The organism is Streptomyces boninensis, from assembly GCF_048572725.1.
GTDB lineage: Bacteria > Actinomycetota > Actinomycetes > Streptomycetales > Streptomycetaceae > Streptomyces > Streptomyces boninensis.
This window is the reverse complement of the sequence record NZ_CP183837.1, coordinates 6,591,450-6,646,812: the sequence shown is the minus strand read 5'-3', so window position 1 is coordinate 6,646,812 and position 55,363 is coordinate 6,591,450. Positions and strand designations below refer to the sequence as shown.

Sequence of the window (55,363 nt, the reverse complement as noted above, 5' to 3'; positions counted from 1 at the left end):
CCCCGACGCCCCGCCCAGGCCGGTGAGCCTGCGCACGCCGCCGAGGACGCCGCGCAGGTACTGGTGGTCGTAGTGGTGGCAGGGCGACGGGCAGTCGGCCCAGCCGACGAGCGCCTCCGGGTCGACCCGGATCGGCGGCTCCGCGAAGATCACCGGTCCGTTGGACGCGGCGACGAACTTCCCCGTACCGATGAGGGTGAGGAAGCCCGGAATGATTGACTGCTTCAGCGCCAGGCCCGGCTGGTAGGCGAGCAGGTTGCCGGAGCGGATGGTGAGGTTGCCGTCGTCGAGGTCGAAGGAGTTGACGTCGTACGACCGGTCCGCGAGCAGCATCTTTCCCTGGCCCTCGGCGACCACCCAGTCGGCGGCGTGCATCGGCGAGTGGAAGGAGCCGGCGAGCAGCCGGTCGAAGCGGCCGTGGCCGACGCCGTCGAAGGAGAGCTGCCCGTAATAGGCGATCATCTTCCCCTTCTGCAGGAACCACTGGCCCTGCACGTCCACGCTAAAGGCGTACGGGTTGACGTTGTCCCCGGAGGGCAGCGAGTTGACGTCGTGGACGACGGGTGCGGTGGTCACAGCTTCTCCTCCGAGGCCTGGACGTACACGGTGCCGCCGCCGGAGAGCTCCAGCTGGAAGCCCTCACCCGACCCGCGGCCCACCATCTCGCGCCAGCCGAGCGCGGTGGTCAGCTTGTTCTGCAGCTCGCCGCGGTGCGCGACATAGGCCTGCGGGTCCACGTGCACCGGCGACTGCGGGGTTACGGGCAGGGCCAGCACCCCGCCGTGCGCCATCACGGCCGCGGCGCCGTGACCGGCGAGCGTAGTGGTGAAGAGGCCCTGCCCCGTCACCTGGCCGCGGACCATGCCCATGACGCCGCCCTGCTGGCCCATGAACATCGTGCCCTGCCGCAGGTCGCCGTCGAAGGCGAGCAGCCGGTCGGCCTCGACGTAGAGGGTGTCGCCGGCCAGCTCTATGACCTCGATGTGGTGGCCGCCGTGGCCGAACATCACCGTGCCCTCGCCCTCGACCGTCATCAGCGGCGTGGCCTCGTTCGCCACCCGGCGGCCGATCATGCCGCCGATGCCGCCCTGGCCGCCGGCCAGGTCCGGGGTGAAGGAGACCGCGCCGGAGTACGCGAGCATGGCGCCGCGCTGGCTGTACAGGCGCTGTCCCGGCTGGATCTTGGCCTGCACCACTTTGCTGTTGACCTGGGTGAACGGCATCAGACGCCGCCCCCGATCGTGTTGCGCTCGCTGGGCTGCACGTACACGAGCCCGTCCCCCTCGAAGCGGATTTGGAAGGCCTCGCCACCGCCCTCGCCCATGACGGTGCGCGCGAAATTCGCGCCCGACTGGAACTGCTGGGTGACATTGCCGGTGTGCGCCACATACGCGCCCGGGTCCACCGACAGCGGCAGGCCGGGCGCCACCCGCAGCACCACCGCGGGGCCGTCCGACATGATCGCGGCGGTGCCGGTGCCCTCCACCGTCGTGGTGAAGAGCCCATTGCCCTGGCTGGCGCCGCGCAGCCCGGTGAAGGCGGTGCCGGTGCGCAGGCCGCCGTCGGTGCACAGCAGATTGCTGGCCTCGACCCAGAGCTTCTCACCGCGCAGCTGCACCAGATTGATCTCGCTGGCCCGGTCCGCGAAATAGCAGGTCCCGGTCCCTTTCACTTCCATGACTGTCATGGACTCGCCGGAAAGCCGGCGCGTCACCATCCCCCGTATCCCCTCACCCCCGCCACTCAGCCGCTTGAACGCCATCTCGCCGTCGTACGCGACCATGGCGCCGTTCTTCGCCTTCACGGAGTCCCCGCCCATCCGGACGGCGAGCACCTTGCTCCCCTGCAATGAAAAGTCCGCCACGAGGGCGACGCTATCCGGCGGGGGTCCCGCCGGAGAAGGGCGTACGGAGGCTTGGCACAATGGAGAGGGATTGTGAACCCCTGCACAAGCCCGTACGCCCCCGACCGAAGGCCTTCCATGGACATCAAGACCGCCGCCGCCCAGCGACGCCTCCGCCTCGTCTCCACGCCCGAGGCCGTGTCCTTCCTCCTGCTGCTCGTCTGCTCCGTGCTCAAGCGGACCACCGACTTCAATGCCGTGCCGGTGATGGGCGCCATCCACGGCATCCTCTTCATCGCGTACGTGCTCTTCCTCGCGGACGCCTGGAACCGCTCGAAGTGGGACTTCAAGAAGGGCGCGATCTACTTCATCCTCTCCGTCCTCCCCACCGGCGGCTTCTTCGCCGACCGGATGCTGCGCCGGGAGAGCGAGGCGTCGGTGATCGCCGCGCGGGCCCGCGAGGCTGAGGCGACCGGCGCGTAACACCTGACGGCTGCTTTACGGCTGAACCGTTCGGCCCCCTCCGGCTCGACACACCCGCATGTCCCTATTTGGGTAGGACTGTCGGCTTCGTCGATCAGTCGGAGGGATTGTGCAGCCGAGGGGCTACGACTACGAGAAATTCAGCGTTCTCGCGGGACCGCTGACGGAACCAACCGCGGACGGACCCGGCGGGGCGTATCGCGTCCAGTACCGGAGCCTGCTCTCCCAGGAGCCGCATCGGATACGCGCGATATCCCTGATGGCCCTCGCCCCGGTGCTCTCGCTGGTGCTGCTGCTCTACCTGGTCTGGCCTTCGCACTGGACCGAGCGGCACGGGGCGCCGTTCTGGCTGATAACCGCGGATGCGGTGATGCTGCTGTCGATCGGCCTCATCGAGTCGTTCCGGCTCATCAATGTCGTCTCGATCGCGCACGCGACGATGGTCGCCCGCGACCCGATACCGGTGCCGCCCGCCGAGGGCACCAAGGTCGCCTTCATCACGACGTACGTGCCGGGCAAGGAGCCCATAGGCATGGTGCGGGCCACCCTCGAGGGCGCCGTCCGCATGCACCACCCGGGCACCCTGCACGTCTGGCTGCTGGACGAGGGGAACGACCCGGAGGCCCGCGCCCTCTGCGACGAGCTGGGCGTACGGCACTTCTCCCGCAAGGGCGTGGAGCGCTGGAACCAGCCCGAGGGCCGTAACAAGGCCAAGACCAAGCACGGCAACTACAACGCCTGGCTAGAGGCGCACGGCGACGACTACGACTTCTTCGCCTCGGTCGACACCGACCACGTCCCGCAGCCGAACTTCCTGGAGCGGATGCTCGGCTATTTCCGCGACGAGGACATCGCCTTCGTCGTCGGCCCGCAGGTGTACGGCAACTACGACGCCACCGTCACCAAGTTCGCGGAGTCGCAGCAGTTCCTCTTCCACGCGCTGATCCAGCGGGCGGGCAACCGCTACGGCGCCCCGATGTTCGTGGGCACGAACAACGCGGTCCGCATATCCGCGGTCAAGGACATCGGCGGCCTCTACGACTCGATCACCGAGGACATGGCCACCGGCTTCGAGCTGCACCGCACCCGCAATCCGGAGACCGGGCAGCGCTGGCGCTCCGTCTACACCCCCGACGTGCTCGCCGTCGGCGAGGGCCCGGAGTCCTGGACCGACTTCTTCACGCAGCAGATGCGCTGGTCGCGGGGCACGTACGAGACGCTGATCAACCAGTACGGCCGCGGCGAGGAGCGCTTCCCGATGGGCCGCCTGGCGAGCTACTCGCTGATGCTCGCGTACTACCCGATGACCGCGGTCAACTGGCTGCTGGGCGCGCTCAGCTGCGTCCTCTTCCTCTGGCTCGGCGCCTCCGGCACCCAGGTGCCGAGCGAGGTGTGGCTGATGCTGTACGCGGATGCCGCCGCCCTCCAGATCGGCCTGTACATGTGGAACCGGCGGCACAACGTCTCCCCGCATGAGCCGGAGGGCTCCGGCGGCGTGGCGGGCATGGCGATGTCGGCGATGTCGGCGCCGATCTACTTCAAGTCCTTCGTTGACGCGGTGCTGCGCCGGCCGAGCAAGTTCGTGGTGACGCCGAAGGGCGCCACGGCCAGTCCCGACCGGCTGGCGACCTTCCGCATCCACCTGTCCTGGGCGGCGCTGCTCGCGGTGTCGTTCCTGGCCTCGATCGTCTTCAACCACACGCATGCGGCGATGCGCACCTGGACGGTCCTCGGCACCGGCATCGCGATCGCCCCGGCGGCGATCTGGGGCTGGTGCCTGCTGCGGGACAGGCGGGCGGCACGGGCCGCCGCGGCGCCGCCGGACCTCACCGACGTGCAGCGACCGCGCCGGGGCGTGTCTCTCGCCAAGGAGATCAAGGAGCCGGCGGGCGAGCCGGAGCCCGCGCTGACGACGAGCGGGGAGCTGATCGCGGATGCGTAAGCGGAATCTGAAGAAGACCGTCATCGGCGGCGGCGTGATCGTGCTGCTGGCGGCGATGAACGCGCCCGCGACGTACGGCTTCGCCAAGGAGCAGTACCACGACTACGTGATCTCCCGGCCGGAGTACAAGGCCAAGTACGGCAGCTGGGGCCTGATGGACGTCCCCGACGGCTACCGGCTGAACTCCATCCACGCCGCCCTGCTGCACACCGGCAAGGTGCTCCTGGTCGCCGGCTCCGGCAACAAGCAGGAGCAGTTCGACGCGGGCGAGTTCAAGACGGTCCTGTGGGACCCGGAGAAGAACACGTACAAGAAGATCGCCACCCCCGCCGACATGTTCTGCGCCGGCCACGCCCAGCTGCCCAGCGGCAATCTGCTGGTGGCCGGCGGCACCGCTCGCTACGAGAAGCTGAACGGCGACGTGGAGAAGGCCGGCGGCCGGATGGTGATCAAGAACGAGGACCCGGAGAAGAAGCACCGCCTCCCCAAGGGCACCCGCTTCATCTCCCCGTCCGGCATCGAATACCGCACCGCCTTCCCCGTCGACGTACCGAAGGCGAAGAAGAAGTCGAACGGCAAGAAGGGCAAGGTCACCGTCAAGGCCAGCGAGGCGAAGGTCTTCGTCGAGGCGACGGACAAGGGCCGCGAGGCGGTCAACAACCGCCCCGCTCAGTATTCGGTCGAGGGCCTGAAGGGCAAAGACCTCGACAATGTCTACGGCCTCGCCCAGCGCATGACCCTGGAGAAGCAGGACTTCCAGGGCATCCGCGACGCCTTCGAGTTCAACCCGGACACGGAGAAGTACGAGCGCGTCGAGGCCATGGACGCCGCCCGCTGGTACCCGACGCTGGTCACCCTCGCCAACGGCAAGGTGATGGCGGTCTCGGGCCTCGACGACATCGGCGAGATCCTCCAGGGCGACAACGAGATCTACGACCCGAAGACGCGGAAGTGGACCAAGGGCCCCAAGCGCTACTTCCCCACCTACCCGGCGCTCTTCCTCACCAAGGGCGGCAAGCTCTTCTACTCCGGCTCCAACGCCGGCTACGGCGCGGCGGACAAGGGCCGGGTGCCCGGCACCTGGGACGTGAAGAAGAACAAGTTCACCCCGGTCCCAGGCCTGACGGACAAGGACGAGACGGAGACGTCGAGCTCGCTGCTCCTGCCCCCCGCGCAGGACCAGAAGGTGATGATCCTCGGCGGCGGCGGAGTCGGCGAGTCCAAGAAGGCCACGCCGCGCACCGCCGTGGTGGACCTGATGAAGAAGAACCCGTCCTTCAAGAAGGGCCCCGACCTCCCGCAGGGCACCCGCTACCTGAACAGCGTGATCATGCCGGACGACTCGGTCTTCACGACCGGCGGCTCCAGGGACTACCGCGGCCGCTCCAACAGCGACCTCTTCAAGTCCCAGATCTACGACCCGAAGAAAAACCGCTTCACCAAGGCGGCCTCCCCGACGGTCGGCCGCAACTACCACTCGGAGGCGATGCTGCTCCCGGACGGCCGGGTCGCCACCTTCGGCTCGGACCCGCTCTACGGCAACAAGGCGAACACGGTGCTGGGCGAGTTCGAGAAGCGCATCGAGGTGTACGAGCCGCCGTATCTCCACGACGCGGACGGCAAGGTGGAGCGGCTGGAGATCGGCAAGGGCCCGAAGAAGCTGGAGCGCGGGGCGTCGGCCACCTTCAAGGTGGCCGACGCCAAGAAGATCAAGAACGCCCGGCTGATGCGCCCGAGTGCGGTCACGCATGTCACGGACGTCGAGCAGCGCTCGATCGCCCTGGATCTGACCAAGAAGGACGACTCCGTCAGCTTCAAGGTGCCCGAGGACACGTCACTGGCGCCGCCCGGCTGGTACATGCTCTTCGTCACGGACGCCAAGGGCGTGCCGTCGAAGGCGAAGTGGGTGAAGGTGGACTAGCGGTCGTTGGCCGCGGCGGCCCGCGCCAGCCCCAGCGCGTACTCCGGCCACCACTCGCCGGCCTTCGGGCCGCCGCGGCACTCCCCGTCCGAGTCGCCCGGGTGCTTGATCCACAGGTAGGCGTCGGCGAGCTTCTCGCCGGTCTTGGTGGTCGGCGGCTCGCCGAGCGCCCGGCCCGGCGGGTTGCACCAGGGGTTCTTGCGGCCGCCGGGGAGCGGGCCGTTGCCGTTGCGGCTGGTGTCGATGACGAAGTGGGCGTTGCCGAGCCGCCGGGAGACCAGCTTCCCGTACGCCTGGACCTCGTCGGTCGGCTGGAAGTTGGAGACGTTCAGCGCGAAGCCGTCGGCGTGCGCGACGCCGGAGTCGAAGAGCGGCTTGGCGAGCTTCCCGTAGTCCGTGACCCAGCCGGAGGTGCCGGCGTCGATGTAGACCTTGACGTTCGGCTTCTTCTTCAGCCGCGCGACGGCGTCGCCGAGGAGGCGGGTGCGCTCCTTGTACTCGGTCTTCGGCGTGCAGCCGGTGATCAGGTGCGCGATGGCGTCCGGTTCGAGGATGACGATCGCCTTGTTGTCCTCGATATTGTCGGCAAAGGCACCAATCCACTTCTGGTACGCCTTCGCGTCCTTGGCCCCGCCGGCGGAATGCTGCCCGCAGTCCCGGTGCGGAATGTTGTACGCGACGAGCACCGGCACGGCCTGGTTCTTCGCCGCGGTCTCCACGGCCTGCTTGACGTCGGGCCCCGGGTCCTCGCCACCGGTCGGCCAGACGGCCTGCGGCTGCTCGGAGATCCGCTCCAGCAGCTTGGCGTCCTTGTCGCGTCCGGCTCTGTCCCAGGAGGCGACCTGCTTGGCGGCATCGCTGTGGGGGTCAGCCCAGAAGGGCGACACGTTCTGTACGGCCTGCTGGGCGCGACCGCTGCCCGCGGCGGTGTCCTCGCCTCCGCCGGACGTGCCGCATCCTGCGAGTAGGGCGGTCGCTGCGAGTGCGTACGCGATTGCCCCTCGCCGGGGCGGGGCGGCGGAGATAGACATGGGTGGATCGTGACATATGGGCACATTCGATCGTGGGTGCGGGACGCGTCATGTCGGGTGAACCTTGCTTCCCACCCACCCGCCCGTTGCTCGGTGCGACAGGTGAGCTGAGCGTGGCCGGGCTGCGAGGCGGAGCGCGCTTCAAGCGGGTCAGCGCGCGAGGCGGAGCACAATTCAAGCCCGTCCGGCGTTTGAGGACGAGCGCCGCAGGCGCGATTCCGCGCGGAGCGCGGGGCAGGGGGGCCTGGGGGCGAATCCCCCCAGTTTCGGGAAGGGGCGGGTTAGGGGACTCCTCTACGGCGCGACCGGCAGCCGCACGGTAAAGCACGCCCCACCCAGCGGGCCCTCCCCCACCGACACCTCGCCCCCGTGCCGTACGACCACATCGCGCACGATCGCCAGCCCGAGCCCCGCTCCCCCGTCGTCCCGCGCCCGGGCCTCGTCCAGGCGGACGAAGCGCTCAAAGATCCGCTCCCGGTCCGCGACCGGCACCCCGGGCCCGTCGTCCACGACCGTCAGCACCGCCCAGCCCCCCTCCCGCCGCAGCCCGACATCGACCCGGCCCGCCGCATGGCGCTCCGCGTTGTCGAGCAAGTTCGCCAACACCCGCTCCAACTGCCCCCGCGACCCAGCGACCTCGACCTCGTCCAGCTCCCCGCACCGCACCTTCCCCCGCCGCCCCGCGGCCTCCCGCACGACCTCCCCCAGCGCCACCGCCCCGAACCGAGGCTCCTCCCCCGCATCCAGCCGCGCCAGCAGCAGCAAATCCGCCGCCAGCCCCTGCAGCCGCACGGTATCCGCCACCGCACCACCAACATCCAGCAACTCCGGATGCGCCTCAGCCACCTCAAGCTGCGTACGCAGCGACGCAATCGGCGACCGCAGCTCATGCGACGCGTCGGCCACAAACCGCCGCTGCCGCTCCACCGAAGCCTCCAGCGCCGCGAGGGTCTCATTCGTCGTACGAGCCAGCCGCGCGACCTCATCCCCGCTGTCCGGCTCCGGCACCCGCCGCGACAGATCCGTGGACGCGGTGATCGCCGCCATCTCCCCACGGATCCCCTCGACGGGGCGCAGCGCCCGCCGCGTGACCAGCCAGGTCACCAGCCCCACCACGGCGAGCAGCGGTGGCAGGCCGATGAGCATGGACCGTACGGCCGTGGACACTGCCCCCTGCTCGGTCTCCAGGGAGGCACCCGCGTACACGGTGTAGGTCTCGCCGCCACCAGCGGTCGCCTCGACCGCCGCGAAGCGATACGGGCCCTCCTCGCCATCGACGGTCGCACTGCCGCTGGTGAGCTCGGGGTCGTCGTCCGAGACCTCGCCCTGCCCGGGGTCGTCGGACTCGTCGTCATCGTCCCCGTCCTCACCATGCGAGCCGGAGCCGGAACCCGAGCCCTCCCCAGCCCTCACCACCCGCACCGACGACGACCCCGCCCCGCTGATCGCCTCCAGGTCGTCGCTCACCGCCCGCACCACGCCGTCCTCGTCCACGACCTGCACCGGCGGGTCGTCATCGAGATCGAGCTTGCCCACGGCAGTCCCCGTGGCCAGGCGAGACGCCACCTCCCGGGCCGCGACCTCCGCCTGCAGCCCGGCCTGATCCTGCAGATTCGCCCGCAGCGCGAACGTCACCGCGATCCCGGCAAGGATCAGCGCCACCGCCACCACGGCAGTAGCCGCGAGCGCAGCCCTCGCCCGTACGGACCGAAACGGCCTAGGCATCAGCAGCCACCAGCCGATACCCGGCCCCACGCACCGTCTGAATCACCCGCGACCCGAGCTTGCGCCGCAGCGCGCTGACGTACACCTCGACGATGTTGGGATCCCCGTCGTACGCGAAGTCCCACACATGCTCGAGGATGTCCGTCTTCGACACCACCTCGCCCTGCCGCTGCACAAGGTGCTCCAGCACGGAGAATTCCTTCGCGGTAAGCACGACCTCTTCCTCCCCGCGATGCACCCGCCGCGCGGCGGTGTCCACGGCCAGACTCCCGACCCGCAGCACCGGCGACGCGCTCCGCCCCCGCCGGCGCAGCAGCGCCCGGATGCGGGCCAGCAGCACGACGTACGAGAACGGCTTGGTGAGGTAGTCGTCGGCGCCCGTGTCGAGGCCCTCGGCCTCGTCGTACTCGCCGTCCTTGGCGGTCAGCATCAGGACCGGGGTCTCGTCGCCCGCGGCGCGGAGGGTGCTAAGGACGCGATAGCCGTTCATGCCGGGGAGCATGATGTCGAGGACGATCAGGTCGTACGCGGCCTCGGTGGCCTGGTGCAGGCCCTCCAGTCCGTCGTGTACGACGTCGACGGCGAAGCCCTCGGCGGTGAGGCCCTTGGCCAGGGAGAGGGCGAGGCGCTTTTCGTCCTCGACGATGAGCAGGCGCATGCGAACAAGGGTGACAGGGCGAGCCTGAAGAGATCTTCAGGTTGCTTCAGCGTGGCTTCAGGGTCGCTTCGGCACTGTGGAGCACGTCAACACGACGAAGCCCCACGGAAGGACCCACCACCATGAAGCGCAAGATCGCCATCGCCTCGGTCGCCGCCCTGCTCATCGGCGGCGGTACGGCCACCGCGGTCGCCGCCGCGGGCGACGACGCCGGCAGCGGCCCCGCGCCGAAGGCGGCCACGGCGCAGCAGGCGGACCACGACGACGACGGCAAGTACGACGACCGGGACGACCGGCACGACGACGACGGCAAGTACGACGACCGCGACGACCGCGACGACCGCGACGACGACGGCAAGGACGACCTCGACCAGGACGACAAGGCCGAGATGAAGGCGCTGCAGAACGCCGACGTCTCCGCCTCCGACGCCGCCGCAGCCGCCCTCAAGGCCGTCCCCGGCACCGTCGACTCGGTCGAGTTCGACGACAACGACGGCGACGACCGCGGGCCCGCCGCCTGGGATGTGGACATCCTCGGCCAGGACGGCAAGTGGCACAGCGTGACCATCGACGCCGCAAACGCCAAGGTGCTGGAGAAGTCGGTCGACTACGACGACTGAGAGTGAGGGTTCAAGTTGCGCCGGGGGTGTGATGCCGGAGATTGGGAGATATGACCAATTCCGAGAACCCGGATGCGGCCCGCCGCGCGCGGGAAGGCATACCGGGCACCCCCAGCGACAGCGACACCCATCTCGTATCCGAGTCCTCGCAGGTCAGCCAAGACCGCAGCGCTCCCCCCGCGGCCGCCGACACGGCCCGTAGCACCGGGCAGGCGCACGCCACCGAGGGCGTGAAGCCGGTCCAGGGGTCGCAGTCGGTGCGGGCGAGCCGCCCGACCGCGGAGGCGGCGCGCGCAAAGTACACCTCGCGTGCCGCCGCCGCATCTCCTCGGGAGACCCGCTACTCGGGCGCCACCCGCGCCCCTGAGCGGCCCGAGACGACGACCACCAGGACGACGACGACCTCGCATGCGGCCGCGGCGCCGCGGCGGGGCTTCAACTGGGCCCTTCCGCTGGCCCTCCTGTTCCTCGCCACCACCGGCATCTTCGCGGGCCTCTTCGCTTCGAAGACCGACGACGGCCCGCTCGGCGCCTCCTCGGTGACGGTCAACGACGACCTGCCGTACCCGACGCAGCAGCGCCAGGCGGTCGCCAAGACGAAGATCAACCCGGCCGACGCCCGCGAGCGCGCCACCGGCCGCTTCGACGGCACCGTGACCGCGCAGAGCCTGGAGACGGACAAGGGCCGGGTGGCCTGGGACGTCGAGGTGCTCGGCGAGAACGGTGAGCTGCACAAGGTCAGCGTCGACCCCGGCAACGGCAAGGTCATCGCCAACCGGGACGTCTCCGACGACGTCAACATCCGCGACCACCGCAACGCGGCGGCCGCCCCGAGCGGCGTCGCCGCGGTGTCGGACCATGTGGCCGACGCCGGCCGGATGCCGACGGAGGTCGTCTACGACGCCGGCCGGAACGCCTTCAACGCCCGGTCGTGGGACGGCGGCAACTCCGTCCAGCAGACCTACAGCGCGGCGACCGGCAGGATGATGCCCCAGACCTGACGCGTCCGCAGCACGCGAGAGGGGCGCCGGATCCGTCACGGACCCGGCGCCCCTTTCGCACGACCGCACGACCACACGACCACAGGACCACAGGACGCGGGCTACTTCTCCCCGGTCAGCCCCTCGACCAGCTCATCCGCCGCCGTATACGCGTCCAGCTCGCCGCCGGCCACCCGCCCCGCAAGCGCCCCGAGCCGCTTGTCGCCGTGCAGATCGGCGATCCGCTCGCGCAGCGCCGTAACGGCGATCGTCTCGACCTCTTGCGCCGCCCGCTTCAGCCGCCGCTCGGCGAGCACGCCGTGCTCCTCCATCCAGGCGCGGTGCTTCTCCAGCGCCTCGACGACCTCGTCGGTGCCCTCGCCGCGGGCGGCGACGGTCTTGACGATCGGCGGCCGCCAGTCGCCCTTGGAGCGGGCCTCGCCGAGGCCGAGCATGTGGTTCAGCTCGCGGGCGGTGGCGTCGGCGCCGTCGCGGTCGGCCTTGTTGACCACGAAGACGTCGCCGATCTCCAGGATCCCGGCCTTGGCGGCCTGGATCCCGTCGCCCATGCCGGGGGCGAGCAGCACGACGGAGGTGTCCGCCTGGGCGGCGATCTCCACCTCGGACTGCCCGACGCCGACGGTCTCGACCAGCACCACGTCGCAGCCGGCCGCGTCGAGGACGCGGATCGCCTGCGGCGCGGACCAGGCGAGGCCGCCGAGGTGGCCGCGGGTGGCCATGGAGCGGATGTACACCCCCGCGTCGGAGGCGTGCTCGCCCATCCGCACCCGGTCGCCGAGCAGCGCCCCGCCGGAGAACGGCGAGCTGGGGTCCACGGCGAGCACGCCGACCCGCTTGCCGCGCTGGCGGTACGCGGTGACCAGGGCGGAGGTCGACGTCGACTTGCCGACGCCGGGCGAGCCGGTGATGCCGATGACGTGCGCGTTCCCGGCGAGCGGCGCGAGGGTGGCCATGACCTCGCGCAGCTCGGGGGCGGCGCCCTCGACGAGGGAGATCAGCCGCGCCACGGCGCGCGGATTGCCCTCGCGGGCCTGCGATACGAGGTGGGCTACGTCCGCCATTGTTCTCCGCTCAGCTCTTTCCGCTGCCGTTCTCCTACGGGCTTCTACGAGCGCGCCGGCACCCGTACGACCAGGGCGTCGCCCTGACCGCCGCCCCCGCACAGGGCGGCCGCGCCCACACCGCCGCCGCGGCGCTTCAGTTCGAGCGCCAGGTGCAGCACCAGCCGGGCACCCGACATACCAATGGGGTGCCCCAACGCGATAGCCCCGCCATTGACGTTCACCTTTTCAGGCGTAACGCCGAGGTCCTTCATCGACTGCACCGCGACCGCCGCGAACGCCTCATTGATCTCGATCAGATCGAGATCCTCCACCCCGATGCCCTCCTTCTTCAGCGCGTGCTGAATGGCATTCGAGGGCTGCGACTGCAGCGAGCTGTCGGGGCCCGCGACATTTCCGTGCGCGCCGATCTCGGCGATCCACTCAAGGCCGAGTTCCTCGGCCTTCGCCTTGCTCATCACGACCACGGCGGCCGCGCCGTCCGAGATCTGCGAGGCGGTCCCGGCCGTAATCGTGCCGTCCTTGCCGAACGCCGGGCGGAGCTTGCCCAGGGACTCCGCCGTCGTCTCCGGACGAATGCCCTCGTCCTTGCTGAACAACACCGCGTCGCCCTTGCGCTGCGGAATCTCCACCGGCGTGATCTCGGCGTCGAAGACGCCGTTCTCGCGCGCCGCGGCCGCCCGCTGGTGCGACAGGGCACCGATCTCGTCCTGCTCGGCGCGGCCGATGCCCAGCCTCGTGTTGTGCGTCTCGGTCGAAGCGCCCATCGGGATCTTCTCCCATGGGTCCGTCAGACCGTCGTACGCCATGGCGTCCAGCATCTCCACCGACCCGTACTTGAAGCCCTCCCGGGACTTCGGCAGCAGGTGCGGGGCGTTGGTCATCGACTCCTGGCCGCCGGCCACCACGACCTCGAACTCGCCGGCCCGGATCAGCTGGTCGGCCAGCGCGATCGAGTCGAGGCCCGACAGGCAGACCTTGTTGACGGTCAGCGCCGGCACGTTCATCGGGATGCCCGCCTTCACGGCGGCCTGCCGCGCCGGGATCTGCCCTGCCCCGGCGGTGAGGACCTGTCCCATGATGACGTACTCGACCTGGTCTCCGCCGATCCCCGCGCGGTCCAGCGCGGCCTTGATGGCGAAGCCGCCGAGATCCGCGCCCGAGAAGGACTTCAGGGAGCCGAGCAGGCGCCCCATGGGCGTCCGGGCTCCTGCGACGATCACTGAGGTGGTGCCAGTCATGCGCGACCCCTTCGGTAAGGAGTGTGAATGAGGGTTAACCTCAGCCTACTGACGGGTTCGGGCGCGGTCACCGGTCGATCGCTGTGACCGTCGGCACGTTGCGTGACCGGCCGTAAGAGCGGTGCACTTGGAACATGCTGACGCGCATCGACCACATCGGTATCGCCTGTCATGACCTCGACGCGACCGTCGAGTTCTACCACCGGACCTACGGGTTCACGGTCTTCCACGAAGAGATCAACGAGGAGCAGGGCGTACGCGAGGCCATGCTCAAGATCAACGAGACGTCGGACGGCGGCGCCTCGTACCTCCAGCTCCTCGAGCCCGTACGGGAAGACTCCCCCGTCGGCAAATGGCTCGCAAAAAACGGCGAGGGGGTGCACCACATCGCCTTCGGCACCGCCGATGTCGACACCGACAGCGAGGCCATCCGTGACAAGGGTGTGCGAGTGCTGTACGAGGAGCCGCGCACCGGTTCGATGGGTTCTCGTATTACCTTCCTGCACCCGAAGGACTGCCACGGCGTGCTCACCGAGCTCGTCACGGCCAAGGATGACGCTTCACACGCGCACTGACCTTCCGCTTCCGCGGCCGGTAGAGTGCAGGGGGCCGTCCCGGCATGGGGCGGCCTGATGATCTGACACCATTCATTGCAGACACCGGGGCACCCCGGCTTTCGATGACCGACCAGGGGACGGATGGGACCGCGCAGTGCGGGGCTACGACCGCTACGGGACTGACCACGGCAGCTACGGCAGCGAGAAGCCTGCCGGTGCGCGCCAGGGCGGTCTCGACGGGCTATCCCGCTTCGAGGCCGAGATCGAGCGGCTGAAGAAGGAGCGGGAAAAGGCCGTTCAGCACGCCGAGGACCTCGGCTATCAGGTCGAGGTGCTACGGGCGAAGCTGCACGAGGCGCGCCGCGGGCTGAGCCAGCGCACCTCCTTCGACAATGTCTCGCACCAGGCCGAGCAGCTGCTCCGCAATGCCCAGCTGCAGGCCGACCAGATGCGCACCGACGCCGAGCGCGAGGTCCGCGAGGCCCGCGCCCAGGCCCAGCGGCTGCTGCAGGAGCAGGCCGAGCGGCAGGCCCGCATGGAGGCCGACCTGCACGCCGAGGCGATCGCCCGGCGGCAGCGGCTCGACCAGGAGCTCACCGAGCGCCGCACCAGTGTCGAGACGCATGTCAACGAGAACGTCTCCTGGGCCGAGCAGCTCCGCACCCGCACCGAGGCCCAGGCCCGGCGGCTCATGGACGAGTCCCGGGGCGAGGCCGAGCAGGCCGTCGCCAATGCCAGGGCCGAGGCCCAGCGGATCACCGAGCAGGCCCGCCAGCGCGCCGGCTCCGACGCCGAGGCCGCCCGCACCGAGGCCGAGGAGATCCTGCGCCGGGCCCGCGCGGACGCCGAGCGGCTGCTGCAGAGCGCCTCCAGCCAGGCCGCCGAGGCCACCACCCACGCCGAGCAGCTGCGCTCCACCACCGCGAGCGAGTCCGAGGAGGCCCGCCAGAAGGCCCTTGAGGCGCAGCGGCAGGCGGAGCAGCGGATGGCCGACGCCGAGGCCAAGCTCCGCGAAGCCCGTACGGAAGCGGACCGGCTCGTCGCGCAGGCCGCCGAGCAGGCCGGGAAGAAGGTCGCCGACGCCGAGGCCGGCGCCGACCAGCGGATGGCCACCACCCGCAGCCAGACCGCCCGGCTGGTCGCCGAGGCCACCAAGGACGCCGAGAAGATCAAGGCGGAGGCCGAGCAGGCCCTCGCCGACGCCCGCGCGCGCGGCGAGGCGCTGGTCGCCGAGGCCGAGGAGACGGCCCGTACGAAGTCGGCCGAGGAGAGCGCCAACCAGGTCGCCAAGGCCGCGAAGACCGCCGAGGACGTCCTCGCCAAGGCGTCCGCCGACGCCAAGGCCACCATCGACAAGGCCGCCAAGGAAGCGGAGAAGATCCGCACCGAGGCCGGCGCCGAGGCCGAGCGGCGGCAGAACGAGGCCCTGGAAGCGGCCGAGCAGCTCAAGGGCGCCGCCAAGGACGACACCGCCGCCTTCCGGGCGAAGACCAAGGAGCTGCAGGACGAGGCCGGGCGGCTGCGCTCGGAGGCCGAGCAGCTGCGCGCCGACGCCGTCGCCGAGGGCGAGCGGATCCGCGGCGAGGCCCGCCGCGAAGCGGTATCCAAGATCGAGGAGGCGGCGTCCTCCGCCGAGGAGCTCCTCGCCAAGGCCGGCGCCGACGCCGAGGAGCTGCGCGAGACCGCGGCCGCCGAGGGCGAGCGGGTGCGCGGCGAGGCCATCGAGCGGGCCACCGGGCTGCGCAAGCAGGCCGACGAGACGCTGGAGAAGGCCGGTACCGAGGCGACGGAGCTGCGCGAGCAGGCCGAGGCCGAGGCCGGGCGGATCACAGCGGCGGCCGAGGAGGCCGCCGGCAAGACCCGCGCCGACGCCGAAGCCGCCATGGAGACCAAGCGGCGGGAGATGAGCGAGGAGCTCACCCGGCTGCACGGCGAGGCCGAGAAGCGGATCACCGCCGCCGAGGAGTCCCTCGCCGACGCCCGCGCCGAGGCCGAGCGGATCCGCCGCGAGGCCGCCGAGGAGACCGACCGGCTGCGCGCCGAGGCCGCCGACCGGCTCCGTACGCTCCAGGGACAGGCCGAGGACGAGGCCACGCGGATGCGTACCGAGGCGCAGGCCGCCGCGGCCGCCGCCCGCGCCGAGGCCGAGTCCGCCGCCGTACGCCTCCACGCCGACGCCACCGAAGAGGCCGAGCGGCTGCGCGCCGAGGCGCAGGAGACCGCCGACCGGATCCGCGGCGATGCCGCCTCCGCCGCCGAGCGGCAGGCCGCCGAGGCCGCCGAGGCCCTCAAGGCCGCCCAGGAAGAGGCGATCCGGCGCCGCCGCGAGGCCGAGGAGCTGCTGTCCTCCGCCCGCCAGGACTCCGACCGCGAGCGCGGCCAGGCCCGCGAGCAGAGCGACGAGCTGCTGGCCACCGCCCGTAAGCGGGTCGAGGAGGCGCAGGCCGAGGCCGCGCGGCTGCTGCAGGACGCCGAGCGCCGCTCCCGCGACCTGGTCGGCGCCGCCGAGGCCACCGCCCAGCAGGTGCGGGAATCCGTCAAGGATCTGCACGAGCAGGCCGAGGAGGAGATCTCCGGCCTGCGCTCCGCCGCCGAGCACTACGCCGCCACGCTCCGCCGCGAGACCAAGGACGAGACGGACGCCGCGAAGTCGCTCGCCGAGCAGACCGTCTCCGACGCGATCGCCGAGTCCGAGCGGATGCGCGGCGAGGCCGAGCAGACCCTCGACTCCTCCCGCGAGGACGCCGCCTCGCGCCGCCGCGAGGCCGCCGAACAGGCCGACAAGCTGGTGGAGAAGGCCCAGGCCGAGGCGCTGCGCGCGGCCGCCGCCGCCGAGGAGCAGGCGGACAAGATGGTCGCCGCCGCCCGCCGCGAGTCCGAGCGGCTGCTCGGCTCGGCCACCGCGGAGTCCAACGAGCTGGTGGAGAAGTCCCGTACGGACGCCGACACCATGCTCACCGAGGCCCGCCGCGACGCCACCGCCATCCGCGAGCGCGCCGAGGAGCTCCGCTCGCGCACCGACGCCGAGATCGAGGAGCTGCACGAGCGCGCCCGGCGCGAGACCGCGGAGGCGGTACGGGCCGCGGGCGAGCGCGTCGACAAGCTGGTCGCCGCGGCGAACGAGCAGCTCACCGAGGCCGAGGCGAAGGCCAAGGCGATCGTCACGGACGCCAACGGCGAGGCCGGCAAGGTCCGTATCGCCGCGGTGAAGAAGGCCGAAACGCTGCTGAACGACGCCGAGAAGAAGCAGACCGAGGCCTACGACGAAGCCGAGCGCATGAAGATCGAGGCGAAGAACGAGGCGAAGCGGATCGTCGACGAGGGCCGGCGCGAGCTCGACACCCTCACCCGCAGACGCGAGGACATCAACGCCGAGATCTCGCGCGTGCAGGATGTCCTGGAGGCGCTCGAATCCTTCGAGTCACCGCCCGCCGGGGGTGGCAAATCAGCCACCGGCGGCGCGGGCGGAGGCGACCCCTCCGTTGAACCGAATGGCGTCAAGGCGGGCGCAGGTGCAGGGGTGACACGATCGAGTGGCAAGCCGTCTCGTGGCTAGCCACTCGAAAGAAGGGTCATTCTCCAGATCAAACCTGAATTGACGCTTCGACACTCCGCGCGCCCCCCTAAGATTCCCTCTATCACCTCACCCGGTCTCTTTCGACAGGAACCCCATGAGCGACACTTCCTCCCCCTTCGGCTTCGAGCTCGTGCGGCGCGGATACGACCGCGAACAGGTGAACGAGCGCATCACGAAGCTCGTCGCCGATCGCGACAGCGCGCTCGCGCGCATCACCGCCCTTGAGAAGCGCATCGAGGAGTTGCACCTCGAGACGCAGAACGCACAGGCACAGGTAAACGAGGCCGAGCCGTCGTACGCGGGGCTCGGCGCGCGGGTTGAGAAGATCCTCCGCCTCGCCGAGGAGGAGGCCAAGGACCTGCGCGAGGAGGCCCGCCGGGCCGCCGAGCAGCACCGCGAGCTTGCCGAGTCCGCCGCCCAGCAGGTGCGCAATGACGCCGAGGCCTTCGCCGCCGAGCGCAAGTCCAAGGCCGAGGACGAGGGCGCCCGGATCGTCGAGAAGGCGAAGGGCGAGGCCGGCGCGCTGCGCGCCGAGGCCCAGAAGGACGCCCAATCCAAGCGCGAGGAGGCGGACAGCCTCTTCGAGGACACCCGCGCCAAGGCCGCGCAGGCCGCCGCCGACTTCGAGACCAACCTCGCCAAGCGCCGCGAGCAGTCCGAGCGCGACCTCGCCAACCGGCAGGCCAAGGCCGAGAAGCGGCTCGCCGAGATCGAGCACCGCGCCGAGCAGCTCCGCCTCGAGGCCGAGAAGCTGCGTACCGACGCCGAGCGCCGCGCCCGCCAGACGGTGGAGACCGCGCAGCGCCAGGCCGAGGACATCGTGGCCGACGCCAACGCCAAGGCCGACCGGATCCGCAGCGAATCCGAGCGCGAGCTGGCCGCCCTCACCAACCGCCGCGACTCCATCAACGCCCAGCTCACCAACGTCCGCGAGATGCTGGCCACGCTGACGGGCGCCGCTGTCGCTGCCCAGGCGAACCCGGAGGCCGCGGACGGCGCGGCGACGGTGCCGGCGCAGCAGAGCGGCAACTGACAGCTGAAACTTCAGTGACGAAACGGCCCTCGTGTCCCCGTACGGGATGCGAGGGCCGTTCCGTACACATAGGGTCTTCACATGATCGAGGTCGAAGGGCTCACCAAGCGGTACGGGCAGAAAGTTGCAGTCGATAACCTGTCATTCCAGGTGGAGCCAGGCCATGTGACCGGCTTCCTCGGCCCGAACGGCGCGGGCAAGTCCACCACGATGCGGATGATGCTCGACCTCGACAACCCCACCGCGGGCCACGTCAGAATCGACGGCCGGCGCTACCGCGAGCTCGCCGAGCCGCTCAAATACATGGGCGCGCTGCTCGACGCCAAGGCCTTCCACGGCGGCCGCAGCGCGTACAACAACCTCCTCTGCTACGCCCAGGCCAACCGCATCCCGACTCGCCGCGTCGACGAGGTCCTCGACGTCGTCGGCCTGACGGCGGTCGCCAAGAAGAAGTCCAAGGGCTTCTCACTCGGCATGGGCCAGCGCCTCGGCATCGCCTTCGCGCTGCTCGGCGACCCGCGGATCCTGATGTTCGACGAGCCGGTCAACGGGCTCGACCCCGAGGGCATCCACTGGATCCGTAATCTGATGAAGAACCTGGCGGCCCAGGGCCGCACGGTCTTCGTGTCGTCGCACCTGATGAGCGAGATGGCGCTGACGGCGGACCATCTGATCGTGATCGGGCAGGGCAAGCTGCTGGCGGATACGTCGATGTCCGACTTCATCGCGGCGAATTCGCGATCGTACGTGCGGGTGCGCAGCCCGCAGCAGGAGCAGCTGCGGGATGTCTTCCAGCGGAACGGCGTGACGGCGGTCGAGGTCGGCGACGGATCTTTCGAGATCGACGGGGCCGGGGCGGCGAAGGGGATCGGCGAGCTGGCGGCGCAGCATCAGATCACGCTGCATGAGCTCAGCCCGCAGCAGGCTTCGCTGGAGGAAGCGTTTATGCAGATGACGGCGGGTGCGGTGGAGTATCACGCGCATGGGATGCCGGGGGCGCCTGGGGCGCCGCAGCAGATGCCGCCTGGCATGGCGCCGGGGATGCCGCCCGGTGCGATGCCGCCTGGTGCGATGCCGCCCGGTGCGGCTCCGCCGCCGCCTCCTCCGCAGCAGCAGTGGGGCGCCGGGTGGGGCCCGGGTCAAGGCGGCCAGGGCCAGGGAAAGGGCTGAACGACGATGGCATCCATCCCCGCGGTCCTGAAGTCCGAGTGGACCAAGATCCGTACGGTGTCCTCCACGACGTGGACGCTGGCCACCGCGCTGCTCGTCACCGTGGCGCTGAGCGCGGCGCTCTCGGCGCTGATGAAGTCGACCTTCGATGACCTCAGCACGACGGAGAAGGCGACCTTCGACCCGACGTTCATCAGCTTCTCCGGGATGATGCTGGGGCAGCTGGCGATGATCGTCTTCGGCGTGCTGGTGGTGGGCACGGAGTACAGCTCCGGCTCGATCCGCTCGTCGCTGTCGTCGGTGCCGCAGCGCGGTACGTTCCTCTTCAGCAAGATCGCTGTGGCCACGGCGCTGGCGCTGGTCGTCGGCATGGCGACGACCTTCCTGTCCTTCTTCCTCGGTCAGGCGCTGCTGGGGTCCGAGCTGCGGACGTCGATCGGCGAGGACAATGTGCTGCGCGCGGTGGTCGGCGGCGGTCTGTACATGGCGCTGATCGCGCTCTTCTCGATGGGCGTCGCCACGATGCTGCGCAGCTCGATGCTGTCCCTCGGCATCCTGATGCCCTTCTTCTTCCTGATCTCGCAGATCCTGTCGGCGGTGCCGGGCGCGAAGAAGGTCGCCCGCTACTTCCCCGACCAGGCCGGCTCCAAAATCATGCAGGTAGTCCCAGACGCAATGGGCTCCGACAAGGCCCCGTACGGCCCCTGGGGCGGCCTGGGCATCATGCTCCTCTGGGTCGCGGCCGCCTTGCTCGGCGGCTTCCTGGTCCTGAAAAACCGCGACGCCTAACCCCTGCGCCACTACGCTCGCGCTGCGACGCGCCAGCTCTTCCCACCCACCCGCCCGTTCCTGTCGCTCACAGCAACGGGCGGGTGGGTGCAGCCCGACGCACAGCGCCAAAGCCCACCGCAGCTACGCTCGGCTCACGCTGCGGCGCGGCTTGAGCGGGCGCGTGCGGCTTCCGCTGCGGCGCGTCAGCTCTTTCCACCCGCCCGCCCGTTCCTGTCGCTCACAGCAACGGGCGGGTGGGTGCAGCCCGACGCGCAACGCCCAAGCCCGCCGTCCGGTGCGCGCGGCTCACGCTGCGGCGCGGCTTGAGCGGGCGCGTGCGGCTCACGCTGCGGCACGCCAGCTCTGCCCATCCACCCGCCCGTTCCTGTCGCTCACAGCAACGGGCGGGCGGGTGGGTACAGCCCGGCGCGCAGCGCCAAAGCCCGCCGCAGGCGAACAGCCCCAGCGCGCAGCGTCGAAAGCCCGCCGCAGGCGTGCCCTTACCCGCCCGCAGGCGGTCCCCAGGCCCGGCCGCAGGCCGAAGGCGCCCGGTCTCACGCCATCAATATCGCGGCGCCCGCCCCGGCCGAGGGGATCGCGCGCCCCTGCGCTCTCGCGCACGCCAACACGCCGTGTGCCAGTGGCGGCGGTCGTCCGCGCCCGCGTGCTCAGGCCACGCAACCACGTGCGGCGTGCCGCCCGCGACCTCCTGGTCGCAGCCGGGGCAGCGGTAGCTCTTGCCGCCGGGACCGCCGGGACCGCCGGCACCCCCGCTCCCTCCCACCGACCTGACCAGCCAGTCCTCACCCTGCCAGGACTCCCGCCGCTCAGCGTACGAGCGAGGCGTGAATCCCCGCCCCTCACCGCCACCCGCGGCATTGTTTCGTCGGGGAGACATGCGGTACCCGGCCTTCCTTCGCGTTCAGTGGGGCCACCTGGCCCTTACCAGCCTAAGCGTCCCCTGTCATAAGCTCCGGGCAAGCCGTGATCTGCAGCACCGCACTCCGCCAGAATCAGCAGCACATCGCCGTCCGCGCCCGTGCCCTTGGCACGTGCCGGTCGTTAATGCCTACGGGGGCATCACCGGACCACCGGACGATATGACCGAACTGGGGGAAAAGGATGCGAGTAGGGGCCTTCATCCTCGGCGCACAGTTCCCGGGGCAGGGGCAGGCCGAAGCGCTGCACCGCGCCGTCCGCAGCGCCGAGACCGCCGAGTTGGCCGGGCTCGACGCCGTGTGGCTCGCCGAGCATCACTTCGTCCCGTACGGCACCTGCCCGTCCGCCGTCACCCTCGCCGGCTATCTCCTGGGCCGCACCCGTCACATCGGCGTCGGCACCGCAGTGAGCGTGTTGCCTACCCAGCACCCGGTCGCCCTCGGCGAGCAGGCCGCGCTGCTGCACATCACATCGGGCGGCCGCTTCACCCTCGGGGTCGGCCGCGGCGGGCCCTGGGTCGACCTGGAGGTCTTCGGCGGTGGCATCGAGGCGTACGAGAAGGGCTTTCCCGAGTCGCTGGAGCTGCTGCTGCGCTGGCTGCGCGAGCCGCGCGTGGGCGCCGACGGGGAGCGGTACAGGTTCCGTGAAGTCGCCGTCGTGCCGCGGGCGGACGACGCCATAGGGGCCGAGCCGGGGCCGCCGGTCATCGTCGCCTGCACCTCCCCCGGGTCCGTAAAGCTGGCTGCCGAGCGCGGGCTGCCGATGCTGCTCGGGATGCACTGCGGGGATGAGGAGAAGGCCGAGATGGTCGCGCTCTGGCGGCGCACGGCCCTGGCGGCCGGTGTCCACCCGGAGGCCGTGGAAGATGCCCCGCATGTGTCCGCCGGCGTCGCGCAGATCGCGGACCGCCGCAGGGACGCCGTCGAGGCGCTGATGAAGGCGATGCCGGGCTGGCTGCGTACGGGACTCGGGGCGCATGTCACGGTCGACGGCAGGCAGCGCACGATGCGGGATCCCTATGCCTATACGGAGCTGCTGACCCAGCTGCATGCGGTCGGGCCGCCGCGGTTGGCGGCCGACCGGCTCGCGGCCACGGCCGAGCGGACGGGCATCACGCGCTTCGCGCTGCTGGTCGAGGGTTCCGGAGATCTGGATGCCACGGAGCACAATGTCGCGCGGCTCGGTGCTGAGGTGCTGCCGCTCCTCGACAGCAGAAGCCCCATAAGGGTGGGGATGGCTTGAGTTGCGAGACGGCGGCTGGAGCGGCAGCGGATGCACCACAGGTGTTACGGGTGGCGCCTATTGGGCCGGATCAGCAGTCACGCAGCTCCGGCGACTGGTTGAGCAGTTGATTGCGCGCCGAAGTGAAGCGTGCGAGCGTCTCGTCGACCGTGGGGTCGAGCGGGAAGACCGCCACTCGGTGGCAATTCTGGAAGGCAAGGCGCACGCCGAAGTGGCGCTGGAGCGCGCCGCGAATTGCGTCGCTCGCCAGTGCCCGGAGCAGCTGACCTCGTGCCTGCTCGTCCGGCGGCGGCACCTGATTGTCAGCGAACTCCCCGCCGTCCACCTTCAGCTGGGCGACCAGCGAGCTGATCATTTCCCAGGCGTACGGCAGTGAGGTCCGGACGCAGTCGACGAATTCTGCTTCGTCGACCTCGCCTCGCTCGGCCTGGTCGAGCAGCGCCGGTGAGACGTCCAGCGACATGATTTTCTCCTCTCGCGGCTCCGGGCAGGGACCCGGCTCCGGAGCCTCGTGGACAGGACAAGCGGACGCCACGGACAGTGAACGTCTGGCGACCGCCTGCTTCCACGGTAAGGGGGCGGATGCGACCCCACCACCAGAATGGGCATAAGACCGGCCACTGGTAACGTGGCCGACCATGCGCCTCGTGATCGCCCGCTGCTCCGTCGACTACGCCGGACGCCTCACCGCCCATCTCGCCTCTGCCCCACGCTTGATCCTGGTGAAGGCCGACGGCAGCGTTTCCATTCACGCCGACGATCGGGCCTATAAGCCCCTCAACTGGATGTCTCCGCCTTGCACCTTGAAAGAGGGGCAAAAGGACGGCGTCGATGTCTGGACGGTGGTGAACAAGGCTGGCGAGAAATTGATCATCACGCTCGAGGAAGTCCTGCACGATTCCTCGCATGAGCTCGGAGTGGACCCGGGTCTGGTGAAGGACGGCGTGGAGGCGCATCTGCAGGAGCTGCTCGCCGACCGGATGGAGACGCTCGGGGAGGGCTGGTCGCTCATCCGCCGCGAATACCCCACGGCGATCGGGCCCGTTGACATCCTCGGCCGGAACGCGGACGGCAAGACGGTGGCCGTGGAGATCAAGCGGCGGGGTGAGATCGACGGCGTCGAGCAGCTGACGCGCTATCTGGAGCTGCTGAACCGGGATCCCCATCTGGCCCCGGTGCAGGGCGTGTTCGCGGCGCAGGAGATCAAGCCGCAGGCGCGGGTGCTGGCGGAGGACCGGGGGATACAGTGCGCGGTGCTGGATTATGACGCGCTTCGGGGGATTGACGACGAGAAGCTGCGGTTGTTCTAGGGCGGCTTGAGCCCCCCACCCACCCGCCCGTTGCTGTCGCGCGACGGGCGGGCTCGTGTGCGGGGGCCGGGTGCGGGGTGGGGGTACGTCCTCACGCGGCACCGACACCTTCGGCTGGCACGTGCTGCTCAGCCCCGCGCTGCGGGCGCACCCCCACCCCGCACCCTCTTTGCGCTGCCGGGCGGCGGTTCCGTTGCCGGAGACAGCAACGGGTCGGTGGGTGGGGGCTGCCCGCCCGCTTGCGTGGGTCAGGGCGTAGTGCCGCCGGTGGTGGTCCCCTCCGTGGTGGTGCCGGTGGTCGCGCCGCCGTCGGCCGTGCCGCCATCGGCGGTTCCGCCATCGGCCGTGCCGCCGTCCGTCGTCCCGCCGTCGGTGGTACCGCCGTTGGACGGGTCGCCCGTCGTCGGATCGCCGGTGGTCGGCCCGCCCGTGGTGGGCCCCCCGGTCGTCGGGCCGCCCGTCGTCGGGCCGCCCGTCGTCCCGCCCGTCGTACCGCCCGCGTCCGAGCCGCCGGTCGAGCCGTCTGTCGTCGTGCCACCCTCGGACTCGCTCTCCGACGGGTCGTCGCTCGGGGACTCGGAGTCGTCGTCCGAGGTGCTCGGCGACGCCGATGGTGAGTCTGTCGAGACGCCCGGCTGCGAGCTGTCCCGAGCCGGCGAGCCCCGCTCCGCCGATTCCTCGGGCGGCAGGCCCGACTCGCCCTCCTCCGAGGCGGACTTCTCCACCTGGACCTGGCCGGAGGGCTTGTTGGGCTCCTCGCCGCCGATGGCGCTGATCGTGATGGCGGTGCCCAGCGCGGCGACCGCCAGCGCGCCCGCGGCGGCCGCGATGAGGTTTTTGCGGGTGCCCCGCACGGCGCTGTGGGAGGCCGGCTCGGCAGGGGCGCCGTAGGCGGGCTCGTAGGCGGCGGGCTCGTACTCAGCCGGCTCGTACGCCTCGGATGCCTTCCCCAGCAGGACCGTCGGTCCCTCGGGTACGGGCGGCGGCTCCTCCTCGCGCCCCGCCCCAGGCGTAGTCGCGGCGGCCGCCAGGGCCTCCAGGTCGTCGCCGGGTCCCGGCAGCCCGGGGAGTTCGAAGCCGCCGCGGTCCGCGACCAGCGCCAGCGCGCGCCGGCCGACGAGCTCGCCGCCGCGGTCGGCGATGGTGCCGCGCAGCGCCACGGACGCCTCCAGCTCGGCGAGGGCGCGGTCGAGTCGCCCGGTGCACAGCGCGTGGATGCCGAGCTCGTGGTGGAAGTACGCCTCCTGGCCGACCTCGCCGGCCAGCCGCGCGGCCTGCTGGCCGAGGCGCAGCGCCCGTTCCCAGGACGTCCACACCTGCGCGGCGGCGAAGGCCGGCGCGGCGGTACGGGCCAGCAGCACGGCCGCCGCGGCGTGCCCCGGGGCGGGGCTGGCGGCCAGCGCCTCCAGCGCGGCGAGGATCGCGTCCGCCTCCGCGGCGATACGGGCCGGGGTGACGGACGCGTGCCCCGCCCACCAGGCGTAGTGCTGGGCGGCGGTGAGCACCGGCGGGTCCGTGCCCTCGGGGGTCTGCGCGTAACCCGCCTGCGCCAGTTGCTCGGTGACGCCGGCCGGCAGCCCGTACCGGCCGCCCACGACCGTGGTCAGGCCGAGCGCGACGAGCTCGGCGAGGGCGGTGTCGGCGTGCTGGTCGCCGGCGAGCGCGGGCAGGTGGGCGGGGTGCGGGCAGACGCCGCCGAGCGCGACGGCGAAGCGCAGGGTGGCCCGCGCGTGGCCGCTCGCCCGGGAGGCGAGCAGCTCCGCGGGAGCGGCGCTGACGGCGAGGGTGGGCAGCGGGCCCGACGGATCCTCGCCGCCGGCCTCCTCGGCCGCCGCGCGCAGCCCGTCGCGCTGCCGCAGCACCGCGCCGGCCTGTACGAACCGCAGCGGGAGCCCCTCCGACTCGAACCACACGTCGGACGCCCAGGTGCTCTCCTCGTCCGTCAGCGGCCGCTGCGCGGCGGCCGACAGCAGCTTGAGGGCGGCGGGGTGGCCGAGCCCGGTGAGGAAGACCTCCTCCACGTACGCGGCCGTTGACGGTGCCGGGGTCTGCGGCAGGGCGGAGATCAGGAAGGCGCACTCGGGCGTCGCGGCGAGCAGCTCGTCGAGTCCGACGCCGCCGAACTCGAGGTCGTCGACCACCACGACCGCGCCGATCTCCTGCAGCAGCGCGAGCAGTTGCGGCCGGTCGGGGCGCAGCCCGGTGGTGTCGAAGACGGCGGCGTAGAGCTCGTACAGGATGTCGCCGGGGCTGCGGCGGTGGCCGCTGAGGCGGATGACGCCGTCCGGGGCCAGGTCGGCGCAGTCCGCGGCGACGGTGTCGAGGAGGGTCGTACGGCCGGAGCCCGCGGGACCGGTGACGCGCACGGAACGGCCGCGGGCGAGCAGCCGGACCAGGCGGTCGCGCTCGTCGTCGCGGTCGAGGACGGGGAGTACGGGCCGTGCGGGGCCCGGCGGCGGCGCCGGGACGGCCGGGTGGGCGGCAGCACCTGCGTCGGTGTGCCGCTCGGGGCTGGTGGGGCGTTCCCCGGGGTGCAGGGCCTCCACCATGCTGCCGTCAACGGGGTTGACGGTGACGCGGTATTCACCCGCGACGAGCTGGACGGCTCGCGCCGCACCTGCGCTGTGCGCTGCAGGCCGGCGCCGGTTTATCGGGTCCATCGCTTGTCCCCCCACTGGCTTCGCGCCAGAACCCTAATCCGGTATTCAGTATGTGCTCGGGCCCGAACCCTGAATGGGTCCAGGCCGTCACCTGTTCGTGAGGATCACGCAGACCGCGGCGCCTCTGCCTCTACGGGCAGAGCCTCCGCCGGCAGCGTCTCCTCGATGGCGAGGATGCGGTGCAGCCGGGTGGCCACCAGCAGCCGCTGCATCTGCGGGGGCACCCCGCGCAGCACCAGCCGCCGGTCGGCCCGTCCGGCCCTGCGATGCGCTCCCATGATCACACCGAGTCCGGTGGCGTCCCAGGAGTGGAGGTCGGTGAGGTCCACGATCAGATCGCCGCGTCCCGTGTCGACCGCGTCGTGCAGGGCCGTACGGGCGTCCGCCGCGCTGCGGACGTCGAGGCGGCCCCCGACGACCAGCTCGGCGTGGTCGCCCCTGATATACATCTGCGCTCCCCGAGTCTTCTGCAGTGCTGTGGGTCCAGTGGTGCCTGTCTCTTCGAACCTCTACCGGTCTGACTGTCCGCGGCTACGCAAGGTTGTCGTCTGTGCGCGGATCGATATGAAATTCACTCCTGCGGGTTACCCTCGGGCAACTCCCGCGATTTCAGTGCTCGTAGAAACCCTGGCCGCTCTTGCGGCCCAGATCCCCCGCGTCCACCATCCGCCGCATGAGCTCCGGGGCGGCGAACTTCTCGTCGCGGGATTCGGTGTAGATGTTCTCGGCGGCGTGCAGCAGGATGTCGACGCCGGTGAGGTCGGCGGTGGCGAGCGGTCCCATTGCGTGGCCGAAGCCGAGCTTGCAGGCGGTGTCGATGTCCTCGGCGGTGGCGACGCCGGACTCGTACAGCTTCGCGGCCTCCACGACCAGTGCGGTGATCAGCCGGGTGGTGACGAAGCCGGCCACGTCGCGGTTGACGACGACGCAGGTCTTGCCGGTGGACTCGGCGAACTCCCGGGTCCTGGCGAGGGTTTCGTCTGACGTCTTCAGGCCGCGGACGAGCTCGCAGAGCTGCATCATCGGCACCGGCGAGAAGAAGTGCGCGCCGACGACCCGCTCCGGCCGCTGGGTGGCCGCCGCGATCTTGGTGATCGGGATGGCGCTGGTGTTGGAGGCGAGGACGGTGTCGTCCTTCACCAGGCCGTCGAGCGTACGGAAGATCTCCTGCTTGACCTCGAGCTGCTCGAAGACGGCCTCGACGACGATGTCGGCGTCGGCGGCGGCGTCGAGCTCGGTCGTGGTGGTGATCCGCCCGTACGCGGCCTCGGCGTCGGCGGCGTCCAGCTTGCCCTTGCTGACGAACTTGTCGTAGCTCGCCTTGATGCCGTCGGTGCCCCGGGTGAGGGCGGCGTCGGTGACATCCCGCAGGACGACATCCCAGCCCGCCTGGGCGGATACCTGTGCGATGCCGGAGCCCATGAGACCGGCTCCAATGACGGCGAGCTTCCGTGCCACGATGCTGTTTCCCCTTGCTACGGCGGTCCCGGCGACGCTGCCGGTGGCCTTTACGCGGACTTTAGCGGCGGGGAGGCGCACGCGGGGCGCGAAGAGATGCGCATCACGTGCCTGACGACGCATGTCACACGGCTGCCACCCGAATGGGGGTCACTTTGCGGGCCTGCGCGCGTAGTTGAGTACCTTTTCGCTCAGTAGTTCCGCCAGCTCGTCGATGATGACGAGGGTTTCGCGGGAGACCTCGTTGGGCTTGCCGCCGGCGATCATTTTGTGCCGGATGGTCTCGAAGGCCGTGCCGTGCACGAGGGAGATCTGGCCGGCGATCAGCCCGGGCATCGGGTCGTCGGGCGCGGCGCCCACCTCTTCGCGGAGGGTCTCGGTGAGGTTGTCCATGCCCTCCTGCTGGATGTGCCAGAGCCGGGCCTTGAGGGAGTCGGCGCCGGCGACGACGACCATGAACTTCCCCATGCCCTCCGTGAGCCCGACCTTGGGCGAGACCGCCTCGACCTCCTCGCGCAGCTCCCGCAGCACCGCCTCGGCCGCGGACTCCCCCGGTGCGCGGCCGCGCACCCAGCGGGAGAGCCGGTCCACGACGCCGCGGCTGCGGTCGAAGAAGAGGTCCTCCTTGGCCGGGAAGTAGTTGTAGACGGTGTTGACGGAGACGTTCGCCGCATCGGCGATCTCGGCGATGGTCACCGCGTTGAAGCCGCGCTCCACGAACAGGCCCGTGGCCACATCCGAGATGTACTGCCTGGTCTGGCGCTTCTTGCGCTCCCTGAGTCCCTCTTCGGCCATGCTCCCATCCTAGCTTCGCTGGCGTCCATGAAATTTTGGGGACATTGCAAAATTTCAATGACTCTGTTTTTCTGGTCAGCATGGCAATCATCAGTACGTCCGGGCTGGCCCGGACCTTCACCACCAAGCGGGGGACGGTCGAGGCCGTGCGCGGCATCGACCTCGTCGTGCAGCCGGGCGAGATCGTGGGCTTTCTCGGCCCCAACGGCGCCGGGAAGACCACGACGCTGCGGATGCTGACCACGCTGCTGCCGCCCACCGGCGGCGCCGCCACCGTCGCCGGCTGCGACCTGGCGAGCGACCAGGCGGGCGTGCGCGCGAAGAGCGGTTACGTCGCCCAGTCCGGCGGCGTCGACCCGAACATCTCCGTACGCGAGGAGCTGGTCACCCAGGCCCGGCTGTATCGCATGCCGAAGGCCGAGGCGGCGGCGCGCGCCGAGGAGGTGGCGGCCGACCTGGGCCTGTCCGAGCTGATGGAGCGCAAGTGCGCGGCCCTGTCCGGCGGCCAGCGGCGGCGCCTGGACATCGCCATGGGCCTGCTGCACCGCCCGGCGGTGCTCTTCCTGGACGAGCCGACCACGGGCCTCGACCCCGGCAGCCGCGCCGACCTGTGGGACCTGGTGCGGCGGATCCGCGCCGAGCAGGGCACCACGGTCGTGCTGACCACCCACTACCTCGACGAGGCGGACGCCCTCGCGGACCGGCTGATCATCATCGACGAGGGCCTGGTGGTGGCCGAGGGCACGCCGGCCGGGCTGAAGGAGCGGTACGCCGGCTCCGCCACCGCGTCCCTGCAGGACGCCTTCCTCGCCATTACGGGCCGTACGCCGGACGCGGCCGCGCCCAAGGAACCCGCCCCGCTGGCCGTGTGAAGGCCCTGTCCCGTCGGTCGTTTAGGAGTGCCCCACCCGATGTCTCCCCTGTCCGCGTTTCTCTCCGACACCGCGATCATCTTCAGCCGGCATGCCCGGCAGACCCTGCGCTCGCGGATGCAGATGCTCTTCGGCGTCCTGATGCCGCTGCTGTATCTGCTCTTCTTCGGCCCACTGCTGACCGACCTGCCGCTGTCGGAGGAGGGCTCCTCCTGGCAGGTGCTGGTGCCGGGGCTGCTGCTGCAGCTCGGGCTCTTCGGCGCCTCCTTCTGCGGCTTCGGCATCATCGTCGAGAAGAGCTACGGCGTGGTCGAGCGCATGCGCGTCACCCCCGCCAGCCGCCTGGCGCTGCTCTTCGGCCGGGTGCTGCGCGACGCCCTGCTCTTCCTCTTCCAGGCCGTGCTGCTGATCCTCGCCGCGGTGGTGATGGGCCTGCGCGCGCCCCTCGCGGGAGTGCTGATCGGCTTCGGCTTCGTCGGCCTGCTCACCATCTCCCTCGCCTCGCTGTCGTACGCGCTGGCCATGAAGGTCAACACCCCGCAGGAGTTCGGCCCGGTCATCAACTCGGTGACGATGCCGTCGATGCTCCTCTCCGGCCTGATGCTCCCGATGGCCCTGGCTCCGGGCTGGCTGGACGTGCTGTCGCACTTCATGCCGTTCCGGTATCTGGTCGACGCGGTGCGCGCCGCCTTCGTCGGCCACTACGCGAACGTGTCGATGCTGTACGGCGTGCTGGTCGCGGTCGCCATGTCAGCCGCGTCCCTCACCCTGGGCACGCGCCTGTTCCAGAAGGCGGGGGCGTAAGGTCACTCGCCTCGATAGAGCCGCTCAAGATCCACCAGAACTACATCACCGCGCTCGCCCGCCCCAAGCAGCTCCGGAGTAAATCCCGCGCCGCTGTAGAGGGCGGGCCTGACCCGGGAGACATCCTCGCCGCGAGCCGCCAGCAGCGCGATGATGCGGTGCAGCCGGTCCAGATCGCGGCGGCCCAGCACCCGGTCCCACTTGACCTCGCCGATGGACAGCAGGATGCCCGTGTCCTGGCCGACGATGCCACGGACCACGACATCCACCTCATGGGAAGTGCGCCCCTGCGGGTCGGCGACAACGCCGCTGGTCACCTGCGAGGGAAGGCCACCGAAGGTGTCCACAGCGGCGAATGCCGTCACCCACGCCCGGCACAACTCCTCGAAGTGCGGGCCGAGTACCTGGCAGCGGTAGCTCTCCCGGTTCTCGCGCCAGGCGACCTCGGGCCGCGCCTGCTCGATGTGCGCGAGGGAGGGGGCCATGACCGCGTGGTGGAAGGTCAGCAGCGGCTCGGCAATGCGGTAGACGTGACGGTTCTTGCGGAAGGCATCAGGATCGACGGCCACCAGACCGCAGTCCTGCAGCACCTTCAGCACGTGAGTGAGGTCGGTGGCAGGACGGCCGACGTAGCTCGTGATGCCACCGCGCGTGTGATTGCCGGCGGCGATGGCGGCCAGCACCGACGAATACAGCGCCCGGTCCCGTATGTCGGGTTCCTCGGCGATGAGGTAGCGAGCCTCGCGGAACAGTGGGCTGTTCGGCCGGAGCACCACCCGCTGCAACCAGGGCTCAAAGTCGTCCACATCGGCCGGGGCGCTGCCCATGGCGAAGTCCCGGTACGCGGGGGTGCCACCGACTACCGAGTGGGCCAGCACCGCGAGCCTGGGCTCGCCAATCCCCCAGAAGTCGGCCGCCTGCCGGAAGTCCAGTGAGTGCACCACCATGTCCAGCGCAGCCCGGCCGCGCAGCGGGGCCGAGCCGGCCAGCAGCCGCCCCATGAACGACACCGCGCTGCCGCAGAGCAGCAGGCGGGTACGCGACTCCCGGCGCTCGGGGCGCAACGGCCCATAGGCAGCCTGGATGATCGAGGGCAGGGCGCCGTTCTGGCGGGCCAGGTAGGGGAATTCATCGATGACCACAGGTACGGGCCGCTCGCGCCCCAGGGAGAGCAGCTCGTCGATGGCCTCCTCCCAGCCCTGCAAGCGGACGGGGGCGGTGCCTCGATGGCGGCCCAGGGCAGCCCCCAAGGCTTGGAGAGAGACGGACTCGGTGGATTCCAGCGCCTGAAAGTAGAAGCCTCCCGCCGCCCGCGTGAGAGCGTCCAGCAGGAAGGTCTTGCCCTGCCGGCGACGACCGGAGACCACGCCGAGGGTGGCGCCAGGAGCTGTATGGGTGGCGTAGGCCACCAGGTCGCTCCATTCGACCTCGCGGTCGAACATGATCTCCGGCTTCGGCAGGTGCATCGCAGCCTCCAGATTTGTAGCAATGCACTTCTACTAACTACAGAACTACGAATCTGTCACGGGCCGCCCTTATTACGAGCGTCACAAGGAGGACGGGCCCCGCGGGCAAGGCGCATGACTAGGCTGAGGCCATGGTCAACCTGACGCGGATCTACACCCGTACCGGAGACAAGGGCACCACCGCGCTCGGCGATATGAGCCGGGTGCCCAAGACGGACCTGCGGATCGATGCGTACGCGGACGCCAATGAGGCCAATGCCGTCGTCGGTGCCGCGCTCGCCCTCGGTGAGCTGGACGACGAGGTCAAGGCGGTCCTGATCCGCGTCCAGAATGACCTCTTCGATGTCGGTGCCGACCTGTCCACGCCAGTCGTCGAGGACCCGAAGTATCCGCCGCTGCGCGTCGAGCAGTTCTACATCGACAAGCTGGAGGCGGACTGCGACCGCTTCCTGGAGCGGCTGGAGAAGCTGCGCAGCTTCATCCTTCCCGGCGGCACCCCGGGCGCCGCCCTGCTGCACCAGGCCTGCACGGTCGTCCGCCGCGCCGAGCGCGCCACCTGGGCGGCGATGGAGGTGCACGGCGAGACGATGAACCCGCTCACCGCGAACTACCTCAACCGCCTGTCCGACCTCCTCTTCATCCTGGCCCGTACGGCCAACAAGGAGACCGGCGACGTGCTGTGGGTGCCGGGCGGCGAGCGATGACGTTCCGGGTGTCGGTCCGGGGGAAGTTCAAGGGCCTCAGCGACGCGCAGCGCAAGCGGCTGGCCGACGGGGCGGAGGCGTCGCAGGTTGCGTTCACCGACGACGGCGCCTTCTCGTACGACCGCGGCCTGTCGGTCTTCACCTTCCGGGTGCAGGTGCCCGCGGAAGCGGAGGACGACGACGATGAAGTCGCCACCCTCCGCGCGCTCGATGCGCTGGACGCGCACGGCTATCCGTACGAGATCCTGAAGACCGCGGTGACGGACATGCGGACCATCAAGATCAACCGGAAGGGGCGTTAGCCCCGGCCGCTCCCGCTCCGCTGCTCGCTCCCGCTCCGCTGCCAGCTCCCGACCCGCTCCCGCTCCCCCGTCAGCTCCGGCAGCGAGCGCTCCTTCTCGGGCGCCTTCCCCGGCCAGATCGTGTACGAGGCCGCGATGACCGCGTGAATGCCCAGCGTCCGCAGCGTCGTCATCTGCCACGACTCCAGCGACCCGGTCTGCCCGTCGTCGCCCACGTACCAGATGGCGCCCTGCAGCAGCGCCAGCGCGACCGCCGCGCCGCCCAGCGAGCGGAGCCAGATCTTCCACTCGTGGATCGCCCGCTCCTTGCCGTACTTCTTCCGCGGCTTGGGGGCGCCCGCGAAGCGGTGGGCGAAGACGCCGTCGAGCCACTTCACCGTGGCGTGGCCGTGGGCGACGGTGTAGCCGATGTAGAGCGCGGCGAGGCCGTGTTTCCAGTCGGGCTCGGCGCCGTTCTTGAGGTCGATCACGGTCACGACAAGCAGCGTCAGCTCCAGCAGCGGCTCCATGAGCAGCACGGCGGCGCCGGCCCGCGGCTTCTTCGCCAGGTAGCGCAGGGCGAGGCCCGCGGCGAGCAGCACCCAGAAGCCGACCTCGCAGATGATGATCATGGTGACGATCACGGGACGCTCCTCTCTAGTCGTCCCTTCCAGAGTCGCCCGTGACCTGCGGCTTTTCGTCGTCGGCGGTGAGGATCCGGGACTGCATCCTTCGATGTACGCAACCGTGCCGCGTGGACGGAGGTCAGCGCGGCCGCCGCCGTGTTTGATGGTGTCGTGACCAGCTCAGCCCGCCGCCCGCACCGCGATGACGTACTCATCGCCGTGCTCGGCGTTGCCGCCGGCACCCTCTCCGTGGCGCTGAGCCTGTACAACAGCTATCCCGTGGGCAAGGACAGCGGTTCGCTGCTGCTGATCCCGCTCGTCGTGATGGGCGTGGCCACGGTGTTCCGCCGCGTCGCGCAGCCGTGGCCGCTGCTGCTCGGCTGTGTGGCGCTGGCCGCGGATTTCTGGCTGGGGTCGCTGCTGGCGACCGTGCTGATGTTCTCGGACCAGATCTATGCCGCGGTGCTGTACGGCGAGCGGCGGCTGGCCCGGATCGTGCTGCCGGCCTGCTGGCTGCTCACGGTCGCGGTCACCATCGGCACGCTGGCCGCGCTGCGCAGCCCGCAGGCGCTGCTGCTCGGCGCGGCCACCGGCGGCCTCACCCTGGCCTCCGCCTGGACCGGTCAGCTGGTACGCAACCACCGCGACAAGGCCGAGGCCGAGCGGCTGCGCGCCGAACAGGCCACGCTCCTCGCCGAGATGGACCGCCGCGAGGCGGTCACCGCGGAGCGCGCCAGGATGGCCCGCGAGCTGCACGACATGGTGGCCAACCACCTCTCCGCCATCGCCATCCACTCCTCGGCGGCCCTGTCCCTCGACGACCGCGGCGCGACCCGCGACGCGCTCGGCGTGATCCGCGAGAACAGCGTGCAGGGCCTGGCCGAGATGCGCCGCCTCATCGGACTGCTCCGCGAGGCGGGCGGCGACGACCAGCCGTCCGCCGCGCCCACCCTCGACGGGCTGCCGACGCTGGTGGAGCAGGCCCGTACGAACGGCGCCGGAAGCGGCCTGCGCTTCGTCCTGGCGGACGAGCGCGCGAAGGTGCGGCTGGCGGCGCCGGTGGAGCTCGCGGCGTACCGGATCGTGCAGGAGTCGCTGACGAATGCGCTCAAGCACGCGGGCCCTGGGCAGGTCGTGATCGACCTCGCCGGGGCGGATCCGCTGACGGTGACGGTCAGCAGCCCGGTCGGGGAGCCGAGCGGGCCGCGGGCCCCGGGGTCGGGCGCCGGACTCATCGGCATGGAGGAGCGCGTCGCGCTGCTGGGCGGAGAATTCTCGGCGGGCGTAGAGGGCGACCGGTGGGTCGTACGGGCCGAGCTGCCCGGGGATACGGAGGTGCCGTCTTGAGGCTGGGGAGGATGCGTCCATGATTCGGGTACTCGTCGCGGAGGACCAGTCCGCCGTCCGCGCCGGGATCGTGCTGATCCTGCGGAACGCGGACGGCATCGAGGTCGTCGGGGAGGCCGCCGACGGCAAGGAAGCCGTGCGGCTGGCGCGGGAGCTGCGGCCCGATGTGGTGCTGATGGATGTGCAGATGCCGATACTCGACGGCGTTGCCGCGACCCGGGAGATCACCGGGGCAGAGCTCGCCGACGTGCTGGTGCTGACCACCTTCGACCTCGACGACTATGTCTTCGGCGCGCTGCGCGCGGGCGCGGCCGGGTTCCTGCTCAAGGACACCGAGGCCGCCGACCTGGTCGCGGCCGTACGCACCGTGGCCCGCGGCGACGGCCTCATCGCGCCGGCCGTCACCCGCCGCCTCATCGCCGAGTTCGCCAGCGGCAAGCCCGCTCCCCCGCCCGCGCCGCCGGGCCTGGACGACCTGACGCCGCGGGAGCGCGAGGTGCTCGGCTGCCTCGGCGAGGGGCTGTCCAATGCGGATATCGCGGCGCGGCTGGACATGGCGGAGGCCACGGTGAAGACCCACGTCAGCCGGCTCCTGGGCAAGCTGGACCTGAAGAGCCGCGTGCAGGCGGCGGTGCTGGCCCAGGAGCTCGGGCTGCAGTAACTCACACGATCGGCGTCCCGTCCCGCGTCACCTTCCAGTCCTCGGACGCGAAGTCCGCCTGGACGATCGACCCCTTCGCCTTCACCCACGCGATCATCGTGTTACGGATCTCGTCCGAGTTCGCCCATACCTGCTCAGCCTTGGCCACATGCGGGAAGTTGCCGCCGCCATTGGCGCGGTAGTTGTTGACCGCCAGGACGAAGCGGGCCTTGCCGTCCAGAGGCTTGCCGTCGTACGTGAGCTTCTTGATCCGGGAGCCCGCGGCCTGCGCGATGTCGATCTCGTACGAGAGGCCGCCGACCGCGTCGTAGTTGTAGTCGGGGGTGTTGTCCGCATTGGTGATCTTCGCCAGGTCGAGCGGGTCCGACGCCGCCGTCTGTACGTAGTAGCGGGCCGAGAACTCCAGGTACTCCTTCAGCTGCGCGCCCGTCATGATGCGCGCCTCCAGGGTGTTCTCGAAGGGATAGAGCCCGGCCACGTCCCGTATCGTCACCTCGCCCGCCGGGATCACGGCCGTACGCGAGAAGGCCGACGCCTGCGAGAGCACCGGCAGCTCCGCGTGCTCGCCGCCGGCGAGGGCCGCGCGGACCGTCTCCGTCTGGATGTGGTTGATCAGGTCGATGATCGGGACGTCCCGCCAGGGCGCCTCGTCCGACTTCATCTCGGCCTCGTTGGTGCCGATGACCTGGTTGACGTACGCCACGACCTTCTCGTGCTCGTCGGTGAGCAGCTTGGCGATCGCCGGGTCCTCGGCGGCGGTGTTGGAGTTGAGTACCGAGGCACCGACGCTCTCCACCACCCAGCGGCCCTTCTGCCAGACCAGGTCGAAGTCGAAGAGGGTCAGCCGCTGGCCCCACTTGAGCGGCTCGGAGAGCACGACCTCCTTGCCGGTCTCCTTGTTGGCCACCTTGTACTCGGGGATCTCGGTGTGCGCGTGGCCGACCAGGATCGCGTCGATGCCGGGCACCTGCTCGGCGACCAGGGCGGCCGCGTTCTCGATGTACGGCAGCGCGTCGCCGTACGAGGAGGTGCCGCTGGAGCCGGAGTGCGCCGAGACGATCACCACGTCCGCGCCCATGGAGCGCAGCCGGGGCACCCAGCGCGCGGCCTGTTCCTCCAGGCCGGGGAAGACCATCTTGCCCTGGACGTTGGCCTTGTCCCAGATGGCGATGCCGGGGTTGGTGAGGCCGAGGACGGCCACCTTGACGTCGCGGCCGCGCGGGGTGCGCAGGATGTGCATCGAGTACGGCGGGAAGGCCGGCTTGAGGGTCTTAGCGTCCAGCGCGTTGGCGCCGAGCAGCGGAAACTCGCACTGCTCCTCGAACTTCCGCAGCACCGGAATGCCGTAATTGAACTCGTGGTTGCCCAGGGCCGCCGCGTCGTAGCCGATGGCGTTCATGGCCTGTGCCATCGGGTGTACGGGGCCGGCCGCGGCCGTGATCGGGTCGACCTTGGCGTAGTAGTAGGAGAGCTGGGTGCCCTGGATGGTGTCGCCGGCGTCGATGAGCAGGGTGCTGCCCGCGCCCCGGTCCTCGCGGACCTGGTCGACCAGCGTGGAGATCTTCGCCAGGCCGACGTCGTTGCTGTCCTTGTCGGTGAACTCGGCGTCGGTGAAGTAGTCCCAGTTGAAGACGTTGCCGTGCAGGTCGGTGGTGCCCATCACCGTGAACGAGTAGCGCTTGGCGCGCGCTCCCGCCCCCGCCGGAGCCGCGGTTGCCGTCGTGGGGGCGGCGGACAGCGCGAGGCCGGCGCCCGCGGAGGCGGCGGCGGATCTGGCCAGGAACGTACGGCGGTTCAGCGGCATTCGGGTCTCCTCGGACCAGGGGACAGAGCACCATCGTTACGCGCGTAGATTCTGCCCGAGGCCGCCCGTCCGGGCCAGATCAACTCGATTGCGAAAGCGTCAAGTTCGACGATCCCTACGCTTTCCGTGGTCCAGACCTATTGACGGATTGGTGCAGACCTTTCTACGCTGCGGTCTACTGCGGTGTGCATGACACACCGGGCGACGCAGGTCCTGAAACCCCCCAACATCCGGACCTAGCTCGAGGAGTCCCCTTGAGACCTCCCCGCGTCATCCGCGCCCTCCTGGCGCTGCTCCTGCTCCCCCTGGCGGTGCTGCTCGCCGCGCCTTCCTCCCAGGCCGAGCAGGCCGAGACCGGCTCCGCCACCAAGGCGGCGGCCGGCGGCGTCAAGCTCGGCTACTTCACCGAATGGGGCGTCTACCAGCGCGATTACCACGTGAAGAACCTGGTCACCTCCGGCTCCGCCGACAAGGTCACGCACATCAACTACGCCTTCGGCAACGTCCAGGGCGGCAAGTGCACGCTGGGCGACTCGTACGCGGACATCGAAAAGGCCTACACCGCGGACCAGTCGGTCGACGGCGTCGCCGACACCTGGGACCAGCCGCTGCGCGGCAACTTCAACCAGCTCAAGAAGCTGAAGGAGAAGCACCCGAACCTCAAGATCCTCTGGTCCTTCGGCGGCTGGACCTGGTCAGGCGGCTTCGGCCAGGCCGTGCAGGACCCGGCGGCCTTCGCCCAGTCCTGTTACGACCTGGTGCACGACCCGCGCTGGGAAGGCGTCTTCGACGGGATCGACCTGGACTGGGAGTACCCCAACGCCTGCGGGCTGAGCTGCGATACAAGCGGCCCCGCCGCCTTCAAGAACATGATGCAGGCCTTCCGCGCCAAGTTCGGCAGCGAACTGGTCACCGCGGCGATCACCGCCGACGCCTCCGACGGCGGCAAGATCGAGGCGGCGGATTACGCGGGCGGCGCGGAGTACGCCGACTGGTACAACGTGATGACGTACGACTTCTTCGGCGCCTGGGACGCCCAGGGCCCGACCGCCCCGCACTCCCCGCTGACCTCGTACGACGGCATCCCGAAGGCCGGCTTCAACAGCGAGGCGGCGATCGCCAAGCTCAAGGCCGCCGGCGTCCCCGCGGAGAAGCTGCTGCTGGGCGTCGGCTTCTACGGCCGCGGCTGGACCGGCGTCACCCAGGCCGAGCCGGGCGGCACCGCCACCGGGCCCGCGCCCGGCAAGTACGAGCAGGGCATCGACGACTACAAGGAGCTCAAGGGCAAGTGCCCCGCCACCGGCAAGGTCGCCGGCACGGCCTACGCGCACTGCGGCAACCAGTGGTGGTCGTACGACACCCCCGAGACCATCACCGCGAAGATGGGCTGGGCGAAGCAGCAGGGCCTCGGTGGCGCGTTCTTCTGGGAGTTCAGCGGTGATACGGCGGGCGGCGAGCTGGCCGCCGCGGTGAGCAGCGGCCTCGGGTAGGAGCCGCGCACAAGCCCCCCACAGGAAAGGCCCGGGACGTCGGAGTCGCCCCCGTCGTCCCGGGCTCTCCCCTGTGCACCCTCGCGCACCCCTGCCCCTTTTTGGTCCAGACCTGTTGACGGCATTGGTCCGGACCAATACTCTCCCCGCACGCGAGTGTCCTGTCATGACCACGTTCGAGGGAGAATTCCATGACATATCACCGACGATTACTGAGACGGGTCACCACCCTGCTGACCGTCCTCGCCCTCCCCCTCGCCGGCCTGGTCGCCCTCGCGACCCCCGCGCAGGCCGCGAGCGCCACCGCCACGTACCAGAAAACTCAGGACTGGGGCAGCGGCTTCGAAGGCAAGTGGACCATCAAGAACACCGGGACCACGAGCATCAGCAGCTGGACGCTCACCTGGACCTACCCCTCCGGCACCTCGGTCACCTCCGCCTGGGACGCGGACGTGACCAGCGCCGGCACCTCCTGGACCGCCAAGAACAAGTCCTACAACGGCACCATCGCGCCCGGCGCCTCGGTGAGCTTCGGCTTCAACGGCGCCGGCACCGGCAGCCCCTCGAACTGCACCCTGAACGGCGGCTCCTGCGACGGCGGCGCCCCGGGCGACGCACCGCCGTCGGCGCCCGGTACGCCCACCGCGGGCACCATCACCGACACCACCGTGGCGCTGTCGTGGAGCGCGGCCACCGACGACAAGGGTGTCAAGAACTACGACGTGCTGCGCAACGGCACCACCGTCGGGACCGTCACCGGCACCTCCTTCACCGACAGGGGCCTGACGGCAGGCACCACGTACACGTACACGATCAAGGCCCGCGACACGGCCGACCAGCTCGGCCCGGCCAGCGGTGAGCGCGACGTGAAGACCACCGGGGGCGGGGGCGACCCGGGGCCCGGCGGCAAGGTGAAGCTGGGCTACTTCACGAACTGGGGCGTCTACGGGCGCAACTACCACGTCAAGAACCTGGTGACCTCGGGCTCGGCCGCCAAGATCACCCACATCAACTACGCCTTCGGCAACGTCCAGAACGGGCGCTGCACGATGGGCGACTCGTACGCGGACATCGACAAGGCCTACACCGCCGACCAGTCCGTCGACGGCGTCGCCGACACCTGGGACCAGCCGCTGCGCGGCAACTTCAACCAGCTGAAGAAGCTGAAGGCCAAATACCCGCACATCAAGATCCTCTGGTCCTTCGGCGGCTGGACCTGGTCCGGCGGCTTCGGCCAGGCCATGCAGAATCCGTCGGCCTTCGCCCAGTCCTGCTACGACCTCGTCAACGACTCGCGGTGGGCCGGGCTCTTCGACGGCATCGACCTGGACTGGGAGTACCCGAACGCCTGCGGGCTGAGCTGCGACACCAGCGGCCCGGCCGTCATGAAGAACATGATGCAGGCCTTCCGCACCAAGTTCGGCAGCAAGCTGGTCACCGCCGCCATCACCGCGGACGCCTCGTCCGGCGGCAAGATCGACGCGGCCGACTACGGCGGCGCCGCCCAGTACGCCGACTGGTACAACGTGATGACGTACGACTTCTTCGGCGCCTGGGCCGCGCAGGGCCCGACGGCCCCGCACTCCCCGCTGCGCTCGTACGACGGCATCCCGCAGGCCGGCTTCAACAGCGACGCGGCGATCCAGAAGCTCAAGAGCAAGGGCGTCCCGGCGAGCAAGCTGCTGCTGGGCGTCGGCTTCTACGGGCGCGGCTGGACCGGCGTCACGCAGGCCACCCCGGGAGGCACGGCCACCGGACCCGCCCCTGGCAAGTACGAGCAGGGCATCGACGACTACAAGGAGCTCAAGTCGAAGTGTCCCGCCACCGGCACCATCGCGGGCACCGCCTACGCCAAGTGCGGCAGTGAGTGGTGGTCGTACGACACCCCCGCCACCATCGGCGGCAAGATGACGTACGCCAAGGACCAGGGCCTCGGCGGCGCCTTCTTCTGGGAATTCAGCGGCGATACGGCGAGCGGTGAGCTCGTGACCGCCGTGAAGAACGGGATCGGCTAGGTCCGCAAAGGGACGGCGTCTCTCAGGCCACGTTCACACGCTGGCCGGGAGGCGCCGCCTCCAGCCAGGCCAGGAAGCCCGTCAGGGCGTCCTCGCTCATCGCCAGCTCCAGGCGGGTGCCGCGATGGCGGCAGGCCAGGACCCAGGCGTCGGAGAGGAGCGCCAGCTCCTCCTCGCCCACGGGGGCTCTGCGCTCCAGGACCTCGATCGCCTCCCGGGCCAGCACCCGTCGGGGGCGCGGGGCGTACGAGAAGACCCGGAACCACTCGATGGAATCGCCGCTATAGCGCGCGACGCCGTACACCCAGCCCTTGCCGGCCAGGTCCGCGGCGTCGTCCGTGTCCTCCGGCACCCCCCAGCGCATGCTGCAGTCGAAGGTGCCGCCGGGCCGCTGGATCAAGCGGCGGCGCAGGCCGAACAGGAACAGGCCCAGCAGCGCGAGGGCCACCACGATTCCGGCCACCAGCAAAGCGAGGAACATCTCCTACCGCCTCCTCGCCTCTCGATCGTACGTCTCCTGAATCGCCTCAGCCGCGGACCGCGCCGGATTGCTCCGGTGCGATCCGCGGCTGAGGACCATATAACGCTCGCGGCCTTACTTCGCGGCCGATACGGCGGCGAGCCGTACCTCGGCGCGCTTCTGGGCCACTTCGTCGGCGTCCGACTTCGCGCGCTCCAGGTCCCGCTCGGCGCGCTCGGCGTCCAACTCGTCGGACAGCTCGGCGACCTCCGCGAGGAGCGAGAGCTTATTGTCCGCGAAGGAGATGAAGCCGCCGTGCACGGCGGCCACGACCGTACCCTCGCCGCTCTCGCCCGTGGTTCGGATCGTCACCGGACCGGACTCCAGCACGCCCAGCAGCGGCTGGTGACCGGCCATGATGCCGATGTCGCCGGAAGTCGTACGCGCGAGGACGCGAGAAGCCTCGCCGGACCAGACCTTGCGGTCGGCGGCGACCAACTCGACGTGCAGCTCAGCCACGATGGCTCCTCAACTGGGATTTCTCGTCAGAATAGCGGGTTTGTGTCGCGAGGGCGGGCTGAACCCCCGCCCTCGCCACACCTGGACTCAGCTGACGCCGAGCTCCTTGGCCTTGGCCTTCAGGTCCTCCAGGCCACCGCACATGAAGAACGCCTGCTCCGGGAAGTGGTCGAAGTCACCGTCGGCGATCGCGTTGAACGCGGCGATGGACTCGTCCAGCGGAACGTCCGAGCCGTCGAGGCCGGTGAACTGCTTCGCGGCGTGGGTGTTCTGCGACAGGAAGCGCTCGATGCGGCGGGCCCGCTGCACCGTGAGCTTGTCCTCCTCGGAGAGCTCGTCCATACCGAGAATCGCGATGATGTCCTGGAGGTCCTTGTACTTCTGCAGGATCGACTTCACGCGCGAGGCGCACGCGTAGTGGTCCTCCGAGATGTACCGCGGGTCCAGAATCCGGGACGTCGAGTCCAGCGGGTCCACCGCCGGGTAGATGCCCTTTTCGGAAATCGGACGGGAGAGCACCGTGGTCGCGTCGAGGTGCGCGAAGGTGGTCGCCGGGGCCGGGTCGGTCAGGTCGTCCGCGGGCACGTAAATAGCCTGCATGGACGTGATCGAGTGACCGCGGGTCGAGGTGATGCGCTCCTGCAGGATGCCCATCTCGTCCGCCAGGTTCGGCTGGTAGCCCACCGCGGAGGGCATGCGGCCCAGCAGGGTGGAGACCTCGGAGCCGGCCTGGGTGAAGCGGAAGATGTTGTCGATGAAGAACAGCACGTCCTGCTTCTGGACGTCGCGGAAGTACTCGGCCATGGTCAGGCCGGCCAGCGCGACGCGAAGACGCGTGCCCGGCGGCTCGTCCATCTGGCCGAAGACCAGCGCGGTCTGCGGGAGCACGCCCGACTCGGCCATTTCCTCGATGAGGTCGTTGCCCTCACGCGTACGCTCGCCGACGCCGGCGAACACGGAAACGCCCTCGTGCAGCTTCGCCACACGCATGATCATTTCCTGGATGAGGACGGTCTTGCCGACGCCCGCACCACCGAAGAGGCCGATCTTGCCGCCCTTGACGTACGGGGTCAGCAGGTCGACGACCTTCAGGCCGGTCTCGAACATCTCGGTCTTGGACTCGAGCTGGTCGAAGGCCGGGGCCTTGCGGTGGATGGTCCAGCGCTCGGTGACCTCGGACTCGGCCTCCGGCTCGTTCAGGATCTTGCCGAGGGTGTTGAACACCCGGCCCTTGGTGACATCGCCGACCGGCACGGTGATGCCGTCGCCGGTGTCGGTCACCGGGGCCTGGCGGACCAGGCCGTCGGTGGGCTCCAGGGCGATGGCGCGGACCATGCCCTCGCCGAGGTGCTGCGCGACCTCGAGGGTGAGGACCTTGGTCGCACCCTCGGTGGTCGGGTCGATGACGTCGACCGTCAGCGCGTTGTAGATGTCCGGCATCGCGTCGACGGGGAACTCCACGTCGACGACCGGGCCGATGACCCGCGCGACGCGGCCCGTCGCCGTGGCCGTCTCAACTGTGGTGGTCATTTAGCGTTCACTCCCCGCGTTAGCGTCGGCCAGGGCATTCGCGCCACCGACGATCTCGCTGATTTCCTGGGTGATGTCGGCCTGGCGGGCCGCGTTGGCAAGCCGCGTGAGCGACTTAATGAGGTCTTCCGCGTTGTCGGTCGCCGACTTCATCGCGCGCCGGGTGGCGGCGTGCTTGGAGGCGGCGGACTGCAGCAGCGCGTTGTAGATACGGCTCTCGACATACCGCGGGAGCAGTGCGTCGAGGACGCCCTGGTCCGACGGCTCGAAGTCGTAGAGCGGCGGCACCTCCTTCGACGCTTCCTCCTCCGCGGAGGCGTCGGCGTCGAGGGAGAGCGGCAGCAGCCGCTTCTGCTGCGGCGTCTGCGTCATCATCGAGATGAACTCGGTGTAGACGATGTGGATCTCGTCCACGCCGCCCTCGGCCGTGTCCTGCTCCAGGGCCGCGATGACCGGTGCGGCCACGGCCTTGGCGTCGGCGTAGGTCGGGTTGTCCGTGAAGCCCGCGAAGGACTCCGCGATCGGCAGGTCGCGGAAGCCGTAGTACGCGATGCCCCTGCGGCCCACCACGTAGCTGACGACGCCCTTGCCCTCACCCTGCAGCCGGCCGGTCAGCTGCTCCGCCGCCTTGATGGCGTTGGAGTTGTAGCCCCCGGCCAGGCCGCGGTCGCTCGTGATGAGCAGGACCGCGGCGCGGGTCGGATTCTCGGCCTCTGTCGTGATGGGGTGCTGCACGTCCGACCCCGACGCCACGGCGGTCACCGCATGGGTGAGCTCGTCGGCGTACGGCGTGGAGGCGGCCACCTGGCGCTGCGCCTTGACGACGCGCGAGGCGGCGATCATCTCCATCGCCTTCGTGATCTTTTTGGTCGCAGAGACGGAACGGATCCGCCGCTTGTAGACCCTGACCTGAGCGCCCATGCTCAGCCCTCGCCCAGGAGCTTGCCGTCCGAGGTCTCGAACTGCCGCTTGAAGGAGTCCACCGCTTCGCTGAGGGCCTGAACCGTCTCGTCGGGCATCTTGCCGCCCTCGACGATCGAGTTCATCAGGTCCTTCTTCTCACGGTGCATGTAGTCGAGCAGCTCGCGCTCGAAGCGGCGGATGTCCGCGACCGGGACCTCGTCCATCTTGCCGTTGGTGCCGGACCAGACGGAGACGACCGTGTCCTCGGTGGGGAACGGCGCGTACTGCGGCTGCTTCAGCAGCTCGACCATGCGCGAACCGCGGTTCAGGGCCGCCTTGGAGGCGTCGTCCAGGTCGGAGCCGAAGGCGGCGAAGGCCTCCAGCTCGCGGTACTGGGCGAGGTTCACGCGGAGCGAGCCGGTGATCTGGCGTACGGCCCGGTGCTGGGCCGAGCCGCCGACCCGGGAGACCGAGATACCGACGTTCAGCGCGGGCCGCTGGCCGGCGTTGAAGAGGTCGGACTCCAGGAAGCACTGGCCGTCGGTGATGGAGATGACGTTGGTCGGAATGAACGCCGACACGTCATTGGCCTTGGTCTCGACGATCGGGAGGCCGGTCATCGACCCGGCGCCCATGTCGTCGGAGAGCTTGGCGCAGCGCTCCAGCAGCCGGGAGTGCAGGTAGAAGACGTCACCCGGGTAGGCCTCGCGGCCCGGCGGGCGGCGCAGCAGCAGGGACACGGCGCGGTAGGCGTCGGCCTGCTTGGAGAGGTCGTCGAAGATGATCAGGACGTGCTTGCCCTGGTACATCCAGTGCTGGCCGATGGCCGAGCCGGTGTAGGGCGCCAGGTACTTGAAGCCCGCCGGGTCGGACGCCGGGGCGGCGACGATCGTCGTGTACTCCAGGGCACCGGCCTCCTCCAGCGCGCCGCGCACGGACGCGATGGTGGAGCCCTTCTGGCCGACGGCGACGTAGATGCAGCGGACCTGCTTCTTCGGGTCGCCGGAGCGCCAGTTCTCCTTCTGGTTGATGATCGTGTCGACGGCCAGGGCGGTCTTGCCCGTCTGGCGGTCGCCGATGATCAGCTGGCGCTGGCCGCGGCCGATCGGCGTCATGGTGTCGACGGCCTTGTAGCCCGTCTCCATCGGCTCGTGCACCGACTTGCGGTCCATGACCGTCGGGGCCTGCAGCTCGAGGGCGCGGCGGCCCTCGGTCGCAATCTCGCCGAGTCCGTCGATCGCATTGCCCAGGGGGTCGACGACCCGGCCCAGGTAGCCGTCACCGACCGGCACGGAGAGCACCTCGCCGGTGCGGTGCACCGGCTGGCCCTCCTCGATGCCGCTGAACTCACCCAGGACGACCGCACCGATCTCGCGCTCTTCCAGGTTGAGGGCGAGACCGAGGGTCCCGTCCTCGAACTTCAGCAGCTCGTTCGCCATCGCCGAGGGAAGACCCTCGACCTTCGCGATGCCGTCCATGGCCTGCGATACCGTGCCGACCTCTTCGCGCGAGGCCGCGTCCGGCTTGTACGACTGGACATAGCTCTCCAGCGCGTCCCGGATCTCCTCCGGCCGGATCGTGAGCTCCGCCATCTGGGTTCCCTGCTCTCCTTGTTGGGCCCGTAAGTCTTGTCTGGGGGGTCTGGGGGGGCTCCCCCCAGATAGGGTGGTCGGCCCAACTCGGGCCGCTAGTACTGCTTTTTGAGTTGGTTTGTGGCTGCTGCCGTCAGCCGGCCAGCCGCCGCGACGCCTCGTCCAGGCGCTCGGCGATCGAGCCGCTGATGACCTCGTCGCCGACCCGCACCGTGATCCCGCCGAGGACCGCCGGGTCCACGTCGAGGTTGAGGTGCATCTGGCGGCCGTAGAGCCTGGCCAGCGCATCGCCGAGGCGCTGCTTCTGCTGGTCGCTCAGCGGCACCGCGGTGACCACCACGGCGACCATGCGGTCGCGGCGCTCGGCGGCGAGCTTGGACAGGGCGTCGAGCCCCGCTTCCAGGCTACGTCCCCTGGGCGCACCCACAAGGCGGTCCACCAGCCGCTCGGTGACCGGGTTGGCCCGGCCGCCCAGCAGGGTGTGCAGCAGCTCGGTCTTGGCCTGCGTCGTACCCGACCGGTCGGTCAGCGCGGAGCGCAGCTGCCGGTTGTCGGTGACGATCCGGCCGAACCGGAACAGCTCGTCCTCGACGTCGTCCAGCTGCCCGTCGCGCTGCGCGGCGGTGAGGTCGGCGGCGCTCGCCAGCTCCTCGGTGACGTCCACCAGGTCGCGCGAGGCGGACCAGCGGGAGCGCACCATGCCGGCGAGCAGGTCGCGGGTCTCGCCCCCGACCTGGCTGCCCAGCACGCGGGTGACCAGGTCCGCCTTGGCCTCACCCGGCTGGGCCGGGTCGGTCAGGGCGCGGCGCAGCGACACCTCGCGGTCGAGCAGCGCGGTGACGGCGGCCAGCTCCTCGGCGAGCTTCTTCGCGTCGACGGCAGTGTTGTCCGTCAGCGCGTCAAGCTGCTCGCGCGCGGCTGCCTGGGCCTCGCGGCTCGCTCCGTTCATCGGTTCGCACCCGCCTCGGCGTCGGCCGGGGCCTTGGCCTCCAGCTCGTCCAGGAACCGGTCGATGACGCGGCTCTGACGGGCGGCATCCTCGAGGGACTCACCCACGAGCTTGCCGGCGAGGTCGGTGGCGATCTTGCCGACGTCCTGGCGCAGCGAGAGCGAGGCGGCCTTGCGGTCGGCCTCGATCTGCGAGTGCCCGGCGGCGATGATCTCCTCGCGCTGGCGCTGGCCTTCCGCACGCATCTCCTGGATGAGCGCGGTGCCCTGCTCCCGGGCCTCCTCGCGCAGCCGGTTGGCTTCGCGCTGAGCCTCGGCGAGCTGGTCCTTGTACTGCTGAAGGACGCTCTCGGCCTCGGTCTGGGCCGCCTCGGCCTGCTCCATGCCGCCTTCGATGGCCGCGTGCCGCTCTTCCAGCGCCTTGTTGATGCGCGGAAGGAGCACCTTGGCCAGCAGGCCGAAGACGATGACGAAGCCGATCAGGCCGATGACGAGTTCCGGGATCGGCGGGACGAGAGGGTTCTGCTCCTCGGAGTGACCACCCTCAGCCGCGATCTGCAGGAGATTCACGTCGGTGCCTTTCGTTGGAAGACGCTCAATCAGTACACGAACGGCATGACGATGCCGATGAGGGCGAGCGCCTCACAGAAGGCGAAGCCCAGAATCATGTTCTGACGGATCAGGCCGGTCGCCTCGGGCTGACGGGCCATGGCCTGAACGCCGTTACCGAAGATGTAGCCGATGCCGACACCGGGGCCGATCGCGGCGAGGCCGTAACCGACCGCGCCGATGTTGCCCTCGAGAGCAGCCAGGGTCTCCATCGCAGCCATTGCTTTCTTCCTTCTCTCTGCGGACCGGTGGGGGTTGGCCACCGGACGAATTCGGGGTGTTGCGGGTTTCTCAGTGCGCTTCTTCGAGCGCGCCCGAGATGTATGTCGCCGACAGGACGACGAACACGTACGCCTGCACGGCCTGGATGAACAGCTCGAAGGCGATCATCACCAGGACCAGTACGAAGGCGAAGGGCGCGTACAGCCATCCCCAGCTGTTCATGAAGAACCAGGTGGCGATGGTGAACATCACGAGCAGCAGGTGGCCGGCGAACATGTTGGCGAAGAGCCGCACCGCGTGGGTGAAGGGGCGCACCAGCACGTTGGAGAAGAACTCGATGACCATCACCAGCGGGAGGACGGCGCCGAGGCCCGCCTGGTATCCGGTCAGGTTCTTCAGGCCGCCGACAAAGCCGTGCCGCTTGAAAGTCAGCGTCATCCACAGGATCCACACCATCACGGCAAGTCCGGCCGGGAAGGCGATGATCGAGGTCACCGGGAATTGCGCGAGCGGGATGATGGACCAGAGGTTCATAACCCACACGAAGAAGAACAGCGAGACCAGCAGCGGTACGTACTTCTCGCCTTCCTTCTTGCCGATCGTCTCGTAGACGATGCCGCGGCGCACGAAGTCGTAACCCGACTCGGCGACCATCTGCAGCTTGCCCGGCACCACCTGCGGCTTGGCGAATGCCCGCCAGAAGAAGACGACGAGGACCAGGGTGCTCAGCAGCGCGAGCAGCATCGGCTTGTTGAAGTCGAGGCTGCCGACGCTGAAGATCGGCTTGAAGATGAAGGAATGCAGTCCCGGGGACTGGAAGCCGCAGCCGCCGTCGACAAAGATCTTGCAGGAGGTGTCGAGGGCGAGCATCTGGTCAGCACTCACCGGCAGGCTCCTTCGGTGTGACGCATGGGTACGGCATCCTCAAGGTGTCGGCGCGGCGCGCGGCCGCGGTTCGGCACTGAAATCTGAGCAGTCTGGGTGCACTCGGCGGGGAGCGCAGAAACGAATCTGGCCTCGGGTCCGAAGGACCTTGGTCCCACCGGCGCATGGGGACGATAGCAGCCTCGGTTGCGGGTGAGCACAGCAGGTCTCATCCGTGCGCTCCGGGCTGCTTGTCCTTGGCCTCGGCGCCGGTTTCCGGCTCCACGTAAAGCATCTTGAGCTTCATGTGCGCCCGGGCCATGGCGCCGACCCACACCAGAGCGGTCGCGAGCACCGTAAGGCCAAAGGCCTTGGTGTTGAAGAGGTCTGTGTTCTTGAACACGGCCAGCACGATCCCGAGCAGCAGGATCTGGGTCGTGTACGTGATCATCGCGATGCCCATGAACAGGGCGGGGAACTTGCGCGAGTAGTGCTGCAGCGCGAGCAGTCCGAGTGCGAAGAAGATCATGACGACTACGGTCGCGGCACCGGCCCCGATGCCACCCTTGGCGCCCGCCACCAGTGAGGCGATGATCACTGCGGCGACGCCGGCGAGGGCGGTCGGGATCGCGGCGCCCTTCAGGATCCGGGCGTCGTTGACCTGCATATGGGTTTCTCCGGCGGGGAGTCGGGAGCGACTAGTCGACGTTGACGAGCGTATCCCCGGAGCGAGGGCACTTATGGCCGTGTTGACGCGGGTCCCTCGCGCCAGAGAACCGCCGCACTACGGTCCTTCGGCTCTGCACCGGGTTCTCGTGAACGGTATCACAAACTCTTTGGGGGACTCTTTACCCACAAGGTGTGGCTCCGGTCACACGGGAGGAGTAAAAGCTGTGTCTCGGCTGCGGACCAGGGCGTATGTCTGCTATGCGGTCAGTGGTCCAGCTTGCGGTAGCGCGATCTGTCGCCGATCGCGGTGGCCCCGCTGATGCCCGCCGGCACCAACTCGCGCGCCTCTTCGCCCGCTTCTCCCGCGGCCTCGCCGCCGTCCTCCGAATCGCCCTTCCGGCGGCGGCTGGGACGGTACCGGGGCGGGACGATCTTCTCCGCCCAGGCCGGCACATTCGGGCGGAAGCGCGGCAGCATGAGCAGTACGAGCCCGAAGGCGCTCAGCGCGATGATGATCAGCACGATCCACAGGCTCGTGGACTGCACCGAGTACGCCACCATGCCGAAGGCCACCAGCGCCGACCAGAAGTACATGAGCAGCACGGCGCGCATGTAGGAGTGGCCCATCTCCAGCAGCCGGTGGTGCAGATGGCCGCGGTCGGCGGCGAACGGCGACTTGCCGTTCCAGGTCCGGCGCAGCACCGCGAGCACCAGGTCGAGCATCGGGATGGCGAGGATGGTCAGCGGCAGCACCAGCGGGATGAAGACGGGGACCGTCGACAGCACGGCCTGCCGCTCGCTCTGCTCGTTGAACAGCTCCAGCGCGTCCGGGTCCACCTGGCCCGTAATGGAGATGGCGCCGGCGGCGAGGACCAGGCCGAGCAGCATGGAGCCGGAGTCGCCCATGAAGATTCTGGCGCGGTGCATGTTGTGCGGCAGGAAGCCCAGGCACATGCCGACCAGGATGGCGGCGAAGAGGGTGGCGGGGGCGGCGGCCTCGATGCCGTACCCGTACCAGAGCCGGTAGGCGTACAGGAAGAACGCCGCCGCGGCGATGGCGACCATGCCGGCGGCGAGGCCGTCGAGGCCGTCCACGAAGTTGACCGCGTTGATCGAGATGACCACCAGGGCGACGGTCAGCAGCGTGCCCTGCATCGGCGTGAGCACGACCATGCCGACGCCGGGGACCGGGATCCACAGGATCGTCAGACCCTGGATCACCATCACCGCGGCCGCGATCATCTGCGCGCCCAGCTTCAGCAGCGCGTCCACGCCCCACTTGTCGTCGAGCACGCCGACGATCCAGATCAGGGCGGCGCCGGAGAGCAGCGCCCGCGGCTCCTGCAGCTTGAAGACCAGTTCAAAGGCTTCGAGGTGGGAGGCGACCAGCAGGGCGGCGCCCAGGCCGCCGAACATCGCGATGCCGCCGAGCCGCGGCGTCGGCTCCAGATGCACATCGCGGTCACGGATCTCCGGCATCGCGCCGGCCATGATCGCGAACTTCCGCACCGGGCCGGTCAGCAGATACGTGACGGCAGCCGCAATGCACAGCGTCAGCAGATATTCACGCACTGGCGGCCCCAAGCTCCGTTCGGCTGGTCACATCAAGCACAGCCCCACACCCTAAACCCAGCTGTAGGGGATGACGGCCGGGAAGTGCTTGGTGGTTGCAGCATAGCTACGACATACGGGCAGGAACGCCCGTCAAAGCGGTCACAACCGGGTCAAGCGCTTGATTGATCTCGTCACCGATCGAGCGGAAATACGTCACCGGCGCCCCGTACGGGTCATACACCTCGTCCGCCGCCGGGCTCGGCGCCACCAGCCAGCCGCGCAGCGCCGCCGCCGCCCGGACCAGGGCGCGGGCCCGCTCCACGGCCCCCTCCGCAGGGCCGGGCAGCGTGGCGGCGTCTATGGCCCGTACCAGCCGGGCGAACTCCTTCAGCGTGAAGGTGCGCAGGCCCGCCGAGTGCCCCATGGAGATCACCTGCGCCCGGTGGTCCCGGGTGGCGGTGAGGACCAGGTCGGCGCGGATGACGTGCTCGTCGTGCAGTTCACGGCCGAGGAAGCCGTCGGGCTCCGCGCCGCGCTCGCGCAGCACGGTGGCGGCGTGCGCCTCCATGACCGCGCCCTCGTGGCCCCAGGTGCCGGCGCTCTCCACGAGGATGCCGTCGGCGGCGCTGCCGAGACGTTCCGTCAGGGCATGCCGCGTCAGCCGCTCGGTGATCGGCGAGCGGCAGACGTTGCCCGTGGAGACGTGCAGGATCCGGAAAGTCAATTGGCTACCTCGAGGTCGGACACGACCTCGCGCAGCTGTTCCTCGGTCACGGCCCCGGCGCGCAGCAGCTTCGGCGTCTTGCCGGTGACGTCGACGATGGACGACGGCACGGCGGCCGGCGTCGGCCCGCCGTCGAGGTAGACCGAGACCGAGTCGCCGAGCATGTCCTGCGCGGCGTCGCAGTCCTGCGGGGACGGGTGCCCGGTGAGGTTGGCGCTGGAGACGCCCATCGGGCCTACGTCCTTCAGCAGCTCGATCGCCACCGGGTGCAGCGGCATCCGCACCGCGACCGTGCCGCGGGTATCGCCGAGGTCCCAGGTGAGCGACGGCTGGTGCTTGGCGACGATGGTCAGCGCGCCCGGCCAGAAGGCGTCCACCAGCTCCCAGGCGTCCTCCGACATGTCGGTGATCAGCCCGTGCAGCGTGTTCGGGGAGCCGACCAGCACGGGCGTGGGCATGTTGCGCCCGCGGCCCTTGGCGTCCAGCAGGTCGGCGACGGCCTCGGAGCTGAACGCGTCGGCGCCGATGCCGTACACGGTGTCGGTGGGAAGGACGACGAGCTCGCCCCGGCGGACGGCGGACGCCGCTTCACGCAGGCCGGTCTTGCGGTCGGTCGCGTCGTTGCAGTCATAGCGGCGTGCCATTGACTGCCTCCTTTGCGGTCCTTCGTAGCTATCGGTCAGTTGTGGTGAATCAGCGCGAGACGCGGCGCGCGGTCGCGAATCTCGGCCGGTTGTTCAGGTCGGGGTGGTCGGCGGCGTCGGCCCAGCCGCGTTCCTCGGTGAAGATCCAGGGCACCTGGCCGCCCTGGGTGTCGGCGTGCTCGACCACCACCACTCCCCCGGGCCGCAGCAGCCGGTGGGCGGTGCGCTCGATGCCGCGGATGGTGTCCAGGCCGTCCTGGCCGGAGAAGAGCGCGAGCTCGGGGTCGTGGTCGCGGGCTTCGGGGGCGACGTACTCCCACTCGGTCAGCGGGATGTACGGCGGGTTGCTGATCACCAGGTCGACCTGGCCGTTCAGCTCCGGGAGCGCGGTCAGCGCGTCGCCGGCGTGCAGCTGGACGCGGGAGCCCGCGACGTTCTTACGGGTCCAGGTGAGGGCTCCCTCGTCGAGCTCCACCGCGTGCACCCGGGAGCGCGGCACCTCCTGAGCCATGGCGAGCGCGATGGCGCCGGAGCCGGAGCACAGGTCGACGATCAGCGGCTCGACGACGTCCATGGCCCGTACGGCTCCTATGGCCCACTCGACCACGGACTCGGTCTCGGGCCGCGGCACGAAGACGCCGGGGCCGACCTTCAGCTCCAGATAGCGGAAGTAGGCGAGTCCGGTGATGTGCTGCAGCGGCTCGCGCGCCTCGCGGCGGGCGATCGCCTCCCAGTAGCGGGCGTCGAAGTCGCCGTCGGCGACGGTGTGCAGCTGGCCGCGCTTGACTCCGTGGACGTAGGCGGCGAGCTCCTCGGCGTCGTGGCGCGGGGATGCCACCCCGGCGTCGGCCAGCCGCTGGGTGGCCTGGGCCACCTCAGCGAGCAGGATGCTTCGCACTGTCCGTCGTCCTCCGTTGTGCTTGTTGTTGTGCTGGTTACTGCTTACTGCGCTGCCGCGAGCTTCGCTGCCGAGTCAGCGTCGACGCAGGCCTGGGTCACGGCGTCCAGGTCCCCGTCCAGGACCTGGTCGAGGTTGTACGCCTTGTAGCCGACGCGGTGGTCGGAGATGCGGTTCTCCGGGAAGTTGTAGGTACGGATCTTCTCCGAGCGGTCCACCGTGCGCACCTGGCTGCGGCGGGCGTCGGCGGCTTCCTTCTCCGCTTCCTCCTGTGCCATGGCGAGGAGCCTGGAGCGAAGGATACGCATCGCCTGCTCCTTGTTCTGCAGCTGGCTCTTCTCGTTCTGGCAGGAGGCGACCACGCCGGTGGGGATGTGGGTGATGCGGACGGCGGAGTCGGTGGTGTTCACGGACTGCCCGCCGGGGCCTGACGACCGGTAGACATCGATCCGCAGATCATTGGGGTTGATCTCGACGTCGATCTCCTCGGCCTCGGGCGTGACGAGCACGCCGGCCGCGGAGGTGTGGATACGGCCCTGGGACTCGGTCGCCGGGACGCGCTGCACGCGGTGCACGCCGCCCTCGTACTTCATCCGCGCCCAGACGCCGTGGCCCGGCTCGACCTGGCCCTTCGACTTCACCGCGACCTGGACGTCTTTGTAGCCGCCCATGTCGGACTCGGTGGCGTCGATGATCTCGGTCTTCCAGCCGACGCGCTCGGCGTACCGCAGATACATCCGCAGCAGGTCGCCGGCGAAGATCGCGGACTCGTCGCCGCCCGCGCCGGCCTTGACCTCGAGGATGACGTCCTTGTCGTCGCTGGGGTCGCGGGGCACGAGGAGCAGGCGCAGCTTCTCGGTAAGCTGCTCGCGCTGCTCTTCGAGCTCCTTGACCTCGGCGGCGAAGTCCGGGTCGTCGGCGGCGAGCTCCTTGGCCGTCTCGATGTCGTCGCCGGTTTGCTTCCAGGAGCGGTACGTGGTGATGATCGGGGTGAGCTCGGCGTAGCGCTTGTTCAGGCGCATGGCCTCGCGCTGGTCGGCGTGCACCGAGGGATCGGCGAGCCGCGTCTCCAGGTCGGCGTGCTCGGCGGTCAGATCCTCGACAGCCTCGAACATCGTGGGCTCCAGGTGAGTGCCAGTGAGTGCCAGCAGTGATGGGACCGACAAAGGCGCCGACTCGCCTGCCCGGAACAACGGGCGGGCTGAGCCGGCGCCTGGAAAGTCGCTACTTCGCGGCGGCCTTCTTGCCGAAGCGGGCCTCGAAGCGGGCCACGCGGCCACCGGTGTCGAGGATCTTCTGCTTGCCGGTGTAGAACGGGTGGCACTCGGAGCAGATGTCGGCACGGATGGTGCCGGACGTCACGGTGCTCCGGGTGGTGAACGAGGCGCCACAGGTGCAGCTGACCTGGGTCTCGACGTACTCCGGGTGGATGTCGCGCTTCAAGGGATGCTCCTAATGATCTGGGAGGGCACCGGGTCGCTCGGCGGGATGCGTCACGTGAACCGGGGCCGACGGTCCAGTTTGCCATCTGGGCCGCCAGCCTCCAAAACGAGGCTCCGCCGGCAAATATTCCCCCAGGTCAGCCCACCCACCCACCCGCATCACTCGCTCCGCGAGATGGGTCGGCGGGTGGGCCTCAGGACCCGGTGCGGGGGCGTGGGTCGCGGGGGCGGGTGGAGGCCCCGGGGCGGGTGCGGGGCGTGGGTCGCGGGGGCGGATGCCGGCCGCCGGGTGCGGGGCGTGGGTCCTGGGTGCCGGCCGCCGGGGCGGGTGCGGGGTGGTCGCCGCGTGGGCCGGGTGCGGGGTGGTCGCCGCGTGGGCCGGGTGCGGGGTGGGGGTACGTCCTCACGCGGCACCGACATCTTTGGCTGGCGCGTGCTGCTCATCCCCGCGCTGCGGGCGCACCCCCACCCCACACCCTCGTAACGCTTGCCGGGCGCCGGTCGCGTCGCCCCGCGCAGCGCACTCGCACCCCGTACGGCACTAGGCGCCCGCCCCTGTCGCACACAGCAACGGGCGGGCGGGAATCAGCCGCGCGCAGCGCAACCGCATGCTCGTCCCGCTGTCGGGCGCCGCGCACAGCGCACCCCACCCCCCATGTGCTGCCCGGCTGCCGCGC

At 70.0% G+C, this 55,363-nt stretch carries 53 protein-coding genes (1 of these 53 running past the window's edge); 20 read left to right on the top strand and 33 right to left on the bottom strand.

What is annotated here, in order from left to right; translation table 11 throughout:
- The 3 genes in view from ACNNMR_RS30565 to ACNNMR_RS30555 are tightly spaced (each overlapping or abutting the next) and all read right to left on the bottom strand, a layout consistent with a single transcriptional unit that may run on beyond the window.
- Positions 1-576 carry the 5' portion of an AIM24 family protein gene (locus tag ACNNMR_RS30565; protein ID WP_419997909.1) on the bottom strand. 150 nt of this gene lie to the left of the window's left edge, so the window shows 576 of its 726 coding nt (coding positions 1-576); its start codon is at positions 574-576; its stop codon lies off the left edge, out of view.
- Positions 573-1,223 (bottom strand): AIM24 family protein, encoded by a 651-nt coding sequence (locus ACNNMR_RS30560; protein WP_419997908.1) that lies wholly within the window; start codon positions 1,221-1,223, stop codon positions 573-575. The genes ACNNMR_RS30565 and ACNNMR_RS30560 overlap by 4 nt, the downstream gene beginning before the upstream one ends.
- The gene (locus ACNNMR_RS30555) at positions 1,223-1,864 is read right to left on the bottom strand and encodes an AIM24 family protein (protein WP_419997907.1); all 642 of its coding nucleotides are present in this window, start codon (positions 1,862-1,864) and stop codon (positions 1,223-1,225) included. Before ACNNMR_RS30555 ends, ACNNMR_RS30560 begins: the two co-directional genes overlap by 1 nt.
- A gap of 117 nt (positions 1,865-1,981) precedes the next feature.
- Here ACNNMR_RS30555 and ACNNMR_RS30550 point away from each other — a divergent pair, with 117 nt between their 5' ends.
- The 3 genes from ACNNMR_RS30550 (at position 1,982) to ACNNMR_RS30540 (ending at position 6,189) form a co-directional block, all read left to right on the top strand.
- On the top strand, positions 1,982-2,326 hold the full coding sequence (locus tag ACNNMR_RS30550) for a DUF3817 domain-containing protein (RefSeq protein WP_419997906.1): 345 nt from the start codon (positions 1,982-1,984) through the stop codon (positions 2,324-2,326).
- A 109-nt stretch (positions 2,327-2,435) separates the two neighbouring features.
- Positions 2,436-4,268: a glycosyltransferase gene (locus ACNNMR_RS30545; RefSeq protein WP_419997905.1), complete on the top strand. Its 1,833-nt coding sequence runs from the start codon at positions 2,436-2,438 to the stop codon at positions 4,266-4,268.
- Positions 4,261-6,189 carry a galactose oxidase-like domain-containing protein gene (locus tag ACNNMR_RS30540; protein WP_419997904.1) on the top strand — a complete coding sequence of 643 codons (1,929 nt, stop codon included), beginning with the start codon at positions 4,261-4,263 and terminating at the stop codon, positions 6,187-6,189. Before ACNNMR_RS30545 ends, ACNNMR_RS30540 begins: the two co-directional genes overlap by 8 nt.
- Here ACNNMR_RS30540 and ACNNMR_RS30535 read toward each other — a convergent pair.
- The 3 genes from ACNNMR_RS30535 to ACNNMR_RS30525 all read right to left on the bottom strand — a co-directional run bounded on the left by ACNNMR_RS30535 (position 6,186) and on the right by ACNNMR_RS30525 (position 9,603).
- Complete coding sequence (locus ACNNMR_RS30535) at positions 6,186-7,220, bottom strand: glycoside hydrolase family 6 protein (RefSeq protein WP_419997903.1); 1,035 nt, start codon at positions 7,218-7,220, stop codon at positions 6,186-6,188. The two genes, ACNNMR_RS30540 and ACNNMR_RS30535, sit on opposite strands and share 4 nt — an antisense overlap.
- A gap of 294 nt (positions 7,221-7,514) precedes the next feature.
- Positions 7,515-8,945: an ATP-binding protein gene (locus ACNNMR_RS30530; RefSeq protein ID WP_419997902.1), complete on the bottom strand. Its 1,431-nt coding sequence runs from the start codon at positions 8,943-8,945 to the stop codon at positions 7,515-7,517.
- Positions 8,938-9,603, bottom strand: a complete 666-nt coding sequence (locus tag ACNNMR_RS30525; protein ID WP_419997901.1) for a response regulator transcription factor — start codon at positions 9,601-9,603, stop codon at positions 8,938-8,940. Before ACNNMR_RS30525 ends, ACNNMR_RS30530 begins: the two co-directional genes overlap by 8 nt.
- 122 nt (positions 9,604-9,725) lie before the next feature.
- Between ACNNMR_RS30525 and ACNNMR_RS30520 the strand changes: the two genes are divergently transcribed.
- Positions 9,726-10,223, top strand: coding sequence for a PepSY domain-containing protein (locus tag ACNNMR_RS30520; RefSeq protein WP_419997900.1), 498 nt, complete (start codon positions 9,726-9,728; stop codon positions 10,221-10,223).
- A 50-nt stretch (positions 10,224-10,273) separates the two neighbouring features.
- Positions 10,274-11,224, top strand: a complete 951-nt coding sequence (locus ACNNMR_RS30515) for a PepSY domain-containing protein (protein ID WP_419997899.1) — start codon at positions 10,274-10,276, stop codon at positions 11,222-11,224.
- A 101-nt stretch (positions 11,225-11,325) separates the two neighbouring features.
- Here ACNNMR_RS30515 and meaB read toward each other — a convergent pair whose 3' ends face one another.
- Both meaB and ACNNMR_RS30505 read right to left on the bottom strand, forming a co-directional pair.
- On the bottom strand, positions 11,326-12,285 hold the full coding sequence (gene meaB / locus ACNNMR_RS30510) for a methylmalonyl Co-A mutase-associated GTPase MeaB (RefSeq protein ID WP_419997898.1): 960 nt from the start codon (positions 12,283-12,285) through the stop codon (positions 11,326-11,328).
- A 44-nt stretch (positions 12,286-12,329) separates the two neighbouring features.
- Positions 12,330-13,526 carry an acetyl-CoA C-acetyltransferase gene (locus ACNNMR_RS30505; protein ID WP_419997897.1) on the bottom strand — a complete coding sequence of 399 codons (1,197 nt, stop codon included), beginning with the start codon at positions 13,524-13,526 and terminating at the stop codon, positions 12,330-12,332.
- A gap of 134 nt (positions 13,527-13,660) precedes the next feature.
- On the opposite strand from ACNNMR_RS30505, the gene mce reads away from it, so the two are divergent.
- The 5 genes from mce (at position 13,661) to ACNNMR_RS30480 (ending at position 20,652) form a co-directional block, all read left to right on the top strand.
- Positions 13,661-14,101 (top strand): methylmalonyl-CoA epimerase, encoded by a 441-nt coding sequence (gene mce / locus ACNNMR_RS30500; RefSeq protein WP_419997896.1) that lies wholly within the window; start codon positions 13,661-13,663, stop codon positions 14,099-14,101.
- 136 nt (positions 14,102-14,237) lie between these two features.
- The gene (scy, locus tag ACNNMR_RS30495) at positions 14,238-17,639 is read left to right on the top strand and encodes a polarized growth protein Scy (RefSeq protein ID WP_419997895.1); all 3,402 of its coding nucleotides are present in this window, start codon (positions 14,238-14,240) and stop codon (positions 17,637-17,639) included.
- 115 nt (positions 17,640-17,754) lie between these two features.
- Positions 17,755-18,693 carry a cellulose-binding protein gene (locus ACNNMR_RS30490; protein WP_419997894.1) on the top strand — a complete coding sequence of 313 codons (939 nt, stop codon included), beginning with the start codon at positions 17,755-17,757 and terminating at the stop codon, positions 18,691-18,693.
- 81 nt (positions 18,694-18,774) lie between these two features.
- Complete coding sequence (locus tag ACNNMR_RS30485; protein ID WP_419997893.1) at positions 18,775-19,863, top strand: ABC transporter ATP-binding protein; 1,089 nt, start codon at positions 18,775-18,777, stop codon at positions 19,861-19,863.
- A gap of 6 nt (positions 19,864-19,869) precedes the next feature.
- Positions 19,870-20,652 carry an ABC transporter permease gene (locus ACNNMR_RS30480; protein WP_419997892.1) on the top strand — a complete coding sequence of 261 codons (783 nt, stop codon included), beginning with the start codon at positions 19,870-19,872 and terminating at the stop codon, positions 20,650-20,652.
- Positions 20,653-21,196: 544 nt separating this feature from the next.
- Here the strand turns inward: ACNNMR_RS30480 and ACNNMR_RS30475 are convergent.
- Positions 21,197-21,532 carry an ATP/GTP-binding protein gene (locus ACNNMR_RS30475; protein ID WP_419997891.1) on the bottom strand — a complete coding sequence of 112 codons (336 nt, stop codon included), beginning with the start codon at positions 21,530-21,532 and terminating at the stop codon, positions 21,197-21,199.
- A gap of 224 nt (positions 21,533-21,756) precedes the next feature.
- On the opposite strand from ACNNMR_RS30475, the gene ACNNMR_RS30470 reads away from it, so the two are divergent.
- Positions 21,757-22,815, top strand: coding sequence for an LLM class flavin-dependent oxidoreductase (locus tag ACNNMR_RS30470; protein WP_419997890.1), 1,059 nt, complete (start codon positions 21,757-21,759; stop codon positions 22,813-22,815).
- 70 nt (positions 22,816-22,885) lie between these two features.
- Here the strand turns inward: ACNNMR_RS30470 and ACNNMR_RS30465 are convergent, their stop codons facing one another.
- A complete protein-coding gene (locus tag ACNNMR_RS30465) occupies positions 22,886-23,278 on the bottom strand; it encodes an SCO5389 family protein (protein ID WP_419997889.1) in 393 nt (130 codons plus the stop codon).
- Positions 23,279-23,453: 175 nt separating this feature from the next.
- On the opposite strand from ACNNMR_RS30465, the gene nucS reads away from it, so the two are divergent.
- Complete coding sequence (gene nucS, locus ACNNMR_RS30460; protein WP_419997888.1) at positions 23,454-24,125, top strand: endonuclease NucS; 672 nt, start codon at positions 23,454-23,456, stop codon at positions 24,123-24,125.
- Positions 24,126-24,373: 248 nt separating this feature from the next.
- Here nucS and ACNNMR_RS30455 read toward each other — a convergent pair whose 3' ends face one another.
- The 4 genes from ACNNMR_RS30455 to ACNNMR_RS30440 form a co-directional block, all read right to left on the bottom strand.
- Positions 24,374-26,785: an ATP-binding protein gene (locus ACNNMR_RS30455; RefSeq protein ID WP_419997887.1), complete on the bottom strand. Its 2,412-nt coding sequence runs from the start codon at positions 26,783-26,785 to the stop codon at positions 24,374-24,376.
- Positions 26,786-26,889: 104 nt separating this feature from the next.
- Positions 26,890-27,234 (bottom strand): STAS domain-containing protein, encoded by a 345-nt coding sequence (locus ACNNMR_RS30450; protein WP_419997886.1) that lies wholly within the window; start codon positions 27,232-27,234, stop codon positions 26,890-26,892.
- Positions 27,235-27,394: 160 nt separating this feature from the next.
- Positions 27,395-28,243 carry a 3-hydroxyacyl-CoA dehydrogenase family protein gene (locus ACNNMR_RS30445; protein ID WP_419997885.1) on the bottom strand — a complete coding sequence of 283 codons (849 nt, stop codon included), beginning with the start codon at positions 28,241-28,243 and terminating at the stop codon, positions 27,395-27,397.
- 150 nt (positions 28,244-28,393) lie between these two features.
- A complete protein-coding gene (locus tag ACNNMR_RS30440; RefSeq protein WP_419997884.1) occupies positions 28,394-29,038 on the bottom strand; it encodes a TetR/AcrR family transcriptional regulator in 645 nt (214 codons plus the stop codon).
- Positions 29,039-29,118: 80 nt separating this feature from the next.
- Here ACNNMR_RS30440 and ACNNMR_RS30435 point away from each other — a divergent pair, with 80 nt between their 5' ends.
- A complete protein-coding gene (locus ACNNMR_RS30435; protein ID WP_419997883.1) occupies positions 29,119-29,910 on the top strand; it encodes an ABC transporter ATP-binding protein in 792 nt (263 codons plus the stop codon).
- Between the two features lie 39 nt (positions 29,911-29,949).
- Positions 29,950-30,714 (top strand): ABC transporter permease, encoded by a 765-nt coding sequence (locus tag ACNNMR_RS30430; RefSeq protein ID WP_419997882.1) that lies wholly within the window; start codon positions 29,950-29,952, stop codon positions 30,712-30,714.
- Between the two features lie 2 nt (positions 30,715-30,716).
- Here ACNNMR_RS30430 and ACNNMR_RS30425 read toward each other — a convergent pair whose 3' ends face one another.
- Entirely contained in the window at positions 30,717-32,180 is a 1,464-nt protein-coding gene (locus ACNNMR_RS30425; RefSeq protein ID WP_419997881.1) for an ATP-binding protein, read from the bottom strand.
- Positions 32,181-32,311: 131 nt separating this feature from the next.
- On the opposite strand from ACNNMR_RS30425, the gene ACNNMR_RS30420 reads away from it, so the two are divergent.
- Complete coding sequence (locus tag ACNNMR_RS30420; RefSeq protein ID WP_419997880.1) at positions 32,312-32,884, top strand: cob(I)yrinic acid a,c-diamide adenosyltransferase; 573 nt, start codon at positions 32,312-32,314, stop codon at positions 32,882-32,884.
- Positions 32,881-33,186 (top strand): DUF6204 family protein, encoded by a 306-nt coding sequence (locus ACNNMR_RS30415; RefSeq protein ID WP_419997879.1) that lies wholly within the window; start codon positions 32,881-32,883, stop codon positions 33,184-33,186. The genes ACNNMR_RS30420 and ACNNMR_RS30415 overlap by 4 nt, the downstream gene beginning before the upstream one ends.
- Here the strand turns inward: ACNNMR_RS30415 and ACNNMR_RS30410 are convergent.
- A complete protein-coding gene (locus ACNNMR_RS30410) occupies positions 33,183-33,809 on the bottom strand; it encodes a hypothetical protein (protein WP_419997878.1) in 627 nt (208 codons plus the stop codon). The genes ACNNMR_RS30415 and ACNNMR_RS30410 overlap by 4 nt on opposite strands.
- Before the next feature lie 153 nt (positions 33,810-33,962).
- Between ACNNMR_RS30410 and ACNNMR_RS30405 the strand changes: the two genes are divergently transcribed.
- Together ACNNMR_RS30405 and ACNNMR_RS30400 are read left to right on the top strand one after the other, a co-directional pair.
- On the top strand, positions 33,963-35,138 hold the full coding sequence (locus tag ACNNMR_RS30405) for a sensor histidine kinase (protein ID WP_419997877.1): 1,176 nt from the start codon (positions 33,963-33,965) through the stop codon (positions 35,136-35,138).
- A 19-nt stretch (positions 35,139-35,157) separates the two neighbouring features.
- A complete protein-coding gene (locus ACNNMR_RS30400; protein WP_419997876.1) occupies positions 35,158-35,799 on the top strand; it encodes a response regulator in 642 nt (213 codons plus the stop codon).
- A gap of 1 nt (position 35,800) precedes the next feature.
- Here the strand turns inward: ACNNMR_RS30400 and ACNNMR_RS30395 are convergent, their stop codons facing one another.
- A complete protein-coding gene (locus ACNNMR_RS30395) occupies positions 35,801-37,603 on the bottom strand; it encodes a bifunctional metallophosphatase/5'-nucleotidase (RefSeq protein WP_419997875.1) in 1,803 nt (600 codons plus the stop codon).
- Between the two features lie 254 nt (positions 37,604-37,857).
- On the opposite strand from ACNNMR_RS30395, the gene ACNNMR_RS30390 reads away from it, so the two are divergent.
- A complete protein-coding gene (locus ACNNMR_RS30390; RefSeq protein WP_419997874.1) occupies positions 37,858-39,093 on the top strand; it encodes a glycoside hydrolase family 18 protein in 1,236 nt (411 codons plus the stop codon).
- Positions 39,094-39,284: 191 nt separating this feature from the next.
- On the top strand, positions 39,285-41,108 hold the full coding sequence (locus tag ACNNMR_RS30385; protein WP_419997873.1) for a glycosyl hydrolase family 18 protein: 1,824 nt from the start codon (positions 39,285-39,287) through the stop codon (positions 41,106-41,108).
- Between the two features lie 22 nt (positions 41,109-41,130).
- Here ACNNMR_RS30385 and ACNNMR_RS30380 read toward each other — a convergent pair whose 3' ends face one another.
- The 16 genes from ACNNMR_RS30380 to rpmE form a co-directional block, all read right to left on the bottom strand.
- A complete protein-coding gene (locus tag ACNNMR_RS30380; protein ID WP_419997872.1) occupies positions 41,131-41,589 on the bottom strand; it encodes a DUF2550 domain-containing protein in 459 nt (152 codons plus the stop codon).
- 114 nt (positions 41,590-41,703) lie between these two features.
- Positions 41,704-42,087 carry a F0F1 ATP synthase subunit epsilon gene (locus ACNNMR_RS30375; protein WP_419997871.1) on the bottom strand — a complete coding sequence of 128 codons (384 nt, stop codon included), beginning with the start codon at positions 42,085-42,087 and terminating at the stop codon, positions 41,704-41,706.
- Between the two features lie 87 nt (positions 42,088-42,174).
- Positions 42,175-43,617, bottom strand: a complete 1,443-nt coding sequence (gene atpD / locus ACNNMR_RS30370) for a F0F1 ATP synthase subunit beta (protein ID WP_419997870.1) — start codon at positions 43,615-43,617, stop codon at positions 42,175-42,177.
- Positions 43,618-44,538, bottom strand: coding sequence for a F0F1 ATP synthase subunit gamma (locus ACNNMR_RS30365; RefSeq protein WP_419997869.1), 921 nt, complete (start codon positions 44,536-44,538; stop codon positions 43,618-43,620).
- A 2-nt stretch (positions 44,539-44,540) separates the two neighbouring features.
- The gene (gene atpA / locus ACNNMR_RS30360) at positions 44,541-46,112 is read right to left on the bottom strand and encodes a F0F1 ATP synthase subunit alpha (RefSeq protein WP_419997868.1); all 1,572 of its coding nucleotides are present in this window, start codon (positions 46,110-46,112) and stop codon (positions 44,541-44,543) included.
- A 133-nt stretch (positions 46,113-46,245) separates the two neighbouring features.
- A complete protein-coding gene (locus ACNNMR_RS30355) occupies positions 46,246-47,061 on the bottom strand; it encodes a F0F1 ATP synthase subunit delta (protein WP_419997867.1) in 816 nt (271 codons plus the stop codon).
- Complete coding sequence (locus tag ACNNMR_RS30350) at positions 47,058-47,630, bottom strand: F0F1 ATP synthase subunit B (protein ID WP_419997866.1); 573 nt, start codon at positions 47,628-47,630, stop codon at positions 47,058-47,060. The genes ACNNMR_RS30355 and ACNNMR_RS30350 overlap by 4 nt, the downstream gene beginning before the upstream one ends.
- Before the next feature lie 29 nt (positions 47,631-47,659).
- Positions 47,660-47,890 (bottom strand): ATP synthase F0 subunit C, encoded by a 231-nt coding sequence (gene atpE / locus ACNNMR_RS30345; RefSeq protein ID WP_419997865.1) that lies wholly within the window; start codon positions 47,888-47,890, stop codon positions 47,660-47,662.
- Positions 47,891-47,960: 70 nt separating this feature from the next.
- Positions 47,961-48,776: a F0F1 ATP synthase subunit A gene (gene atpB, locus ACNNMR_RS30340; RefSeq protein ID WP_419997864.1), complete on the bottom strand. Its 816-nt coding sequence runs from the start codon at positions 48,774-48,776 to the stop codon at positions 47,961-47,963.
- A 208-nt stretch (positions 48,777-48,984) separates the two neighbouring features.
- A complete protein-coding gene (locus ACNNMR_RS30335; RefSeq protein WP_419997863.1) occupies positions 48,985-49,422 on the bottom strand; it encodes a hypothetical protein in 438 nt (145 codons plus the stop codon).
- A gap of 266 nt (positions 49,423-49,688) precedes the next feature.
- Positions 49,689-50,996, bottom strand: coding sequence for an MraY family glycosyltransferase (locus ACNNMR_RS30330; protein WP_419997862.1), 1,308 nt, complete (start codon positions 50,994-50,996; stop codon positions 49,689-49,691).
- A gap of 106 nt (positions 50,997-51,102) precedes the next feature.
- A complete protein-coding gene (locus ACNNMR_RS30325) occupies positions 51,103-51,702 on the bottom strand; it encodes a protein-tyrosine-phosphatase (RefSeq protein ID WP_419997861.1) in 600 nt (199 codons plus the stop codon).
- Positions 51,699-52,346, bottom strand: coding sequence for an L-threonylcarbamoyladenylate synthase (locus ACNNMR_RS30320; protein WP_419997860.1), 648 nt, complete (start codon positions 52,344-52,346; stop codon positions 51,699-51,701). The genes ACNNMR_RS30325 and ACNNMR_RS30320 overlap by 4 nt, the downstream gene beginning before the upstream one ends.
- 49 nt (positions 52,347-52,395) lie before the next feature.
- Positions 52,396-53,244 carry a peptide chain release factor N(5)-glutamine methyltransferase gene (gene prmC, locus ACNNMR_RS30315; RefSeq protein WP_419997859.1) on the bottom strand — a complete coding sequence of 283 codons (849 nt, stop codon included), beginning with the start codon at positions 53,242-53,244 and terminating at the stop codon, positions 52,396-52,398.
- A 44-nt stretch (positions 53,245-53,288) separates the two neighbouring features.
- Entirely contained in the window at positions 53,289-54,359 is a 1,071-nt protein-coding gene (gene prfA, locus ACNNMR_RS30310) for a peptide chain release factor 1 (protein ID WP_419997858.1), read from the bottom strand.
- A 109-nt stretch (positions 54,360-54,468) separates the two neighbouring features.
- Positions 54,469-54,687, bottom strand: a complete 219-nt coding sequence (rpmE, locus tag ACNNMR_RS30305; RefSeq protein ID WP_419997857.1) for a 50S ribosomal protein L31 — start codon at positions 54,685-54,687, stop codon at positions 54,469-54,471.
- Between the last annotated feature and the right edge of the window lie 676 nt (positions 54,688-55,363).

What these genes read in the sequence shown, in the direction of transcription:
- ACNNMR_RS30560 (WP_419997908.1), bottom strand. Translation starts at nt 1,223, where the DNA reads ATGCCGTTCACCCAGGTCAACAGCAAAGTGGTGCAGGCCAAGATCCAG.
- ACNNMR_RS30550 (WP_419997906.1), top strand. Translation starts at nt 1,982, where the DNA reads ATGGACATCAAGACCGCCGCCGCCCAGCGACGCCTCCGCCTCGTCTCC.
- ACNNMR_RS30540 (WP_419997904.1), top strand. Translation starts at nt 4,261, where the DNA reads ATGCGTAAGCGGAATCTGAAGAAGACCGTCATCGGCGGCGGCGTGATC.
- ACNNMR_RS30535 (WP_419997903.1), bottom strand. Translation starts at nt 7,220, where the DNA reads ATGTCTATCTCCGCCGCCCCGCCCCGGCGAGGGGCAATCGCGTACGCA.
- ACNNMR_RS30530 (WP_419997902.1), bottom strand. Translation starts at nt 8,945, where the DNA reads ATGCCTAGGCCGTTTCGGTCCGTACGGGCGAGGGCTGCGCTCGCGGCT.
- ACNNMR_RS30525 (WP_419997901.1), bottom strand. Translation starts at nt 9,603, where the DNA reads ATGCGCCTGCTCATCGTCGAGGACGAAAAGCGCCTCGCCCTCTCCCTG.
- ACNNMR_RS30520 (WP_419997900.1), top strand. Translation starts at nt 9,726, where the DNA reads ATGAAGCGCAAGATCGCCATCGCCTCGGTCGCCGCCCTGCTCATCGGC.
- ACNNMR_RS30515 (WP_419997899.1), top strand. Translation starts at nt 10,274, where the DNA reads ATGACCAATTCCGAGAACCCGGATGCGGCCCGCCGCGCGCGGGAAGGC.
- meaB (WP_419997898.1), bottom strand. Translation starts at nt 12,285, where the DNA reads ATGGCGGACGTAGCCCACCTCGTATCGCAGGCCCGCGAGGGCAATCCG.
- ACNNMR_RS30505 (WP_419997897.1), bottom strand. Translation starts at nt 13,526, where the DNA reads ATGACTGGCACCACCTCAGTGATCGTCGCAGGAGCCCGGACGCCCATG.
- mce (WP_419997896.1), top strand. Translation starts at nt 13,661, where the DNA reads ATGCTGACGCGCATCGACCACATCGGTATCGCCTGTCATGACCTCGAC.
- ACNNMR_RS30490 (WP_419997894.1), top strand. Translation starts at nt 17,755, where the DNA reads ATGAGCGACACTTCCTCCCCCTTCGGCTTCGAGCTCGTGCGGCGCGGA.
- ACNNMR_RS30485 (WP_419997893.1), top strand. Translation starts at nt 18,775, where the DNA reads ATGATCGAGGTCGAAGGGCTCACCAAGCGGTACGGGCAGAAAGTTGCA.
- ACNNMR_RS30480 (WP_419997892.1), top strand. Translation starts at nt 19,870, where the DNA reads ATGGCATCCATCCCCGCGGTCCTGAAGTCCGAGTGGACCAAGATCCGT.
- ACNNMR_RS30475 (WP_419997891.1), bottom strand. Translation starts at nt 21,532, where the DNA reads ATGTCTCCCCGACGAAACAATGCCGCGGGTGGCGGTGAGGGGCGGGGA.
- ACNNMR_RS30470 (WP_419997890.1), top strand. Translation starts at nt 21,757, where the DNA reads ATGCGAGTAGGGGCCTTCATCCTCGGCGCACAGTTCCCGGGGCAGGGG.
- ACNNMR_RS30465 (WP_419997889.1), bottom strand. Translation starts at nt 23,278, where the DNA reads ATGTCGCTGGACGTCTCACCGGCGCTGCTCGACCAGGCCGAGCGAGGC.
- nucS (WP_419997888.1), top strand. Translation starts at nt 23,454, where the DNA reads ATGCGCCTCGTGATCGCCCGCTGCTCCGTCGACTACGCCGGACGCCTC.
- ACNNMR_RS30455 (WP_419997887.1), bottom strand. Translation starts at nt 26,785, where the DNA reads ATGGACCCGATAAACCGGCGCCGGCCTGCAGCGCACAGCGCAGGTGCG.
- ACNNMR_RS30450 (WP_419997886.1), bottom strand. Translation starts at nt 27,234, where the DNA reads ATGTATATCAGGGGCGACCACGCCGAGCTGGTCGTCGGGGGCCGCCTC.
- ACNNMR_RS30440 (WP_419997884.1), bottom strand. Translation starts at nt 29,038, where the DNA reads ATGGCCGAAGAGGGACTCAGGGAGCGCAAGAAGCGCCAGACCAGGCAG.
- ACNNMR_RS30435 (WP_419997883.1), top strand. Translation starts at nt 29,119, where the DNA reads ATGGCAATCATCAGTACGTCCGGGCTGGCCCGGACCTTCACCACCAAG.
- ACNNMR_RS30430 (WP_419997882.1), top strand. Translation starts at nt 29,950, where the DNA reads ATGTCTCCCCTGTCCGCGTTTCTCTCCGACACCGCGATCATCTTCAGC.
- ACNNMR_RS30425 (WP_419997881.1), bottom strand. Translation starts at nt 32,180, where the DNA reads ATGCACCTGCCGAAGCCGGAGATCATGTTCGACCGCGAGGTCGAATGG.
- ACNNMR_RS30420 (WP_419997880.1), top strand. Translation starts at nt 32,312, where the DNA reads ATGGTCAACCTGACGCGGATCTACACCCGTACCGGAGACAAGGGCACC.
- ACNNMR_RS30415 (WP_419997879.1), top strand. Translation starts at nt 32,881, where the DNA reads ATGACGTTCCGGGTGTCGGTCCGGGGGAAGTTCAAGGGCCTCAGCGAC.
- ACNNMR_RS30400 (WP_419997876.1), top strand. Translation starts at nt 35,158, where the DNA reads ATGATTCGGGTACTCGTCGCGGAGGACCAGTCCGCCGTCCGCGCCGGG.
- ACNNMR_RS30395 (WP_419997875.1), bottom strand. Translation starts at nt 37,603, where the DNA reads ATGCCGCTGAACCGCCGTACGTTCCTGGCCAGATCCGCCGCCGCCTCC.
- ACNNMR_RS30385 (WP_419997873.1), top strand. Translation starts at nt 39,285, where the DNA reads ATGACATATCACCGACGATTACTGAGACGGGTCACCACCCTGCTGACC.
- ACNNMR_RS30380 (WP_419997872.1), bottom strand. Translation starts at nt 41,589, where the DNA reads ATGTTCCTCGCTTTGCTGGTGGCCGGAATCGTGGTGGCCCTCGCGCTG.
- atpD (WP_419997870.1), bottom strand. Translation starts at nt 43,617, where the DNA reads ATGACCACCACAGTTGAGACGGCCACGGCGACGGGCCGCGTCGCGCGG.
- ACNNMR_RS30365 (WP_419997869.1), bottom strand. Translation starts at nt 44,538, where the DNA reads ATGGGCGCTCAGGTCAGGGTCTACAAGCGGCGGATCCGTTCCGTCTCT.
- atpA (WP_419997868.1), bottom strand. Translation starts at nt 46,112, where the DNA reads ATGGCGGAGCTCACGATCCGGCCGGAGGAGATCCGGGACGCGCTGGAG.
- ACNNMR_RS30355 (WP_419997867.1), bottom strand. Translation starts at nt 47,061, where the DNA reads ATGAACGGAGCGAGCCGCGAGGCCCAGGCAGCCGCGCGCGAGCAGCTT.
- atpE (WP_419997865.1), bottom strand. Translation starts at nt 47,890, where the DNA reads ATGGCTGCGATGGAGACCCTGGCTGCTCTCGAGGGCAACATCGGCGCG.
- ACNNMR_RS30335 (WP_419997863.1), bottom strand. Translation starts at nt 49,422, where the DNA reads ATGCAGGTCAACGACGCCCGGATCCTGAAGGGCGCCGCGATCCCGACC.
- ACNNMR_RS30320 (WP_419997860.1), bottom strand. Translation starts at nt 52,346, where the DNA reads ATGGCACGCCGCTATGACTGCAACGACGCGACCGACCGCAAGACCGGC.
- prfA (WP_419997858.1), bottom strand. Translation starts at nt 54,359, where the DNA reads ATGTTCGAGGCTGTCGAGGATCTGACCGCCGAGCACGCCGACCTGGAG.